The organism is Streptomyces sp. NPDC079167, from assembly GCF_040686735.1.
Lineage (GTDB): Bacteria > Actinomycetota > Actinomycetes > Streptomycetales > Streptomycetaceae > Streptomyces.
The window spans coordinates 285,201-340,163 of the sequence record NZ_JBFBLO010000005.1 but is presented as its reverse complement, the minus strand read 5'-3'; the positions used below and the strand labels follow the sequence as shown (position 1 = coordinate 340,163).

Annotated in this window: 53 protein-coding genes (2 of these 53 running past the window's edge); 20 read left to right on the top strand and 33 right to left on the bottom strand. The window is 70.7% G+C overall.

Going from position 1 to position 54,963, the window contains the following annotated elements:
- The 3 genes in view from AB0P41_RS13510 to AB0P41_RS13500 are tightly spaced (at most 45 nt apart) and all read left to right on the top strand, a layout consistent with a single transcriptional unit that may run on beyond the window.
- Positions 1-836 carry the end of a fructose-specific PTS transporter subunit EIIC gene (locus AB0P41_RS13510; protein ID WP_365931944.1) on the top strand. Its footprint begins 1,168 nt before the window's first position, so 836 of the gene's 2,004 nt are visible here — the last part of the coding sequence; its start codon lies beyond the left edge, outside the window; the stop codon is at positions 834-836.
- Between the two features lie 45 nt (positions 837-881).
- Positions 882-1,175, top strand: a complete 294-nt coding sequence (locus tag AB0P41_RS13505) for an HPr family phosphocarrier protein (protein ID WP_365931942.1) — start codon at positions 882-884, stop codon at positions 1,173-1,175.
- On the top strand, positions 1,172-1,606 hold the full coding sequence (locus AB0P41_RS13500) for a protein-tyrosine phosphatase family protein (RefSeq protein ID WP_365931939.1): 435 nt from the start codon (positions 1,172-1,174) through the stop codon (positions 1,604-1,606). Before AB0P41_RS13505 ends, AB0P41_RS13500 begins: the two co-directional genes overlap by 4 nt.
- A 28-nt stretch (positions 1,607-1,634) precedes the next feature.
- On the opposite strand, the gene AB0P41_RS13495 is transcribed toward AB0P41_RS13500, so the two are convergent.
- Positions 1,635-1,919 (bottom strand): hypothetical protein, encoded by a 285-nt coding sequence (locus tag AB0P41_RS13495; protein WP_104791202.1) that lies wholly within the window; start codon positions 1,917-1,919, stop codon positions 1,635-1,637.
- Positions 1,920-2,042: 123 nt separating this feature from the next.
- Positions 2,043-2,474, bottom strand: coding sequence for a DUF2000 domain-containing protein (locus AB0P41_RS13490; RefSeq protein WP_356706916.1), 432 nt, complete (start codon positions 2,472-2,474; stop codon positions 2,043-2,045).
- A gap of 89 nt (positions 2,475-2,563) precedes the next feature.
- Between AB0P41_RS13490 and AB0P41_RS13485 the strand changes: the two genes are divergently transcribed.
- A complete protein-coding gene (locus tag AB0P41_RS13485) occupies positions 2,564-3,367 on the top strand; it encodes an AraC family transcriptional regulator (protein ID WP_365931937.1) in 804 nt (267 codons plus the stop codon).
- Here AB0P41_RS13485 and AB0P41_RS13480 read toward each other — a convergent pair.
- From AB0P41_RS13480 to AB0P41_RS13450, 7 genes are all read right to left on the bottom strand, one after another.
- Complete coding sequence (locus AB0P41_RS13480; RefSeq protein ID WP_356706919.1) at positions 3,361-3,873, bottom strand: DUF664 domain-containing protein; 513 nt, start codon at positions 3,871-3,873, stop codon at positions 3,361-3,363. The two genes, AB0P41_RS13485 and AB0P41_RS13480, sit on opposite strands and share 7 nt — an antisense overlap.
- A gap of 52 nt (positions 3,874-3,925) precedes the next feature.
- Positions 3,926-4,933 (bottom strand): alpha/beta hydrolase, encoded by a 1,008-nt coding sequence (locus tag AB0P41_RS13475; protein WP_365931935.1) that lies wholly within the window; start codon positions 4,931-4,933, stop codon positions 3,926-3,928.
- A 102-nt stretch (positions 4,934-5,035) separates the two neighbouring features.
- Positions 5,036-5,269, bottom strand: coding sequence for a hypothetical protein (locus AB0P41_RS13470; protein WP_356706923.1), 234 nt, complete (start codon positions 5,267-5,269; stop codon positions 5,036-5,038).
- Positions 5,270-5,277: 8 nt separating this feature from the next.
- Positions 5,278-5,946: a TNT domain-containing protein gene (locus AB0P41_RS13465; RefSeq protein ID WP_356706925.1), complete on the bottom strand. Its 669-nt coding sequence runs from the start codon at positions 5,944-5,946 to the stop codon at positions 5,278-5,280.
- Positions 5,947-6,072: 126 nt separating this feature from the next.
- On the bottom strand, positions 6,073-6,510 hold the full coding sequence (locus tag AB0P41_RS13460) for a nuclear transport factor 2 family protein (RefSeq protein ID WP_356706927.1): 438 nt from the start codon (positions 6,508-6,510) through the stop codon (positions 6,073-6,075).
- 110 nt (positions 6,511-6,620) lie between these two features.
- Positions 6,621-7,337 (bottom strand): DUF4230 domain-containing protein, encoded by a 717-nt coding sequence (locus AB0P41_RS13455; RefSeq protein WP_356706929.1) that lies wholly within the window; start codon positions 7,335-7,337, stop codon positions 6,621-6,623.
- Positions 7,338-7,461: 124 nt separating this feature from the next.
- Positions 7,462-7,977, bottom strand: a complete 516-nt coding sequence (locus AB0P41_RS13450) for a DinB family protein (protein WP_356706931.1) — start codon at positions 7,975-7,977, stop codon at positions 7,462-7,464.
- Between the two features lie 250 nt (positions 7,978-8,227).
- Between AB0P41_RS13450 and AB0P41_RS13445 the strand changes: the two genes are divergently transcribed.
- Positions 8,228-9,424, top strand: a complete 1,197-nt coding sequence (locus AB0P41_RS13445) for a 4-hydroxybenzoate 3-monooxygenase (protein ID WP_356706933.1) — start codon at positions 8,228-8,230, stop codon at positions 9,422-9,424.
- 86 nt (positions 9,425-9,510) lie between these two features.
- On the opposite strand, the gene AB0P41_RS13440 is transcribed toward AB0P41_RS13445, so the two are convergent.
- Complete coding sequence (locus tag AB0P41_RS13440) at positions 9,511-12,348, bottom strand: glycoside hydrolase family 48 protein (RefSeq protein WP_365931931.1); 2,838 nt, start codon at positions 12,346-12,348, stop codon at positions 9,511-9,513.
- Between the two features lie 770 nt (positions 12,349-13,118).
- On the opposite strand from AB0P41_RS13440, the gene AB0P41_RS13435 reads away from it, so the two are divergent.
- On the top strand, positions 13,119-14,867 hold the full coding sequence (locus AB0P41_RS13435; RefSeq protein WP_365931929.1) for a glycoside hydrolase family 6 protein: 1,749 nt from the start codon (positions 13,119-13,121) through the stop codon (positions 14,865-14,867).
- On the opposite strand, the gene AB0P41_RS13430 is transcribed toward AB0P41_RS13435, so the two are convergent.
- Complete coding sequence (locus AB0P41_RS13430; RefSeq protein WP_365931927.1) at positions 14,864-15,631, bottom strand: VanZ family protein; 768 nt, start codon at positions 15,629-15,631, stop codon at positions 14,864-14,866. The genes AB0P41_RS13435 and AB0P41_RS13430 overlap by 4 nt on opposite strands.
- Before the next feature lie 60 nt (positions 15,632-15,691).
- Between AB0P41_RS13430 and AB0P41_RS13425 the strand changes: the two genes are divergently transcribed.
- Positions 15,692-16,192 (top strand): tetratricopeptide repeat protein, encoded by a 501-nt coding sequence (locus AB0P41_RS13425; protein ID WP_356706941.1) that lies wholly within the window; start codon positions 15,692-15,694, stop codon positions 16,190-16,192.
- A 310-nt stretch (positions 16,193-16,502) separates the two neighbouring features.
- Here the strand turns inward: AB0P41_RS13425 and rpmG are convergent, their stop codons facing one another.
- Entirely contained in the window at positions 16,503-16,667 is a 165-nt protein-coding gene (gene rpmG / locus AB0P41_RS13420; RefSeq protein WP_104791189.1) for a 50S ribosomal protein L33, read from the bottom strand.
- 519 nt (positions 16,668-17,186) lie between these two features.
- Between rpmG and AB0P41_RS13415 the strand changes: the two genes are divergently transcribed.
- Positions 17,187-18,608 carry a SpoIIE family protein phosphatase gene (locus AB0P41_RS13415; RefSeq protein WP_365931923.1) on the top strand — a complete coding sequence of 474 codons (1,422 nt, stop codon included), beginning with the start codon at positions 17,187-17,189 and terminating at the stop codon, positions 18,606-18,608.
- A gap of 56 nt (positions 18,609-18,664) precedes the next feature.
- Here AB0P41_RS13415 and AB0P41_RS13410 read toward each other — a convergent pair whose 3' ends face one another.
- Complete coding sequence (locus tag AB0P41_RS13410) at positions 18,665-20,161, bottom strand: hypothetical protein (RefSeq protein ID WP_356706945.1); 1,497 nt, start codon at positions 20,159-20,161, stop codon at positions 18,665-18,667.
- 231 nt (positions 20,162-20,392) lie between these two features.
- On the opposite strand from AB0P41_RS13410, the gene AB0P41_RS13405 reads away from it, so the two are divergent.
- Positions 20,393-21,529 (top strand): aminoglycoside phosphotransferase family protein, encoded by a 1,137-nt coding sequence (locus AB0P41_RS13405; protein WP_365931920.1) that lies wholly within the window; start codon positions 20,393-20,395, stop codon positions 21,527-21,529.
- 104 nt (positions 21,530-21,633) lie between these two features.
- Here AB0P41_RS13405 and AB0P41_RS13400 read toward each other — a convergent pair whose 3' ends face one another.
- Complete coding sequence (locus AB0P41_RS13400) at positions 21,634-22,965, bottom strand: peptidoglycan recognition family protein (RefSeq protein WP_365931918.1); 1,332 nt, start codon at positions 22,963-22,965, stop codon at positions 21,634-21,636.
- 238 nt (positions 22,966-23,203) lie between these two features.
- On the opposite strand from AB0P41_RS13400, the gene AB0P41_RS13395 reads away from it, so the two are divergent.
- A complete protein-coding gene (locus AB0P41_RS13395; protein ID WP_365931917.1) occupies positions 23,204-25,441 on the top strand; it encodes a family 2 encapsulin nanocompartment cargo protein terpene cyclase in 2,238 nt (745 codons plus the stop codon).
- On the opposite strand, the gene AB0P41_RS13390 is transcribed toward AB0P41_RS13395, so the two are convergent.
- Entirely contained in the window at positions 25,404-25,904 is a 501-nt protein-coding gene (locus AB0P41_RS13390; RefSeq protein WP_325748050.1) for a hypothetical protein, read from the bottom strand. The two genes, AB0P41_RS13395 and AB0P41_RS13390, sit on opposite strands and share 38 nt — an antisense overlap.
- A gap of 46 nt (positions 25,905-25,950) precedes the next feature.
- A complete protein-coding gene (locus AB0P41_RS13385; protein WP_365931915.1) occupies positions 25,951-26,352 on the bottom strand; it encodes an ACT domain-containing protein in 402 nt (133 codons plus the stop codon).
- A 120-nt stretch (positions 26,353-26,472) separates the two neighbouring features.
- Between AB0P41_RS13385 and AB0P41_RS13380 the strand changes: the two genes are divergently transcribed.
- On the top strand, positions 26,473-27,567 hold the full coding sequence (locus tag AB0P41_RS13380) for a right-handed parallel beta-helix repeat-containing protein (RefSeq protein ID WP_365931914.1): 1,095 nt from the start codon (positions 26,473-26,475) through the stop codon (positions 27,565-27,567).
- 34 nt (positions 27,568-27,601) lie between these two features.
- Positions 27,602-28,687 (top strand): methyltransferase, encoded by a 1,086-nt coding sequence (locus AB0P41_RS13375; RefSeq protein WP_365931912.1) that lies wholly within the window; start codon positions 27,602-27,604, stop codon positions 28,685-28,687.
- Between the two features lie 69 nt (positions 28,688-28,756).
- On the opposite strand, the gene AB0P41_RS13370 is transcribed toward AB0P41_RS13375, so the two are convergent.
- The 7 genes from AB0P41_RS13370 to AB0P41_RS13340 all read right to left on the bottom strand — a co-directional run bounded on the left by AB0P41_RS13370 (position 28,757) and on the right by AB0P41_RS13340 (position 34,015).
- On the bottom strand, positions 28,757-29,089 hold the full coding sequence (locus AB0P41_RS13370) for a TcmI family type II polyketide cyclase (protein ID WP_356706958.1): 333 nt from the start codon (positions 29,087-29,089) through the stop codon (positions 28,757-28,759).
- A gap of 19 nt (positions 29,090-29,108) precedes the next feature.
- On the bottom strand, positions 29,109-29,588 hold the full coding sequence (locus AB0P41_RS13365) for an SRPBCC family protein (protein ID WP_104791181.1): 480 nt from the start codon (positions 29,586-29,588) through the stop codon (positions 29,109-29,111).
- A gap of 1 nt (position 29,589) precedes the next feature.
- Positions 29,590-29,847, bottom strand: coding sequence for an acyl carrier protein (locus AB0P41_RS13360; RefSeq protein WP_104791180.1), 258 nt, complete (start codon positions 29,845-29,847; stop codon positions 29,590-29,592).
- A 16-nt stretch (positions 29,848-29,863) separates the two neighbouring features.
- Positions 29,864-31,123, bottom strand: coding sequence for a ketosynthase chain-length factor (locus tag AB0P41_RS13355; RefSeq protein WP_356706960.1), 1,260 nt, complete (start codon positions 31,121-31,123; stop codon positions 29,864-29,866).
- The gene (locus tag AB0P41_RS13350) at positions 31,120-32,388 is read right to left on the bottom strand and encodes a beta-ketoacyl-[acyl-carrier-protein] synthase family protein (RefSeq protein WP_365931909.1); all 1,269 of its coding nucleotides are present in this window, start codon (positions 32,386-32,388) and stop codon (positions 31,120-31,122) included. The genes AB0P41_RS13355 and AB0P41_RS13350 overlap by 4 nt, the downstream gene beginning before the upstream one ends.
- Positions 32,385-32,828 (bottom strand): cupin domain-containing protein, encoded by a 444-nt coding sequence (locus AB0P41_RS13345; protein ID WP_104791177.1) that lies wholly within the window; start codon positions 32,826-32,828, stop codon positions 32,385-32,387. Before AB0P41_RS13345 ends, AB0P41_RS13350 begins: the two co-directional genes overlap by 4 nt.
- Before the next feature lie 68 nt (positions 32,829-32,896).
- Positions 32,897-34,015 (bottom strand): TcmI family type II polyketide cyclase, encoded by a 1,119-nt coding sequence (locus AB0P41_RS13340; RefSeq protein WP_356706964.1) that lies wholly within the window; start codon positions 34,013-34,015, stop codon positions 32,897-32,899.
- Positions 34,016-34,286: 271 nt separating this feature from the next.
- Between AB0P41_RS13340 and AB0P41_RS13335 the strand changes: the two genes are divergently transcribed.
- The gene (locus AB0P41_RS13335) at positions 34,287-35,924 is read left to right on the top strand and encodes an FAD-dependent monooxygenase (protein ID WP_365931906.1); all 1,638 of its coding nucleotides are present in this window, start codon (positions 34,287-34,289) and stop codon (positions 35,922-35,924) included.
- Between the two features lie 39 nt (positions 35,925-35,963).
- Here AB0P41_RS13335 and AB0P41_RS13330 read toward each other — a convergent pair whose 3' ends face one another.
- Complete coding sequence (locus AB0P41_RS13330; protein WP_365931904.1) at positions 35,964-37,484, bottom strand: alpha/beta hydrolase; 1,521 nt, start codon at positions 37,482-37,484, stop codon at positions 35,964-35,966.
- Between the two features lie 56 nt (positions 37,485-37,540).
- Entirely contained in the window at positions 37,541-38,104 is a 564-nt protein-coding gene (locus AB0P41_RS13325; protein WP_365931902.1) for a TetR/AcrR family transcriptional regulator, read from the bottom strand.
- Between the two features lie 145 nt (positions 38,105-38,249).
- Between AB0P41_RS13325 and AB0P41_RS13320 the strand changes: the two genes are divergently transcribed.
- Together AB0P41_RS13320 and paaK are read left to right on the top strand one after the other, a co-directional pair.
- The gene (locus AB0P41_RS13320; RefSeq protein WP_356706968.1) at positions 38,250-38,717 is read left to right on the top strand and encodes a nuclear transport factor 2 family protein; all 468 of its coding nucleotides are present in this window, start codon (positions 38,250-38,252) and stop codon (positions 38,715-38,717) included.
- Between the two features lie 115 nt (positions 38,718-38,832).
- Positions 38,833-40,122: a phenylacetate--CoA ligase PaaK gene (paaK, locus tag AB0P41_RS13315; RefSeq protein ID WP_365931900.1), complete on the top strand. Its 1,290-nt coding sequence runs from the start codon at positions 38,833-38,835 to the stop codon at positions 40,120-40,122.
- A 304-nt stretch (positions 40,123-40,426) separates the two neighbouring features.
- Here paaK and AB0P41_RS13310 read toward each other — a convergent pair whose 3' ends face one another.
- Positions 40,427-41,080 (bottom strand): DNA alkylation repair protein, encoded by a 654-nt coding sequence (locus tag AB0P41_RS13310; RefSeq protein WP_365932126.1) that lies wholly within the window; start codon positions 41,078-41,080, stop codon positions 40,427-40,429.
- Positions 41,081-41,141: 61 nt separating this feature from the next.
- Positions 41,142-42,710 (bottom strand): acyl-CoA synthetase, encoded by a 1,569-nt coding sequence (locus AB0P41_RS13305; RefSeq protein ID WP_365931898.1) that lies wholly within the window; start codon positions 42,708-42,710, stop codon positions 41,142-41,144.
- A gap of 228 nt (positions 42,711-42,938) precedes the next feature.
- Between AB0P41_RS13305 and AB0P41_RS13300 the strand changes: the two genes are divergently transcribed.
- Together AB0P41_RS13300 and AB0P41_RS13295 are read left to right on the top strand one after the other, a co-directional pair.
- A complete protein-coding gene (locus AB0P41_RS13300) occupies positions 42,939-44,792 on the top strand; it encodes a serine hydrolase (protein ID WP_365931896.1) in 1,854 nt (617 codons plus the stop codon).
- Positions 44,793-44,819: 27 nt separating this feature from the next.
- The gene (locus AB0P41_RS13295; RefSeq protein WP_356706972.1) at positions 44,820-45,464 is read left to right on the top strand and encodes an SIMPL domain-containing protein; all 645 of its coding nucleotides are present in this window, start codon (positions 44,820-44,822) and stop codon (positions 45,462-45,464) included.
- 143 nt (positions 45,465-45,607) lie between these two features.
- On the opposite strand, the gene AB0P41_RS13290 is transcribed toward AB0P41_RS13295, so the two are convergent.
- Positions 45,608-47,182 carry an NAD(P)/FAD-dependent oxidoreductase gene (locus AB0P41_RS13290; RefSeq protein ID WP_365931894.1) on the bottom strand — a complete coding sequence of 525 codons (1,575 nt, stop codon included), beginning with the start codon at positions 47,180-47,182 and terminating at the stop codon, positions 45,608-45,610.
- Between the two features lie 192 nt (positions 47,183-47,374).
- Here AB0P41_RS13290 and AB0P41_RS13285 point away from each other — a divergent pair, with 192 nt between their 5' ends.
- Positions 47,375-48,001, top strand: coding sequence for a DinB family protein (locus AB0P41_RS13285; protein ID WP_356706974.1), 627 nt, complete (start codon positions 47,375-47,377; stop codon positions 47,999-48,001).
- A gap of 30 nt (positions 48,002-48,031) precedes the next feature.
- On the opposite strand, the gene AB0P41_RS13280 is transcribed toward AB0P41_RS13285, so the two are convergent.
- Both AB0P41_RS13280 and AB0P41_RS13275 read right to left on the bottom strand, forming a co-directional pair.
- Entirely contained in the window at positions 48,032-50,272 is a 2,241-nt protein-coding gene (locus tag AB0P41_RS13280) for a tetratricopeptide repeat protein (RefSeq protein ID WP_356706975.1), read from the bottom strand.
- Between the two features lie 34 nt (positions 50,273-50,306).
- Entirely contained in the window at positions 50,307-51,194 is an 888-nt protein-coding gene (locus AB0P41_RS13275; RefSeq protein WP_356706976.1) for an oxygenase MpaB family protein, read from the bottom strand.
- Positions 51,195-51,336: 142 nt separating this feature from the next.
- On the opposite strand from AB0P41_RS13275, the gene AB0P41_RS13270 reads away from it, so the two are divergent.
- Positions 51,337-51,792 carry a hypothetical protein gene (locus AB0P41_RS13270; RefSeq protein WP_365931891.1) on the top strand — a complete coding sequence of 152 codons (456 nt, stop codon included), beginning with the start codon at positions 51,337-51,339 and terminating at the stop codon, positions 51,790-51,792.
- A gap of 6 nt (positions 51,793-51,798) precedes the next feature.
- On the opposite strand, the gene AB0P41_RS13265 is transcribed toward AB0P41_RS13270, so the two are convergent.
- Complete coding sequence (locus AB0P41_RS13265; protein WP_356706978.1) at positions 51,799-52,956, bottom strand: methyltransferase; 1,158 nt, start codon at positions 52,954-52,956, stop codon at positions 51,799-51,801.
- 72 nt (positions 52,957-53,028) lie between these two features.
- Entirely contained in the window at positions 53,029-53,235 is a 207-nt protein-coding gene (locus AB0P41_RS13260; protein WP_356706979.1) for a hypothetical protein, read from the bottom strand.
- 212 nt (positions 53,236-53,447) lie between these two features.
- Between AB0P41_RS13260 and AB0P41_RS13255 the strand changes: the two genes are divergently transcribed.
- A complete protein-coding gene (locus tag AB0P41_RS13255; RefSeq protein WP_365931889.1) occupies positions 53,448-54,269 on the top strand; it encodes an endonuclease in 822 nt (273 codons plus the stop codon).
- A gap of 15 nt (positions 54,270-54,284) precedes the next feature.
- Here AB0P41_RS13255 and AB0P41_RS13250 read toward each other — a convergent pair whose 3' ends face one another.
- On the bottom strand, positions 54,285-54,963 hold the 3' portion of the coding sequence (locus AB0P41_RS13250; RefSeq protein ID WP_365931887.1) for a DMT family transporter. Its footprint extends 281 nt past the window's final position; only the last 679 of its 960 coding nucleotides appear in the window; the start codon falls outside the window, past its right edge — the gene reads right to left on this strand; its stop codon occupies positions 54,285-54,287.

Sequence of the window (54,963 nt, the reverse complement as noted above, 5' to 3'; positions counted from 1 at the left end):
GGCCGGCGCTCGTACCAGGATTCGTCGGCGGCGCCATCGCGCTCACCATCGACGCGGGTTTCCTCGGCGGTCTGGTCGCGGGGCTGCTGGCCGGTGCGGCGGTGATGGCGATCCAGCGGGTGAAGGTGCATCCCACGCTGCGCGGCATCATGCCGGTGCTGGTGATCCCCCTGCTGGCGTCGGCCGTGGTCGGCTTCCTGATGTTCATCGTGGTCGGCAAGCCGATCGCCTCCCTCCAGAACGCCCTCACCGACTGGCTGAACGGGCTGTCCGGTTCCAACGCGGTGATCCTCGGCGTGGTTCTCGGTCTGATGATGTGCTTCGACATGGGCGGCCCGCTGAACAAGGTCGCCTACGCCTTCGCGGTCGGCGGGCTGGCCGATCCGACACCCGGCAGTCTCAAGGTCATGGCCGCGGTGATGGCGGCCGGCATGGTGCCTCCACTGGCGATGGCCCTCGCGACGACCGTACGCCGCGGGCTGTTCACCCGGACCGAGCGGGAGAACGGCCGGGCCGCGTGGGTGCTGGGAGCCTCCTTCATCACCGAGGGCGCGATCCCCTTCGCCGCGGCGGACCCCCTGCGGGTCATCCCCTCCGTGATGGCCGGCGGGGCTGTCACGGGCGCGCTGTCCATGGCGTTCGGCTGCACGCTCCGGGCCCCGCACGGCGGTGTCTTCGTCGTGCCGCTCATCGGCGAGCCCCTCCTCTACCTGCTGGCGATCGCCGCCGGCACCGTGGTGTCCACCGCACTGGTCGTCACCCTCAAGGGCATGCGGCGGAGCCCGAAGGCCGCCGCCACGGCCGGCGACGGTTCCGGTGTCGCCGTGGCCGCCTGATCTCCGCCCCTCCCCGAACACCCTCTTCGACCCTGGAGTGAACCCGTGTACCAGCGCACCGTCTCCGTCGGCTCCCGCAGCGGCCTGCACGCCCGCCCCGCCTCGCTCTTCGTCCAGGCGGCCATGCGGCAGCCGGTCCCCGTAACCGTCGCACGCGAGGGCAGCGCCCCGGTCGACGCCCGGAGCATGCTCTCGGTGCTCGCCCTCGCGGCGCAGCACGGTGACGCGCTCGTGCTGTCAGCCGTGGGCGAAAGCGCGCCGGACGCGGTGGAGGAGCTGGCTAGCCTGCTCTCCCAGGACCTCGACCATCAGGACCTCGACAGCAAGGACCGAGCATGACGGAGAGCTGGGACCCGGTTGGTGAAGGCGTGATGGGCCTGCCGTCGGGCCGGCTGGTCCGTGGCCGCGGCCTGAGACGTCCGCTCCCCACGGGACCGGAGCCCACGTTCGCCGTCCATCTCCTGGGCGGTCCTCCTCCCCCGGTGGCCTGGGAGTCCCGGTGGCTGCGCTGGCCCGACTTCCGTCTGCCCTCCGACAGGAGCACGGCGCGCGCGGTGCTCCAGGAGGCGTGGAGCAGGGCGTCGGGCGAGCGGGTCGAGGTCGCCTGCGCGGGCGGCCGCGGACGGACCGGTACGGCTCTGGCCTGCCTGGCCGTACTGGACGGGGTCCCGGCGGAGGAGGCCGTGGCCTTCGTACGCCGGAACTATCACCCCAGGGCGGTGGAGACGCCCTGGCAACGGCGGTATGTGGTGGGCTTCGCGGGAGACTGACCACCTGCCACGCCGGCGGTGCGTGTCACTACACCGTGTGCGGAGCCGGAACCGTGGCTCCGCCGCCGGCGCGTACCGCCTCGACGACGCTCTGGTGGAGGGCCCTGCTCGCCTCCTCGGACGGGCAGGGCACCGGACTGCCGGCCAGTGTGAACCAGTCCGAGGCGCCGCTGTACTGGACGGCGACCTCGGCCTGCTTCTCGGTCCACGTCGTGTGCACGGTCAGATCACCGCTCACGACACCAACCTCTTCGGTGCGCACTCCGCCGGTTCCCGCGAAGACACCGAGGGTGGTCCACGATGCCCAGTTCATGACGCGTCGCCTTTCGGGACAATGACAAGCCTGTCAAGCGGACTTGTCTCGAGTATGGCACCGGGAACCGTCACCCGCACGGGTGTGTCCGTGAGTATCCGACCGGTGACGCCCGGGCGCGGTTCAGGGGTGCATGGAGGCACCCTTGAGGATCTTGTCCACGGCGTTGCGCGGGCCGTACACGGCCAGACCCACCAGATCCATCCCGTCCCCGCGCACCGCCCGGACGGCCGCCCTGTTGGCCTCGTCGTGGCCGGTCGCGAAGAGGTCGGACGTGAACACGGCAAGGGTCACGCCCCGGGTGACCGCCTTGGTGCGCGCGGTCGTCAGGAGCTCCTTGGGCCCGGCGAACACGAGGACCGGCTGCCGGAACATGGGCAGGTAGGGGGTGCCGTCGGCGTCGGCGTACGGTTCCCCGATCACCTCGGGGTCCTGTGTGCCGAGGCCGCTCACCAGGAAAGCGGTGACGTTGAGGCGCTGCCAGGTCTCGAGGTCGTCGCGGAGCAGCACGGCGATCTTGGTGTCGAAGCGTACGGGGGCGTTTACGTCGGTCATGGAAGGAGTCTGCCGAGCCCGGCGGCCGGCCGTCTTGTACGAAGTTTGCACGTCGCCGGGGTTCCGGCACGCTCTTGTACGCTTCGTGCATGGGTGCACGTCCGGAGATCACCGCGTGGCGTCCACGCGTCGAGGGAATCGACGAGGTCTTCCACGCGCACTTCGCCGACCACGCCTATCCCATGCACACGCACGACGCGTGGACGCTGCTCATCGTCGACGAGGGAATGGTCCGCTACGACCTGGACCGCCATGAACACGGGGCTCCCAGCTCGGTGGTGACGCTGCTGCCTCCGCACGTACCGCACAACGGCGACGCGGCGACCCCTGGAGGGTTCCGCAAGCGTGTCCTGTACCTGAACACCGCGCAGATCGACGCGGATCTCGTCGGGCGCGCGGTCGACCGGCCCGTGCTGCGGGATCCGCGGCTGCGCCTGCGGGTCGACCAGCTGCACCGGACGCTCCAGCGCCCCGGGGACGAACTGGAGGCCCAGAGCCGTCTCGCGCTCGTCTCCGAACGGCTCGCCGTGCACCTGCGCGACGAGCCCGTCGCCCCGCAGGTGCACGACAGCCGGATCGCGTACGCCCTCCGGGATCTGCTCGACGGGCACGTCGTGGACGGGCTGACGCTCCGCGAGGCCGGGGAACGTCTGCACGCCCATCACACGCACCTGGTACGCGCCTTCAGCAGGGAGTTCGGCATGGCTCCCCACCAGTACCTGACGGGGCGCCGTGTCGATCTGGCCCGCCGCCTGCTGCTGGGCGGGATGCGCGGGCCGGAGGTCGCGGCCTCGGTGGGCTTCTACGACCAGGCCCACTTCTCCCGGCATTTCAAGCGTGTGGTCGGCACGAGTCCGGGTCACTACGCGCGCACCGGTTCCGCGTCCTACTGACGGCGTTCCAGCGCACCACGGACGAACGCGGCCTGCCCGGCGTGCTGCAGGTCGTCGGCGATGACGCTGATCAGCCGCACCCCGAGGGTCACCGGCGGCGACCAGGCGTCGTCCACCACGCGGTCCAGGGCCCGGCCGTCGAGTCCCCGGACGAAGCCGAGGGTCTGCTCGTGCACGGCGTCGAAGTAGCCGAGGAGGAGGTCACCCGACGCCACCGTCACGGAGCCCACCTGTGCGCTGCTGTGACCGTAGCCGGTCGATCCCTTCTCCAGGGGCAGTTCGAAGCGGGACGCCCAGTCCTTCGCGAACCAGACCTGCTCGGTGCCCGCCGCGTCGGCGACGTGGTCGTCCTGGACGCGCGTGAGGTGCCACACGAGCCAGGCGATGGAGTTCGCTTCGTCGTCGAGCCTGGCGTTGAGGTCCTCGGGAGGGAGGCCCTCGACTGCGGCGTGCACCGCTTCATGGATGCGTTCGAACGCATCGGCGAGAATGCCTGCACTGTTCATACGACCACCATGGCCGCTCCGCGCACGGGGTCCCGACTTCGACACGCGGCCGTCACGGGTGCACGGTGTGCAGCCACTTCGTCAGCAGGGCGTTGACCTCCTCGGGGCGCTCCTGCTGGATCCAGTGTCCGCACCCTTCCAGGATGTGCGAGGAGACCAGGCCCGGAAGCGTCGTCGGGAAGGCGGCGATGGCATCGGCCATCCAGGTCGTGGAGGAGTCCAGGGCGCCCCCGGCGAAGAGGGCCGGGCTCACGAGGCGGGCTCCGTCCCAGGCGGCCAGGTCCTCCCAGTCGCGGTCCACGTTGCGGTAGCGGTTGAGCCCGCCGGTCAGGCCTGTCCTCTCGAACTCCGCGCTGCAGACGTCCAGCTCGCGCTCCGTGAGCCAGGACGGCAGGGCCCCGCCGGTGAAGCGGTCACGCATGGCTGCTCCGGCGGGCACGAAGAAGGGACTGTCCGCACCGGGCGGCGGCATCGTGTCTCCGGAGAGCGAGGTGTAGAAGCCGGCCAGCCAGCCGCGTACATCGGGTTCGATCTCCGCCTCGGCGCGGCCGGGCTGCTGGAAGTAGCTGACGTAGAACTCCTCGGTCCCGCCGATACGGGCGAAGCCGTCGGTGGGCCGCACCGGGTTCCAGGGGGCGTGGGGAACACTGAGCATGCCCACGGCCGTGAACATGTCGGGACGCAAAAGTGCGCTGTCGGCGGCGATGGTCGAGCCCCAGTCGTGGCCGATGACCGTCGCGGTCTCCTCCCCCAGCGCGTGCACGACGCCGACGTTGTCGGCGACGAGGGCCGTCATCCGGTAGGCGTCCACGGGGCCGGGGGCGAAAGAGCGCCCGTAGCCGCGAACGTCGACGGCGACCGCCCGGAAGCCCGCCTCCGCGACGGCGGAGAGCTGGTGGCGCCAGGAGTACGAGGTCTCGGGGAAGCCGTGGATCAGGAGCACCAGGGGGCCTGTTCCCTGTTCCAGGAGATGGATCCGGCCGCCGGGGACGTCCACCAGCCGGTGGAACGCCCCGGGGACGGTGGTGGAAGGCTCGGCGGAGGGTGCGGACTGCGGCATGTGTCTCCTCGGGTTCGCGGTGGCCTGTCGGCACGTCCATCATTCGGCGTCGCGGTACCACCGGCCAAGGGAACTTGCCGATCCGGCAAAGCCGCTGCCCCGTCAGACGAGGAGACGCAGGAGGTGCGCGCAGGCTGCCGCCTCGTCCGGGTGCCGGGCGATCACCTCGTAGGTGCCACGCTCGTAGGCGCCGGTCTCCCACACCCCGTCGGCTGCCTTCCTGAGGAACAGGAAGTCGGGGGGTGTGGGGGCCGGTTCGTGAACGCCTTCGATCCGGTAGTAACCGTCGTCCACGCCTGCCGTGTGGAGGGCGGCGCGCAGTTCGCGGCGTTCCATGGCGGGTGCTACGCGCTCACGGGGGTGAGGTAGGCGTGGTCCAGCAGCCACTTCACGTTGAGGCGCTGGCCCGCGCCCGGATCGAGGAAGACGGCGTCGAGCTTGATCTGCCGGCCTCCGCCGGGCTGCTCGAACCACGGTGCGATGCCGCCCTCCCAGACCCAGAAGGGCTTGGCCACCTTGTAGACGCGGTAGTCACAAGGCACCGCTGCGTCACGGGTGTTGAGATTCTGCGGAGGCAGGGCGCGCTCCTTGTAGGCGTCGCCGGCCGGTGCGAGGTAGGCACCGTACTCCGATCCGAAGCGGTCAAGGCGCTGGCCGGCGCGCAGCTCGGTGGGCTCCTTGTCGACCTCACCGTTGACTTCGGCGAAACCGTCGTTGGGCGGATACTTCCAGCTGCCCGTGTCCGCCGGTCCCTCCCAGTACTTGTTCAGGAAGGCGGAGGGAGAGAGGCCGCCCGTGCGCTTGTAGCCCTTGAGCAGCGGGCCGACGGGTGCCTGCTTGGTGGAGGGCAGCCACTTGGGGCCCAGCCGCGCGTCCCCGAGGAACTCGCCGGTGCAGGGATCGTGGACGGCTGCCGCCGTGCGGTTCTCGTGCGGTGCGGCGTTCGCAACGGGAGCGGCGACCAGGCCGGCGGCGAGGCCGGCTGCGGCAAGTGCGGTGCGGATGCGGTTCATTCGGGGGTCCCCTCGGATGCCGATGAGTGCTCGTCGAGCTCACGTAGGGTAACCGAACGACTCCGTACCGGCGTTGCGCCATGCCGTGCGGTGCCCGGGCCGGGGTTCCGGCCGGGCACCGTCTTCTCAGCGGGCCGTCGCGTCGGGTACGAGACCGTCGTCGGCGAGCCCGCGCAGGACGGCCTCGCCCAGCGCCTGGACCGCGGACATCGGGCGGACCATCACGGTGAACTCGTTGATCCGGCCGTCCTCACCGAACTGGAGGAGGTCGATCCCGTGGATCTCCTTGCCGTCCACCGTGGCCCTGAACAGCAGGATCTCCGAGCGCTCCTGGGGGCCGCCCGCGCTGGTGGATGCCTCGCCCTCGAAGCGCCCGACGTAGTGGAAGTCCTCGAAGGTGCGAAGGAGGACACCGAAGAGGCCGAGCACCATCGGCCTCCCCTCGAAGGGAGTGAACTTCACCGGGCTGAAGAGGCGTACGTCGTCGGTGAACAGCTCCTCCAGTGCCGCGTGGTCCCGCTTCTCGACGGCTGCCCTGAAGCGTTCCGTGGTTTCGGCGGTCATGGACATCACTCCCCGGCTCCTGACGGTCGATGGGGCGACCGTTCGTCCCGGCGAGTGTGACGCAGGGCCGCGGGGCCGGAGCGGGCGGGGCGGGCCGGAGTGCGAGGAGTTCAGCCGCGCGGTTCGGTGAAGCGGACGGTGACCTTCTCGAATCCGAGTGAAGCGAGCAGGCCCTGAAGCATCGAGGCGGTGTTCTTCTCGGCCCGCTTCGTGAGGCCGCTCTCCTCGGCCGCCTCCCCGATGTGACGCGCGGCCAGCTTGTTGACCGCCTGCTCGCTGCCGGGGTTGTCGGAGAAGAGATCGCCGAGCCGGTCGAGTAGGCCGCGCTGCTTGGACACGGCGTAGGAGCGGTCCGGGTCCAGGGCGGGCTTGCCCAGCACCGCGTGGGGCAGGACGAGTTCGGCCGTGGTGCGGTCCTCGTCGACGGTAACCCCGTCGGCACCGACCTTGCCGAGGTCGACGGAGGCTCCTACGGTGCCCGCGCCGACGTACAGCGTCCGGGTCCCGCGGATGGCGTCGGGCAGGAACTTCGCGTCCTTCTCCAGGTCGACGACGACCTGGAAGTTGCCCGATGCCGCCTCGTAGGCGCTCATGTCCTGGATGGACTTGAGCACCGCGGGGCCGGAGCGGTCGGTGGTCTCCTCGCCGAAGAGGCTGCCGAACCCCGGCAGCAGGCTGAGGCGGGAGCCCAGGAGCAGCAGAACCAGCGCCGCGGCGCACACACCCGCGAACGGCAGGCACCCTCGCGTGCGGGCGCGGCGGCGTGGCTCCCCGCTGCGGGCCGGGTCCCCGGCGCCGCCGTCTGTCCTTACGTCAGTGGACGTCATGCCTTCCGTGTGACCCCGTCCGGGGGATTCAGTCCGCCTGGGCGCCCGACTACGCCAGATCCTGTACGGGCGGCGGGGCCCTGGCCGGCCTCAGGCCCCATGCCCCCCGGGGTCCCGGGTGGCCTCAGGCGCCGGTGGTGCCGTCCAGCCGTTCCCTCAGCAGGTCGGCGTGGCCGATGTGGCGCGCGTACTCGGCGATCATGTGGACGTACACCGTGCGCAGCGAGTAGACCGAACCGCGCCGGGTGAAGGTGGTGTCGAGCGGCGCGTCCGCCGCAGCCTCGTCGGCGAGACGCATCTCATCGAGGAGACGGGCGTAGTCGTCGGGGGCGCGGTCCGGCGAGAGGTCCTCGAAGTCGGCGTCCTTGCCCTTCCCGGGGTCGTACATCGAGGGCAGAGCCAGGCCGGCGAGACCCTCGCGGAACCAAACGCGTTCCACCTTGGCCATGTGCCGGACGAGGCCGAGCAGGGTGAGGCCGGACGGCTCCACCGTCTGCTCGGCGAGCTGGCGGCCCGTCAGGCCGGAGCACTTCTGCAGCAGTGTGCTGCGGTAGAACGCGAGGAAGGCGGTCAGCGTCTCGCGCTCGCCGCCGGTGAGCGGTCCGATGGTGCGGGTAGCTTCGGGAGCTGTCCATGTCATCGCATGATCATGCCTCGCACGGGCATGTTCCCGCGAGCCCCTGCGCGGGACCGGCGGCACGCGGAGCGGTCGGGAAGGGCTGGGTATTCGCCGGATGGATCCACCTCATCCAGAGAATCGATTTCCGGGATCCTCGGAAACGGGCCAGGCTGTTCCTGTCGCGGCAGGAGGATCTCCTCATGACCGTGTGGTCGCCACCGGCTCCGCCCGACGACAACGGAGCTCCGACCCCGTCCGAAAGGAACTCTCTGTGGACACCGCCGTACCCCTCCCCCGCCGCACCCGTGTGGGGATCGTCGGAGCGGGCCCCGCGGGCCTGCTCCTGGCCCGCCTGCTGCACGGGAACGGCATCGACTGCGTCGTCCTGGAGAGCCGGGACCGCGCGTACGCCGAGCAGCGTCAACGCGCCGGGATCCTGGAACAGAGCACGGTCGACGCGCTGCGGGCGAGCGGTGCGGGTGCGCGTCTGGACCGGGAAGGCATCGCGCACGACGGGGTCGAGCTGCGCTTCGACGGGCGCTCGCACCGGGTGGACTTCCCGTCGCTGACAGGTGGCAGCCGGGTATGGGTGTACGCGCAGACCGAGGTCGTCAAGGACCTGATCGCGCTCCAACTGGCCGACGGGGCGCCGTTGCTGTTCGAGGCGGAGGCCCTCTCGGTCGAGGGCGTCGACACGGCCCGCCCGCTGATCCGTTACCGGCACGGCGGCCGTGCGCAGACCCTGGAGTGCGACTACGTCGTCGGGTGCGACGGCTTCCACGGGGTGACCCGGCGGTCGGTCCCACAGGGTGCGCTGAGGTCGTACGAACGGACGTATCCGTACGCGTGGCTGGGCATCCTGGCGGACGCGCCCCCGGTGTACGACGAGTTGGTCTACGCGCACTCCTCACGCGGCTTCGCGCTGGCCAGCATGCGCTCGCCGGAGGTGAGCAGGCTCTACCTCCAGGTCCCCGGAGGAGAGGATCCGGACGCCTGGCCCGACGAGCGGATCTGGGACGAGCTCGACGTCCGGCTGGCCTCGGCGGGCAGCAGGAAGCTCGAGCGCGGACCCATAACGGCCAGGTCGGTGCTGCCGATGCGCAGCCAGGTGACCGAGCCGATGAGCCACGGCCGTGTCTTCCTGGCCGGCGACGCGGCGCACATCGTGCCGCCCACGGGCGCGAAGGGGCTGAACCTCGCGGCCGCCGATGTCGTGGTGCTCGCCCGCGCGTTCGAACATCTTGAGCGTGAGGGGTCCTCCGCACTTCTCGACGCGTACTCGGACACCTGCCTGCGCCGGGTGTGGCGCGCCGAGCACTTCTCGTACTTCATGACGACGACCCTGCACACGCATCCGGAGGGGAGTCCGTTCGACAGCCGGCTCCAGCTGTCGCAGCTGCACCGGATCGCGGACTCCCGCCACGCGGCCGCGGAGTTCGCCGAGAACTACACCGGCGCCTTCTCCTGAACGCGGCCCAGGCCGGAACAGGCCGTACGCGCTGAGCGGATCCCGGCCGCCGGTGCGGCCGGGATCCGCCGGGGTGCTGCGGTCACTCACTCCAGGAGGTCTGCGTACGCCCCCAGAGCCAGTGCGACGTCGGTCTGTGCCCAGAACCGGTGGTAGGTGAAGACGGGTGCGCTCCCGCCGTCCAGGTATGCCTGCACCTTGGGCCAGTTCGGGTCGTCCTCGTAGAACGACCGGATGGACAGGAACGTCGAGTCGTTGTCGACGGTGTCTCCGTTGGGCATCGCGCCGGTCCAGCCGTCCGGGACGTACACCGGGTCGTCGAACCGGTTGTAGTCGGCGCGGGTCTCGGGAACCGCGACCCCGGCGTCGTCCCGGTAGTGGCTCCACATGCCGTCGAGCAGTCCTTCGGCCGTGGCCTTCGCCTCGGCGTCACCGGACTTGGCGGCGTAGTAGGTCAGTGTCCTGGCGTAGGCACCGGCCACCCCGACGTCGTTGGTGTAATCGGCGACCGTGACGTGCAGCCCTGCGTTCGCACCGGGGTTCGACGCGTTCCAGGTGTCGGGCGCTCCCGACCACTTGAGGGTGGAGGGCATGAGGTAGGTGCCGTCGGGGTTGATGGTCGTCTCCGAGAGGGCCCAGTCGACCCACTTGTCGAGTACGGCCTTCGCCTGTGCGTCACCCGACTCGTGGTAGTACTCGGCGACGCGCTCCATCGACCACGCCTGGAAGCCGAACCACTGGTTGGACGGCGGGTCGTGGTAGACGGGCTTCTCGTCGTAGAACATGCCGTGGAAGGTCGGGGTTCCGGCCGGCGGCTGGGCGTAGCTGCCCTTCCAGCTGTTGGTCGCCCCGCCGGCTATGGCTCCCTCGTCGGACTGGAGCCACTGGTAGAAGTCCATCTGCCGGTCCAGGCTCTTCGCCCAGTCCTGCTGGCCCGTGGCCGACTTGGGCTTGAGGTCGGCGACGGAGCTGAGGGCGTAGGCCGCCATCGGGTTCTGGTAGCCGCCGTGCGCGTGGCTGGAGCCGATCCGCCATGACCAGCCGGCGGAGGTGTCGGTGGCACCGCCCCAGGCGTAGTACCAGGACATCAGGTAGTGCGCGCTGTCCTTGCCGCTGCCGGCGGGGCAGGTGGCCGGCCCGACGCAGTTGCCGACCTTCTTGAAGTACTTGTCGAACATGGAGTAGCGCAGGTAGTCGCCCATCTTCGCCGCCTTGGCGACGGTCGCGGAGACCTCGCCCGACTTGCCCTGCTCCTTCGCCCAGGTGTCGGCCCAGTAGGCGGCCTGTACGGCTCGGGCGTCCGCGTCGGGGGCGTTGGTGAACTTCCACTGCTTGGCGTAGGAGGCGTCCCCGGTGAACAGGTCCAGGTAGCCGTTGTCACCGCCGTAGGTGAAGTTGTCGCAGGTGGGGTGCGTGACGGTCTCCCAGACCGACTCCTGAGGCCCCCGCTGGAAGGTGTTGATGTACGACGGCCCGGTCTCGGTGGGGCCGGCCGAGCACTTACCCGGCGTGTTGCCGTACCCGTAGACGTTGTCGACGTCCTGGATCCAGTGCATCCCGTAGATGTCGTCGGTGCCGTACGCGCTCTTCAGCTCGGCCGCGATCGGGTCGGATCCGGAGGCCGCCGATCCGTCGAGGACGGCCGGGTACTCGTCCGGGGTGTCGTGCTCGGGCGCGTAGGTGGCGGGCTTCGAGGCGTCGTAGAAGGAGTTGGTGGGCTGGTCGGCGTGCGTGGGGATCATGTACTTCTCCATGGTGTCCCACGCACCGTTGAACTTCGTCCAGTCCCCGGTGAGCTTCCCGTACATCGCCTGGAGCCAGATCAGGTAGCTGTACGCCTCAGACGTCGTCTCGTGTCCGTGGTCGGGAGCCTCCACGATCAGCGTCTCGACGGAGTGGTAGGGGATGCCCTCCGAGGAGAAGTAGCCGTTCGCCGGGTCGGTGATCTTCCCGTACAGGTCGAGGAAGCGGGCGTCGTACTCCTTCGCCTCCGCGATCTGGGTGACGGTGACCTCGGACGGGGAGTGGCCGGGGGCCGTGACGGTGAAGGTGGCGGCTCCGGTGCCGGAGTCGTCGGCCGAGACGGTCACCTTCTGAGGCGTGGACCAGTTCGACGGGGTGAACGTGAGGCTCGCGCCGCCGGTGACGCTCAGACCGGTGTTGCCGGCGCTCCGCGCCACGGTGGCGGTGACGGAGGAGGCGGGGGCGGTGGACAGCGAGACTTCGAAGCTCCCCGACTTCCCCTGCTGCACGCCCAGTTGGGCGGGGGTGGCGACGACGGCCGGGCCTGCTGCGACGGTGATTCCGGCGGGGGTCGATTCCGCGGAGGAACCGAGGCTGTCGTACGCCCTGGCGTACACGGAGTGGCCGCCGACGACGAGCCCTTCGGCGTCGTAGGTGTAGGGGGAGGTCGTGTCCGTGCCGAGCAGCGTCGTGTCGTCGTAGAACTCCACCTTGCTGATCCCCGCGCCGTCGGCGGCCGCGGCCGTCGCGGCCAGGGGGACGGTGTCTCCGGCGGAGAAGACGGCGCCCGCCGCCGGACTGGTGAGGACGGCGATCGGCGGCTGATGGGCACCGGCACATGCCGTGCCGTTGACGGCGAAGGTGGTGGGGGCGGTGTTCGTGCCGCTGTAGGCGAACTGCGCGCCGGTCGTGACGGCGCCCCCGGCGGCGACGGTGCCGTTCCAGCTCGCGTTCTTGACGGTGACCGTGCTGCCGGACTGGGACCAGGTCCCGTTCCAGCCGTTGGTGAGCTTCTGGCTGCCGGCGTAGTCATAGCTCAGGGTCCAGCCGTCGATCGCGGTGGAGCTCCTGTTGGTGACGGTGAGTTCGGCACTGAAGCCCGAGCCCCAGTCATTGGTTCTGTAGTCGACGCTGCATTGGACGGCGGCGGCCTGGGCCGGTGTGCCGGCTGCGGCGGTCATCCCCAGAGGGAGGGCCAGCGCGGCCACCGATGCTGTCCACAACCGTCGGATTCCGGCTCCGGTTCTGCGGGGTCTTCCGGGTAACCAGGTTCTTCGTGCGCGTCCCGATGGCATGCGCAGTACCTCCTCGCGGCTCGGCGACATGGGGGGGTGTGCAGGGCTGAGCACAAGCCTTGAACCAGTGGGAGCGCTCCCAGCATGGTGATGAGGAAAAAGGGAGTCAAGAGACTTGAAGAGTCGAATTATTTCGATACCAAGAGATGGGAACTGGTGTGTTGACCGACACCACTTGACGCTCTACCGTCAAGCCACACCAGTGGGAGCGGTTCCACCAGTCGACGTGCCGTAGGGGGCACGCCCGATCTGCAAGGAGTCGCTCATGCTTCACCCCTCGTACATACCGCACCTGTTCAGGCTGCTCCCCGGAGCAGTGCCCGGCGTGTCCGGAAGTACCCTCCCGGACACGGCCACGGCTTCCGGATCCGCCCTCGGACGCACGGTGGAGAACAGCGCCGCGCCGTATCGGGCCGGCGGTTTCCGGGGAACGGACATCGCGGTCGGCACGAACGCACCTGTGTGAACGAGGACCACTCGAACTCCTCGCGCGCACCGGTCGTGCCGAAGTCCCCCTCGCAGCAAGCGGAACAGGCCGGAGCACTGCCCCGCCGGCCTGCCTTTGATCAGCGACTACGACGGTACCCCCACCCCGTACGGAATCGGGCCGCGCGATTCACCTGCGCGCCCTCGACAGCTGAGGAAACGGAATTCGTATGAGCCGCACGAGCCGCACCACCCTGCGCCGATCCCGAACGGCGCTCATAGCCGCGGGAGCACTCGTCGCCGCAGCCGCCGGATCCGCCGCCGCGGTGGCACCCTTCGCAACGTCCGCCGCAGCGGCGGCAGGCTGCTCCGTCGACTACAAGATCCAGAACCAGTGGAACGGGGGTCTCACCGCCTCCGTGACCGTCAAGAACCTGGGCGACGCCGTATCCGGCTGGCAGCTGCAGTGGTCGTTCGCCGGCGGCGAAAAGGTCAGCCAGGGCTGGAACGCCACCGTCTCGCAGAGCGGCACCGCCGTCACCGCGAAGGACGCCGGCTACAACGCCGCGCTGGCCACCGGGTCCTCCGCCACCTTCGGCTTCAACGCGACCGGGAGCGGAAACAGCACCGTGCCCGCGACGTTCAAGCTGAACGGCGTCACCTGTGACGGAGGCACCACAGGACCGACCGACCCGCCGGACCCGACCGACCCGCCCACCGGTCCCTCCGACCGGGTCGACAACCCTTACGTGGGCTCGAAGGTCTACGTCAACCCGGAGTGGTCGGCCAACGCCGCAGCCGAGCCGGGCGGAAGCCGGATCTCCGACCAGCCGACGGGTGTCTGGCTCGACCGCATCGCCGCCATCGAGGGCGCCAACGGCGGAATGGGCCTGCGGGACCACCTCGACGAAGCCCTCACGCAGAAGGGCTCCGGCGAACTCGTCGTCCAGCTCGTCATCTACAACCTGCCCGGGCGTGACTGCTCGGCCCTCGCCTCCAACGGTGAACTCGGCCCCACCGAGATCGACCGCTACAAGACCGAGTACATAGACCCCATCGCGGCCATCCTCGGCGACGCGAAGTACGCCGGTCTGCGCATCGTCACCACCGTCGAGATCGACTCGCTGCCCAACCTCATCACCAACGCCGGCGGCCGTCCCACCGCCACGCCGGAGTGCGACGTGATGAAGGCCAACGGCAACTACCAGAAGGGCGTGGGCTACGCCCTCAACAAGCTCGGCGACGCTCCGAACGTCTACAACTACATCGACGCCGGCCACCACGGCTGGATCGGCTGGGACGACAACTTCGGTCCGACCGCCGACATCTTCAAGGAGGCCGCGACCACCGAGGGCGCGACCGTCGACGACGTGCACGGCTTCATCACCAACACGGCCAACTACGGTGCGACGACTGAGGATCACTTCTCCATCGACGACTCCGTCAACGGCACGTCCGTGCGCCAGTCGAAGTGGATCGACTGGAACCGCTACACGGACGAGCAGTCCTACGCCCAGGCCTTCCGCGACGAGCTGGTCTCCGTCGGCTTCAACTCCGACGTCGGCATGCTCATCGACACCTCCCGCAACGGCTGGGGCGGCGCCGACCGGCCGACCGGGCCTGGCGCGACCACCAGCGTGGACACCTATGTGGACGGCGGCCGTTACGACCGGCGCATCCACCTGGGGAACTGGTGCAACCAGGCCGGAGCCGGTCTCGGTGAACGGCCGCAGGCGGCGCCCGCCGCGGGCATCGACGCCTACGTCTGGATGAAGCCTCCGGGGGAGTCGGACGGTTCCAGCAAGGAGATCCCGAACCCTGACGGCAAGGGATTCGACCGGATGTGCGACCCGACCTACGAAGGTAACGTCCGCAACGGCAACAACATGTCCGGTGCGCTGCCCGACGCCCCGATCTCGGGCCAGTGGTTCTCCGCACAGTTCCAGGAGCTCATGCAGAACGCCCACCCGGCGCTCTAGGCTCCGCGTCGGCGGGCTCCGGGCGCTCCCCCGCCCGGGCCCTCCCGCCGGCTGCGCCACCTGTCGAGCAGAGCGCGTCCGCGAGCCATCGGCGCGGACGCGCTCCGCCGTGCGGCGGAACCGGTCGCGGGGCTGTCGGCGGCCTTCGTCGTGGCCCCGGACTTCGGCGCGGCACCGGGCTCGGACGCGGCACCGGGCTTCGCGCTACTCCTGGCGGCCGGGCCTGTGCCGGCCGGCGTCCGCGGTCCGGGCTTCGCCTCGTCCGCCGCGGCCGGCTCGTCCGAGAGCGCGTGGTAGCGGTGGCTGATGCGCCGCCCCACGAGCGCGTACCCCAGCAGCGCGCCGGCCGTATTGAGGATCACGTCGTCGATGTCGAAGGCCCGTCCCGCCACGAGCGCGCCCTGGGCGAGCTCGACGACTGCCATGACCAGCACGGTGAGCACGGTCATCCGGATCATCCGGAGCCGCCGCGGCACCAGAATCGGCAGCAGCACGCCGAACGGAGCGCCCAGCAGCAGGTTTCCGCCCGCCTGTTTGCACGCTGCGAGAAACGTGTACTCCTGCGCGTACTGCCGCAGGGACCGCCCCGGCTTCAGATTGGACGTGACGATGTCCTCCGAGGCGGGTGACGGCGTGAGCGTCACCTTCGCCAGGACCACGGAGAACGCGACAAGGGCCACGAACGCCGCCGCCAGCACCGCCGCGCGCAGCAGTAGAATCCCCAAGCCTCTGCGTCGTGCACTACGATTCGCCTCTGCTGTCATGGCGGAACGGATGCCCCCAACCCCGTCGGGCACACCCTGGGCGGGTGCGACCATGTGCGCATGAGCGCACAGAAGAAGGACGAACTGCTGGCGGAAGCCGTGCGGCTGCGGGAAGAGGGCCATCCCGAACAGGCCAGGGAGCGTCTCCTCTCCCTCACGGCCTCGTTCCCCGACGCGGCGGACGTCGCCTATCAGACCGCCTGGGCCCACGATGTGCTCGGCCTGGAGGCCGAGGCCGTCCCGTACTACGAGCGGAGCCTGCAGGGCGACGGCCTCACCGATGAGGAACGCCGGGGCGCGCTGCTGGGTCTCGGCAGCACCTATCGCGTCCTGGGCAGGTTCGGTCAGGCCGTCGAGACGCTCCGGCGCGGTGTGGCGGAATTCCCGGACGACGGGGCCCTGAAGACCTTCCTGTCCATGGCCCTGTTCAACACCGGCGAGCACCACGAGGCCATGCAGCTCCTGCTGTGCCTGCTGGCGGCGACGAGCGAGAGCCCGGGCGTGCAGCGGTACCGGCCCGCCATCGAGCACTACGCCGCTGACCTCACGCGGACCATGTGAGCACGGGCCCGTGCGGGCGGAAGCTCGGGCGGGGGAGCTTGTGGAGCCCCGTGTGCCACGAGATCGCGCGGCACACGGGACGGCCCAAGGAGAAGCCCCGGCCGGATCGGGGGAATCCAGCCGGGGCGGCTTGTGTGCGGAGGTGAGGGCGTACTGCCGCACGGCGGCTTTCAGCCGCTCACCCCGACGCATAGATGAACGATAAACCACCACTCGGCGTTCCCGTGAATCCGCCCCCGGCCGCGTGATCCACGCCACGGCCCCGCAGGCCGGTGACCCCACCGCTACCGGAAGGTGGCTCAGCCGGTCGTCAGCGGGCCTCACGGAACGTGACATGACGCCCCGCAGCGGGGTCGAACTTCCGCAGCTCGAGCCGGTCGGGGTTGTTGCGCCTGCTCTTCCGCGTCACATAGGTGTGGCCGGTTCCGGCCGTGGAACGGAGCAGGACGACGGGCCTGGTCTCACTGCGTGCCATGGGGCCTCCAGACAGGGATTCCGACCTCATCACCGGGATGGGGATGAGTGTCGTTCTCGTTTCTGATTCACCCAACACGAACACGCGCACCACCATTCCCTCCCCCGGCCGGCCGGGACGCGAGCCACCGACCCTCGGACCCGACTACCGAACGAACGACCGACGCACATGCGGCGCGTCATCGAACGCCATATCGATCCCACATCGGCGCCGACAGCGCCAGCAGTAAGATCCACGGCCCGCACGACCCCGCATATGCCCAGATCCCGGCCGGTGCGAGCCGTGCGGGGTCGCACGCGCGGGCGTACGCCGAGCGGCTCACGCCCGACGACTTGCGTCAACTCCCCGCCACGGGCAAGGGTGTTCGGCGGACCCTCGCTCCACCCAGCCGATGGCATATGCCGGAAGCAAGAACGTATCGAGTGTTGCCAAACCCCTTACGGGGCCCCGGAGCCTGTGCAACAGTCGTGTTCGGTCCACCCCCACGAACCGGCCGTTCCGCCTGTATCGGAGTACCAGATGCCGTCCCATCTGTTTGCGGACCGCCCCGCCCCGCAACCGCCCGAGCGGGACGCCGTCGACGCCTTGATCAATCGCACCCGGCTGCTGCGGGGCGACATGGACGCGGTCCGGCGCGACACGTCCGTGATCGACGACGACGATCCCCAGCAGCGCTGGCAGCGGGCGCTCTGCGACCTGGCGGTCCACCAGCTCGACGACCTCGGCGAGCATCTGGGCCAGCTGAGGGACGGCGTCCCCCGTGTCACGGCCCCGGAGCCTGCGGGAGAGCAACACCCTGCGCCGGCCGAACCGCCGACCGGTTCGCTCCTGAGCAGAGTGGGCAGCGCCGAGTGGAACCTGCTCACCGACGAGGTCAGCTGGTCCGACGAGCTGTACCAGATCTTCGGAAGGGACCCGGGGGCCGGGGGTTTGTCGCTGGACGAGCTGCCGTCCGTGCTCCTCGCGGAGGACCAGCCTCTTCTGACGTCGATGGTGACCGACTGCCTGGTGGACGGGCGGCCCATAGACGGCGAATTCCGGATCCTGCTGCCCGGTGGTGGTATGCGCACGCTGCACATGATGGGCGAACCCGTTCTCGACGCGGACGGCTGCACGGCCTCCATGTGGGCGGTCCTGCGCGATGTCAGCAAACTGCGGCGCAGCCAGCACATCGTGGGCAGGACGCGGGACACGTTGCGGCGGCAGGAACAGCAGGCCCGGGCCGAGCACCGGATGGCCGTGGAACTCCAGGCTGCCGTGCTTCCGCCGTGGCGCGGCTCGCTGCCTGTAGCCGGGCAGGGCGCGAGCGGCCTGGACATCGCCGCGCACTATCTTCCCTCGGGGGCGAGCGACCTCATCGGCGGCGACTGGTACGACGCGCTGCCGCTCCCCGACGGCAACACCCTGCTCAGCGTCGGCGACCTCACCGGCCACGGGATCCCCGCCACCTCGGCCATGGCGATGCTGCTCGGCGCGCTCCGCGGCATGGCCGTGGCAGGCGTCGGCCCCGGTCCGGTCATGGGTCATCTGAACCAGCTGATCGAGTGCTCCGCACAGCCCGCCCTGGGCAGCGCCGTGTGCTGCCGCTTCGACCCGGCGACCGGCACGCTCGTCTGGGCACAGGCAGGGCACCCCGCGCCGCTGCTGTTCCGCGACGGAGTGGGGCGTCCTCTGCCGGCACCTGACGGAGTGCTGCTCGGGGCGGCAACCGGGGTCACCTACGAGCAGGACGAGGTGGACCTGCTCCCGGGCGATGTGCTCGTACTGCACACCGGCGGGCTGACGGACCGGAGCGCAGGCCCGGACATGCTTCTGGGACTGGCGCCTCGGTTCGCACAGGCTCGCACGGCGCAGGACTGCGTACGGGCGGTGGTCGAGTCGCTCGGGTCTGCCGAACGGTTCGATGACGCCTGCGTGTTGGTGGCCCGCGTCGAGGCATGACGGAGCCCCGGCCGGCCTGCGGAAGGTCTGGCGCGCTCATCGATGACGGGCCCGGATCAGACTTGGGAGCCCCTGGCCTTCTTGTTGGCTCCGCTCGGGGGCAGGACGAGCTCGATCTCCTCGCGCAGGTCCTCGATCTTGGCGTAACCCGCGAACTGGCCGGTGAGCCGGTACATTTCACGCAGCCGGTCCCAGGTTCGGTGCGAGGACGTCTCCCCCATCGACACCAGGGCCAGCCGTGCGTAGCGATCGGCCTGCTCTGGATCGTCGGCGATGAAGCACGCCGAGGCGAGTGAGATGTAGTCGAAGATCTTGGAGCGCTGACGGCCGTTCATCCGCAGATCGAGTGCCTGCTTGGCGTGGCGCTGGGCTGTGGAGGCCGCCCCCGGGTCGTGCTCGGCCAGCGTACGGAAGGCCAGTGCCTGCATCCCGTGCATGTCCGCCTCGTCGAACATCTGCATCCAGCTCGGCGGCGGCACATCGCCCTTGTCCGAGACGAAGAGCTCCTCCGCCTCACCGAGGGTGCGCCGCATGGCCTGCCCGCGTCCCATCGACGCCTGTGCCCAGGCCTCGATGGTGTGCAGCATCGCCCGGGTACGCGGCAGGGTCTCCTCCCCGGAACCGGACTTGGCGAGCTTCATCAGGTCCAGGGCGTCGTCGGGCCTGCCCAGGTGGACCATCTGGCGGGCGGCGCGTGAGAGCGCCTCGCCCGCGCGGGGACGGTCACCGCCTTCGCGGGCCGCGTGGGCGGCGATCACGAAGTACTTCTGGGCGGTGGGTTCGAGACCGACGTCGTGGGACATCCAGCCGGCGAGGACCGCGAGGTTGGCGGCGACGCCCCAGAGGCGGCGCTGCAGATGCTCGGGGTGGTTGTAGGCGAGCATGCCGCCCACCTCGTTGAGCTGGCCCACGACGGCCTTGCGCTGGAGTCCGCCGCCTCTGGAGGCGTCCCAGGCCCGGAACACCTCGACCGAGCGCTCGAGTGCCTCGATCTCCTCGGAACCGATGGGTGCGGCCTCGTAGAGGTCGAAGCCGGCGTTGTCGGCGTGCGGAGGGTCGCTGGGCCGGGAGGCCCGGGCCGCCGGAGCGGGTTCTGAATGCAGCCAGTCGTACATGGCGCCGGTGAGAGCTGAGCCAGCGGCGAGCGCGGCGCCCGCGCCCACCAAGCCGCGTCGGTTGAGCATGAGGTCCATTCCCGTGAATTCGGTGAGGACCGCTGCCGTCCGTTCGGGCGCCCACGGCAAACCGTCGGGATTGTCTTCCGTCCCGGCTTTTCGCCGCTTACCCACACGCCCGCGTCGGCCGAACCCGAGGTCCTCGATGGTCACGACACGGCCGAGCCGCTCGGTGAACAGAGCTGCCAGCACCTCGGGCACGGGATCGCGGGGGGACTCCCCCATGTCGATCCAGCGCCGTACCCGCGAGGTGTCGGTGGCGAGTTGGAGGTGGCCCATGGCCGCCGCCTGCCTGTTCACCATTCTCGCGAGTTCGCCCTTGGACCAGCCGGCCAGGCCGAACAGGTCGGAAAGACGGGTGTTGGGTTCTCCGGTCACGTCAAGCCCCCAGGTTCTCGGCTGACTTGACCCTAGCCCCCCGGTGGATGCCGGGCGAATATTCGCCAGGGTTCGCCAGGGGTCGCTAGATGTTGTGCCACCCGCGGGCCGGTGTCAGGTAGGAAAGCGCCACCCCGCCCGGCAGCCCTAGGTACTCCCCAGGGTGCCGGACGGCCGCCGGCCGGGGCGGCGCACGTAACTTGTCGGCGCACGAAGGGATCTGTCTCGCCCATGTACACAGCATCGTCCTCCGTGTCCGCCCCGCCCCGGCCGCTCCGTCCCTCCGGGACGGGCGGCGGGCCGTATCTCGACCCCCGCGCCGCTGCACCGGCGTCCGGCACGGGTCGGACCCGGCGGGCGGCGGGGCCGGGCTCCCCACCGCTCAGCGGAAGACTGGACCTGTCCGGCGCCCAGGGTGCGCAGCTGCGGATGGCCATCGCCTCCGTGCACCGCATCTGCCCGGAGTTCAATCCCGTGCAGGTGCTGCGCCGCAGCGGGCGTTCGGTGCTCATCGTGGGCACCACCGGCCGCGCGACCGCGGTGGCCAAGTGTTTACTCGATCACTCCCCGGCGTGGACGGAGCGGTTCCGGCACGAAATAGCGGCATACCGCGCCTTCGTCAGGCACCGCCCGCCGGTCCGGGCACCGCGGCTCATCGCGGCCGACCCGGAGAACTGCACCCTGGTGATCGAGCGGATGCCCGGACGGGTCGCGGCGCTGACGAGGCATCCCGCGGAGGCGCCGCCCCGGGCGGACCTGCGGGCCGTGCTCGGAGCCGTCAGCCGGATCAATGCCTGGAGGCCGCCGGCCGGGCTGTTCGACGCCCCGTTGGACTACGCCTCACGCATCGCCCGCTATCACGAGCTGGGTCTCTTCACCGACCGTGATCTGGGCGACCTGCAGAAGCTGCTGCACGGCCTGGCCCACGCGGGCGGTCGGCAGGGCATGGGCCAGTTCTGTCACGGCGACGCCCTGCTCTCGAACATCCTGCTGCCGCCCACCGGGCCCGTGCTGGTCGACTGGGAGCACGCCGGCTGGTATCTGCCGGGATACGACCTGGCGACGCTCTGGGCCGTGCTCGGTGACGCACCGGCGTCCCGGCGGCAGATCAGCCAGCTGGCGCAGGCGGCAGGGGCTGCCGCCCGTGACGCCTTCCTGGTGAACCTGATGATCGTGCTGACCCGCGAGATCCGTACGTACGAGACGGCTGTCCAGCGGGCCATGCGTGAAGGGGCGCCGGCCGGGGCCGGCCAGGCACGGCCGGGCCTGCTGACCTCCGGCGAGGAGCAGAGGCTGCTGCTGCGGAGGTTGCACGACGACTGCGCGATGGCCCGGCGGGCCGTGCGCGCCGCGGTGGGGACACGCTGATGACCACGCCGGGTACACCGGCCTGACGGACGGGGGATGCGCGCTGCGGGACCGGTGCCGACACATGGGTCCCGCAGCGCGCTGTTCACTGTCTCAGCAGCCGCTCACGATTCGGCTCGCACGACATCGACGTCGGATGCCTTCACGAAACCGATCCGGTGTCCGATCTGGACCGTCACGTACTTCTGGTTTCCGCGGAAGTACGTGTGGTCGTACGGTTTCGAGGCGTCGATCGTCGGCGCGTAGTAGTAGCCGGTGGGTGCCTCGCCCCCTCCGGGGAACGCCTGCCCCGCCTTGATGGTGTAGACGAGCGGACTGCCCACGGTCGGCTTGGTGAAGTCCGTGGGGTACTCCGCCTTCTCCGGATAGGCGACGCCGTACACGGGCACTTCCTCCTTGCCGGTCTTCGGCCGCACGACGAGGCCGGAGGTGGGGGTGACGGTCCGGGACCCGGCCGGGGTACGGAACCACGCCTTCTGCCCGTACCACCAGATCGCCGTCCAGCCGGGTGCCCTGCCGGCCACGACGGCCTGCTGGGTGGCGCTGATCTTGCTCCCCCAGTCCGCCGCGCAGTTCGTCCCCGGCGAGCCGTCCGGGTGCAGTCCCGGGTCGGAGAAGAGCGGCGAGTCCGCGGACGGTCCGGTGTGCAGCGGTACCGCGCTGCTGCCCTGCCGGGGCAGGTCGACGTTCTTCTCGCAGTCGCGGAACTCCTGCTGGTTCTTGGTGAAGTCCGCGCTGACGGTGACCAGCTCACTGCTTCGGGGGGCGCTCGGAACGGTGGGCTCGCCCAGCAACCGCATGAAGCGGTTCCAGTCCCAGTAGGGGCCCGGGTCCCAGTGCATGTTCCGGGTGCCGGACGCACCGGTGGGCGGCACGCCGTCGTGGCCCAGGATGTGCTGCCGGTCGAGCGGGATGTCGTACTTCGCCGCCAGGTGACGTACGAGGCGTGCCGTGGAGCGGTACATCTCGGGGGTGTACCACTTGGCGCCCTCGGCGGCGACGCCCTCCTGCTCGATGCCGATGGAGTGGGAGTTGAGGTACCAGTTGCCCGCCTGCCAGGCGACGTCCTTGTTCTTCACCATCTGTGTGACATGACCGTCGTCCGAGCGCACCACGTAGTGGGCGGAGGTCTGGTTGGCGGGGTTCTGGAAGATCTGCAGAGTGGTGTCGTAGTCGACCTCGGTGTCGTGCAGGACGATGAACCGGATGGCGTTGGTGTCGGGCCGGTTCGCCGTGTCGTAGTTGCCGTAGGTCTCCTTGTCCGCAGGGTCGCCGGTCTGCTGGTAGGCCGCGGGGACCCAGTCGCAGGCGAGTCCGGGCGGGCATTCCGGTCGTACGGTGTCCGCTCCCGCCGCGGCCGGGGAGAGGAGCGCCACGCTCAGCGCCCCTGCCGTGGTCAGTGCGAGCGCGAGTCTGATCCTCTGCTTCGACGTCATGACAACCCTTCTTGGCCAGGTGGCGAAGCGGTTCCCGGGGGGACGCCCCCGTGTTCGTCGGTCGGCGCACACTCTGTGGCGGGAGGTGTTGGTGAGTCAAGAGTGCAGTGTGCCGCCGGACATGGGTTTGTGTGACTATTCCGCGCTGTGCGTGCCCCGTATGGCCGAGGGGTAGTGCTGGCGCCGACAGGACCGGTCCGTGTGGATCGCGCGAAGTTCTCGGAAAGGCCGGACGCACATGGCACAGCCCTTCTCACTGCCGGACTTCTACGTGCCGTACCCGGCGCGTCTCAACCCTCATCTGGAGGCTGCCCGGGCCCATACCCGGGAGTGGGCGCGCGGGATGGGGATGCTGGAGGGCTCCGGTGTCTGGGAGGAGAAGGACCTCGAGTCCCACGACTACGCGCTGCTCTGCGCGTACACCCATCCGGACTGCTCGGCCGAGGCCTTGTCCCTGGTCACCGACTGGTATGTGTGGGTCTTCTTCTTCGACGACCACTTCCTCGAGCTGTTCAAGCGCACTCCGGACCGGGAGGGCGGCAAGCGGTATCTGGACCGGCTGCCCGCCTTCATGCCGATGGAGCGGGGTGCGTCGACCCCGGAGCCGGAGAATCCGGTGGAGGCGGGCCTGGCCGATCTCTGGGCGAGGACCGTACCGGCCATGTCCGACGCCTGGCGGGCCCGGTTCGCCGAGGCGACGGAGGCTCTGCTCAACGAGTCCCTGTGGGAGCTCTCGAACATCAATGAGGGGCGGATCGCCAACCCCGTCGAGTACATCGAGATGCGCCGCAAGGTCGGTGGGGCACCGTGGTCGGCGGGGCTGGTGGAGTACGCGGCGAACGCGGAGATTCCTGACCCGGTGGCGGATTCGCGCCCGCTGCGCGTACTGAGGGACGCCTTCTCCGACGCGGTGCATCTGCGCAACGACCTGTTCTCGTACCAGCGCGAGGTCGAGGACGAGGGCGAGAACAGCAACGGTGTCCTGGTCCTTGAGAGGTTCCTGGGCTGCTCGACCCAGGAGGCGGCCGAGGCGGTCAACGATCTGCTCACGTCGCGGCTTCAGCAGTTCGAGAACACCGCCCTCACCGAACTCGCGCCGCTCTGCGCGGAGAAGGGCCTCTCCCCCGACGGGACGGCCGCTGTCCTGGCGTACGTCAAGGGGCTTCAGGACTGGCAGTCCGGCGGCCACGAGTGGCACATGCGCTCGAGCCGCTACATGAACGGTGGCGGCGCGGGTGAGAGCGTTCCCGGTTTCGGGATGGCCGCGGCCTCGCTGCGCCTCACCCCCCGTTCCGAATCGCTCCGGCTGCGCAGCCATACGCATGTGCCGTACCAGCACGTCGGTCCGTCGCTGCTGCCGGACTTCGACATGCCGTTCAGCACGACGCTGAGCCCGCACCTGGACGGGGCGCGCCTGCGGATCGTGGACTGGTCACGCCGGATGGGGCTGCTGGAGGCCCAGCCGGGTGTGCCGGGTTCGCACATCTGGGACGAGGAGCGGCTCGTCGCGACGGATCTGCCGCTGTGTGCGGCGGGACTGCACCCGGACGCGACCCCTGACGAGCTCGATCTCTCCTCGGGATGGCTGACCTGGGGGACGTACGGTGACGACTGGTTCCCCGTGGTGCACGGCCGGACGCGTGACCTGGCGGGGGCGCGGCTTGCCAACGAGCGGCTGTCGCTGTTCATGCCGCTGGACGGCTCCCCCGTGCCGGAGCCGGTCAACGCGCTGGAGCGCGGGCTGGCGGACCTCTGGCAGCGGACGGCGGGGCCGATGGGCGAGGGCGCCCGCCGCACGTTCCGGGAGGCGGTGGAGTCGATGACGGCGAGCTGGCTCTGGGAGCTGGCGAACCAGGCGCAGAACCGGATTCCCGACCCGGTGGACTACATGGAGATGCGCCGGGCGACGTTCGGCTCGGATCTCACGATGAGCCTGTGCCGGCTGGGCCACGGCAGGAAGGTGCCGGACGCCGTCTACCGCAGCGGCCCGATGCGTTCCCTGGAGAACGCGGCGGCGGACTACGCGTGCCTGCTGAACGACCTCTTCTCGTACCAGAAGGAGATCGAGTACGAGGGTGAGGTGCACAACGGGGTCCTGGTCGTCCAGAACTTCTTCGGGGTGGACTATCCGACGGGGGTCGCGATCGTGGACGACCTGATGAACGCACGGATGCGCCAGTTCCAGCATGTCGCCGAACAGGAACTGCCTGTCCTCTATGACGACTTCGACCTGGACGCGGAGGCGAGGGAGGTCCTGGCCGGCTATGTGCTGGAGCTTCAGCACTGGATGGCGGGGATCCTGATCTGGCACCGGGACTGCCGGCGCTACCGCGAGGAGGATCTGCGCCGGGGCACCGGGACCCCGTGGCACATCAGTGGCCCCACGGGGTTCGGGACATCGGCGGCGCGGATCACACGACTGCTGTCGCAGGGGCGTTTCAGCCCTGCTGGAACAGCTCCGCGGGAAGTGGCTTGAGCAGGGCGTAAAGATCGTCGGTGATCGGCCGGTCCCAGCTGGCGATGGTGACGAGCACGCCGTCGCTCCGGTCGAACTGGACGCAGGAGATCCGGCTCTCGGAGAGCTTGACACGGCGCACGATCAGCAGGCTGTCCCCCTGCATGACGGGCACGTCCTCGGTGCCGGTGACTTCGACCGGCTCGTCGTTCTCGAGGGCGAGGAGCAGCTGGGCGACCTCGAAGGGGACCTGGCCCTCCTCGGTCTCGCGGGCCGGTGATCCCTCCGGCAGATTGCCGATGATCATCGCCGGGCCGCGTCCGCCGAACAGGTCGTAACGCAGGAACACGCCCTGGCAGCTCCCGTCGGGAGCGGGGAGCAGACCGGCGCCGAGGTTGCCGGGCCAGTCCCCCGGGTCCATGGCCAGGACGTCGAAGTCCGGGCCCGCGGGTGTGGCGGCGCTACGGCGGCGGAGGAAGGACATGGGGCCATGTTACGTGTCCCGGCTCACGTTGCGGAGCCGGGCACTCCTACGCGGACTCGGCGGCCAGTGCTTCGAGCGCCCGGACGGCGTCGGCGGCACGTGCGTACGGCACGAACAGGTGGTCGTGGTGGAATCCGGCGACGACGTTGCAGCTGATCCCCTCGTCCGTCAGGGCCAGGGAGACCGCGGCGGTCAGCCCCACGGCGTCCAGTGCGGAATGCACACGGAGAGTGATCCACGCGGCGACGAAGTGGTACGCGAGCCCTGACTCCTCGGCCTGCGCCTGGGGGACGACCAGCGTCAGCCCTTCCTGCTCGGCGACGGTGACCACCGGGGTGACACCGGTGGGCGCCGCGCCGCCGGGAAGAGTCGCGTAGACGTAGCGGCCGGGCCTGAGCTCCGGTCGCATGCCCCGCAGCAGTGTCCGAAGATCGCGCTCGCCCGTCATGGGACCACGGTACGGCCGCGCAGGCGGGGCGCGCGGACGCAGTAAGCCATTCAGGCACGCCATGTATCCATACGCTCACCTTGCGTGGCACCGGCGGTTGATCGCCCATAGCTTCGGCTCATGAGCAGAAGACACATGAAATGCCTGGCGGGTATCACCGTCTCCACAGCCACGGCCCTGGGTCTCGCGGCCGTGCCCTCCGCCGCGTCCGGGCACAGTGACCTCGTGGTGCACCCGGGCGAATCGATCCAGAGCGCGGTGGACGCGGCCCGGCCCGGCGACACCGTCGTCGTCCTGGCCGGCACCTACCGTGAGAGCGTCCTGATCACCAAGCCCGGCCTGACCCTGCGCGGCACCGGTGAGCGGACGGTGATCGCCCCGCCGGCCGCGAAGGGAGCCAAGAAGGCCAAGGCGGCGAACGCCTGCGCCACGGGTGGCAACGGCATCTGCGTCCTCGGGACGAAGAGCCGCACGGTCGACGATGTCCGCATCCGTTCACTGACGGTCTCCGGCTTCGACAAGAGCGGCATCTGGGCGTCCTGGACCGACGGGCTCTCCGTCCGCAGGGTGGCAGCCGGCAAGAACGGCACCTGGGGCATCGCCCAGGAGCGGTCCACCCGCGGTGATTTCCGGCACAACACCGCCACCGGCAACGGCGACGCGGGCATCTTCGTCGCCAACTCGGTCAGCGAGGAAGGCGGGGCGACCGACACCGGCGGCACCCTGGTCGTGGACAACTCCGTCAGCGGGAACCGCATCGGCGTCACCGCCCGCCGGGTGAGGAACCTCGTCATCGACGGCAACACCCTGACGGGCAACTGCAGCGGGGTCTTCGTCGTGGGCGACGAGTCCAAGCCCGCGGCGGGGGCGATGACCATCAGCGGCAACCGGATCGTCGAGAACAACAAGTTCTGTCCGGCCACCCCTCGTCTGTCCGCGATCCAGGGATCCGGCATCGTCCTCACCGGCAGCGAGGCCACGGTGGTCCGTTCCAACGTCATCCGTGACAACGTCGGCTCGACGCCGCTCTCCGGCGGCATTCTGCTGTTCAAGAGCTTCGTGGGCGCTCTCAACACCGACAACACCATCAGCCGCAACCTCGTGCAGGGCAACAAGCCGGCCGACCTCGCCAACCGCGACACCTCGGGTACCGGCAACACCTTCGTCAGCAACACCTGCGGGACGTCCGTCCCGGCCGGGATGTGTGCCGGATGACGGCCCACCGCCGCACGAGGAGAAACGAGACGGTATGACCACCGTGAGTCCCACCCCCGACACCACCCCCGTCGCGGCACCTCTCCCCGCACACCCGGTCTCCGCCGCCCAGAACCCGCCGCCGTCCATGCGGCTCCGGGAGCTCGCCTTCGGGGCGGCCTGCGCCGCGGCCGTGCGCGCGGCGGCGAGGCTGCGTGTGGCCGACGCGCTGGGTGAGGCACCGGCATCGGCGGCCGAGCTCGCCCTGGTCGTGGACGCCCAGCCCGTACCGCTGAGCCGGCTGCTGCGCGCACTGTGCTGCTACGGGATCTTCGAGGAGACGGCGGAGGGGAAGTTCGTCCACACCGAGATGTCCCGGCTGCTGCGCGAGGACGACCCGAACAGCCTGCGCTACATCTCCCTGTGGTGCACCGAACCCTGGACCTGGGAGGTCTGGCCGCGGCTCGACGACGCGGTGCGCTCCGGCTCCAGCGTCTTTCCCGAGACGTTCGGCAAGGGCTTCTTCGAATACCTCCACCAGGACGCGGGCGAGTCCGCCCAGGTGTTCAACCGGGCGATGACCACATCGAGCGTGCAGTCGGCGCAGGACGTCGCCGACCTCCTGGACCTCACCGGGGTCTCCTCGGTCGCCGACATCGGCGGCGGCCAGGGACACGTGCTCGCGAGTCTGCTGGAGAAGCACCCCTCGGTCCGGGGAACGCTCCTCGACCTGCCGGGTGTCGTGGCCCGTGCGGACGCCAGGCTGCGGGACGGCGGCCGCCTCGCGGACCGCGTACGGATCGTGCCCGGCGACTGCCGTGAGGACATCCCGTTCGAGGTGGACCTCTACATCATCAAGAACATCCTCGAATGGGACGACGAGAGCACCCGCAGGACCCTGCGCAACGTGGTCGCCGCGGCCCGCTCCGGTGCCCGCGTGGTGATCATCGAGAACCTCGTCGACGACACCCCGTCGATGAGGTTCACCACCGCCATGGACCTGCTGCTCCTGCTGAACGTCGGGGGTGCCAAGCACACCCGGGAGAGCCTGGTCGGGCGGATGTCCGACGCCGGCCTGCGGGTCGGCGAGATCCACCCGGTCAACGCGTACCTGCACGCCTTCGAGTGCGTCGTGCCGTAGCGCGGGCACGCACGCGGACCGCCCCGGGTCCGGCACCTGAGTGCCGGACCCGGGGCGGTCTTCTGTCCGTCAGGCGGAACCGTCGCTCTGCCACCGGTAGAACGGCTGGGCCATCGCGTCCTTCGGACCGCGCCAGGTCTCCGGGTCGTAGGGGCTCACGAAGGCGGTCAGCCGGTCGCTGATGGCCTTGAACTCCGGGTGCTCCGTCACCTTCGCGATCTCCGGGCCGGGGGGCCGTTCGGATTCGATCAGGTGGAGATACACGTCGCCGAACTGGAACAGCGTGCGCCTGTTGACGCCGACGAGGTGCGGCAGGTCGGTGTTGTCCGAGGCCGCGAACAGCTTCGCGATGTCCGGCGCGGACTCCGGCGCCATCCGGGCGACGATCAGTGCGTGGTGCATCTGGCTGCCTTTCGGGGCATCAGTTGGCGGGGACCGAGGCGGAGCGGCGCTCCCGGTCGCGCTGCTCGATCTTGTCGCGGATGAGCTCCATCTGGACGCGGGAGTTGCGGTTGATGTTGTCGGTCATCCACGCGTCGTCGACCGGTGCGTCGGGGCGCATCGCGAAGTCCTGGCGCCAGTGCATGCGCGTGCCGCCCGGGACCTCGGAGTACTCCCACCGGATGTCCATGTGCTGGAACGGTCCGGTCTCGACGCGCCGGGCGCGTACGTTGCGCCCCTGGCGGTCCGTGGTGCGCTCGGATACCCAGCTCCAGACCTTGCCGTTGTCGTCGGGGTGCATGGTGAGGCGGAAGGTCGTCTTCTGGCCCTCCCGCTTCATCACCTCGACGGACGCGTACTCGCTGAACAGCTGGGGCCAGTTCTCGAGATCGTTCGTCATGTCCCAGACGAGGTCCAGGGGGGCGGCGATGGTGATCTCGTTCTCGGTGTGTCCAGTCATGTCAGGCTCCTGTCACGAGCGTGTTGTTCACGAGGTCGAGGAACTCGCCGGGCGTCTTGCACCGGTCGGCGTCGACCGGCAGCGGGTGGCCGTACCGGTTCTCCAGCGCGGCCACGATGCCGAGCAGGCCGAGCGAGTCAAGGCCGTACGCGTCGAAGGCGGAGCCGGGGCGGCTCGCCATCTCCGACGGGTCGACCGTCAGGCCGGCGCCGCTCTTCATCAGCGCGGCCAGTTCTTCGTACGTCAGCTGAGCGGTCATGAGGGGCTACTCCTTCTCATAGCGGGGTGTCGGTGGGGCGGCGCAGCACCAGGGCCGAGTTCGAGCCCATCAGCCCGCGGCTCAGGACGAGCGCGGTGCGCAGTTCGGCGGGACGCGCGCGCCCGGTGACCAGGTTCAGGTCGTGGCACACGTCGAAGACGTTGGGCGTCGGCGGGACCATGCCGTGTTCCATGGCGAGCACCGCGGCGGAGGTGTCGAGCACGGGTGCGCCGCAGTAGGCGCGGCCGGTGCCGGTCTTGGGCGCGGTCACCGGGACGCGGCGTCCGTGTGCGCCCAGGGCATCGGCGATGGCGAGGGCCTCGGCCCGGTCGGCCGCGGGCACGCCGAGGGCGTCGGCGAACACGACGTCGATCTCCTCCGGCGCGCAGCCCGCCTCGCGGAGCGCGCCTTCGATCGCCCGGGCCAGTCCCGCCCGGGACTCCTCCCAGCGGGCCGCGCCGGTGAAGGTCGCGGCGTGGCCGGCCAGTTCGGCCCGGACGGTCGCACCGCGGGCGCGGGCCGTCGTCTCCTCCTCGACGACCAGCATGGCGCCGCCCTCCGCGGGCACGAATCCACAGGCGTCCGCGGTGAACGGCCGGTAGGCCCGGGTCGGCTCGTCGCAGAGGCTGAGGTCCTCGTAGCCGAGCTGGCAGACCACCGAGTACGGCGCGAGGGGTGCCTCGGCCGCGCCGACCACGACGGCGTCCGTTCCCCGCCGGATGGACCGCGCGGCGTGCATCAGCGCGTCGAGGCCGCCGGCCTCGTCGCTGGCGACGACGGCGCACGGCCCCTTGAAACCGCCGCGGATCGAGATCTGGCCGGTGCTGGCCGCGTAGAACCAGGCGATGGACTGGTACGGGCCGACGAATCGGGAGCCCTCGCCCCACAGCCGCTGCAGCTCGCGCTGGCCGAACTCGCCTCCGCCGGAACCGGCGGCGGTGACCACGCCCACCTTGAACGGCGCGCCCTCGTAGTCCGCGCGTCCGAGCCGCGCGTCGTCCAGCGCGAGATCGGCGGCGGCCATCGCGTAGTGCGTGAAGCGGTCGGTCTGGACCAGGAAGCGCTCCTCGATGAAGGCGACCGGGTCAAAGTCCCTGACCTCGCCCGCGACACGCAACGGGAGGTTCTCGCAGCCCTCGCGGGACACCGTGTCGAGGACGCTGACCCCTTCCTGGGTCTGCTTCCAGAAGGCACCGGCGCCGGTCCCGTTGGGGGCGACGACACCGATCCCCGTGATGACGGAACTGCGGCGTACCGGGGTTGCCGGGGCGTTCATGGGGTCCTCCCGCCTGTTCTGGTCATGGCGACGGCGGACTGGAATCCGCCGAAGCCGCTGCCGACCGAGAGCACGCTGCGCAGCTTGAGGGGCCGAGCGGTGCGGGGTACGTAGTCGAGATCGCACTCGGGGTCCGCGGTCTCGTAGTTGGCCGTCGGCGGCACCGTCTGGTGCTTGAGGGCCAGGACGCAGGCGGCGATCTCGATCGCGCCGATGGCGCCGAGGGAGTGGCCGACCATCGACTTGATGGAGCTCATCGGGACCTTGTACGCGTGCGCGCCCAGCGCCCGTTTCACCGCCGCCGTCTCGTGCCGGTCGTTCTGCTTGGTGCCCGAACCGTGCGCGTTGACGTAGTCGACCTGCGATCCGTCGAGCCGGGCGTGTGCGAGGGCGGTGTTGATGGCCTCGGCCATCTCCAGTCCCTCGGTGGTCAGCCCGGTCATGTGGTAGGCGTTGCCGAATGTGGCGTAGCCCGATATCTCGCAGTAGACGGTCGCGCCGCGGGCGCGGGCGTGCTCCAGTTCCTCGAGGATGAGGACGGCGCCGCCCTCGCCCATGACGAAGCCGTCCCTGCGGGCGTCGAACGGCCGGGAGGCGTGCTCCGGGTCGTCGTTGTTCGCCGAGGTCGCCTTGATCGCGTCGAAGCACGCCACCGTGATGGGGGTGATCGGTGTGTCGGAGGCTCCGGCGACACAGACGTCCACGCGTCCTTCCTCGACGGAGTGGAAGGCGTACCCGATCGCGTCGAGGCCGGAGGTGCAGCCGGTCGAGACCGTCTGCACCGGCCCGTGCGCGCCCACCTCCTCCGCGACCGCGGAGGCGAGGGTACTGGGCGCGAACGCGCGCTCCAGGTGGGCACCCGCCGGCCGGTGATCGACGTCCCAGCGCGCACCGCTGCCGCTGACCGCGACGTAGTCGTGCTCCAGGCGCGTGGTGCCGCCGACCGCGGTCCCGAGGGAGACCCCGACGCGCCAGGGGTCCTCCTTCTCGAGGTCGAGTCCGGCGTCGCCCAGCGCTTCCCTGGCCGCCACGAGGGCGAACTGGATGTACCGGTCCGAGCGGGCGATCAGGTCCGCGTCCAGGCCGTGGGCGACGGGATCGAAGTCGCACTCGGCGGCGATACGTGACCTGAACTCCGCGGGGTCGAACAGCGTGATTCCGCGTGTCGCGGTACGGCCGTTGGCGAGCAGGTCCCAGAACGCCGGGGCTCCGATGCCACCGGGTGCGACGACGCCGACCCCGGTGACGGCCACGCGCCGGGTCATGAGGCCGCCCCCGTTCGTTCTGGCGGCGCGTAGCCGTCACTGGGGTCCGCGGTCTCCGTGACCTCGGTGTCCACGTGCCCGAGCTCGGGCCGCGGCGCGAGCGGGCCGAGGTGGAAGACCATGCGGGCCTCCACGTCGCCCACGTTGCGGAAACGGTGACGGACGTGCGGCGGGATCAGCAGGCCCTGATCGGGCCGCATCGGGTGCGCTTCGCCGTCCAGGTCCACTTCGAGAAGCCCGTCCACGACGTACACGAATTCCTCGGAGTACGGGTGGTAGTGCTCGCCGATCCGGTCCCCCGGGGCGACGATGGCCAGCCCCATGAAGCCGCTGGTGGCGCCCACCGCCGTGGGGGTGAGCATGGCGCGCAGGTCGCCTCCGCGCCTGCGGTTGGGCTGAGTCTCGCTGAGGTCCACGATGCGAGGCCGGTGGGTGGTCATGGCTGTTCTCCTCCAGGCACGTTGTGCGGTGTGACGGCAGCGGGGGTGGCCCCGCTGCCGGTGACGCGTCAGGACTCTGCGGCCCGACGGTCGGTGATCAGGTCCATCTCGGCCTGCGCGAGGAAGCGCGCGGCCTCCTGGTCGGTCGTCGGCATGCCGTTCGCACCGCCGTCGAGCAGCCGGCCGAGCATGGCCGCCTTGCGGTGGCCGCCGATGCCGAGTGCCTGTGAGGGCTGGGCGTCGAGCGGGCCGCTCACCTCGAGAAGCCGCACGACGATGTCGTCGCGCTGGAAGATGGTGCTGCTCTCGATGGGGCTCGACGCGTCGTTCGCCGCTTCCTCGTCCTGGCCGGCGAGCAGCCGGGCCAGTGCCATGCCACAGCCTTCCTTGGCCTGGTAGAACAGCGAGTGCCGCTGGACGCCCTCGGGGGCGTGCCGGCCCGCTGTCACGTGGTGGACGGTGGGGAGCGCGGCCCTGGTGAAGAACATCCGGGCGGAGTCGGGGTCGCTGAGGTCCCGGTCCTGCTCCAGGTAGGGGTTGATCGCCTCCTCGACGGCCCTGACCTCGGGCTGGCGGGAGACGTGCCGCAGTGCCGCCATCAGGTCACCCTCGACCTCGACCGCTCGCACGACGCGGTTGCCGTGCATGAAGAGCGAGGTACGGCGCAGCCGGGTGTTCTCGTCGACGCGGGACTGCGGGGAGTCGTAGTCGGCGAGGATCTTCGCGACCATCTCCTCCGTGCCCGGCTTCACCGTGAAGGTGAGCGCGTGGCGTACGACGCCGTCGCCCAGCCGCGGCGCGGCCTGGAGGCGGCCCTTGGCTGACTCGGGGGTGCCCTCGAACGCCGCCCCGGTCTCCCGGAGCACGCTGAAGCGCAGGGAGCGTGTGTCGCGTACGCAGCTGTGCAGCGGCTGGACCGTCGCCACGTGCTCCTCGCTGTTCACCCAGGCGAGGAAGGGCGGGGCGCTCTCCCACTCACTGGTGATGAGCCACTGCGAGGGGTTCTCGATGGACTGGCACAGCTGGTCACTGATGTGTCCGGGGATCGAGGCCACCTGGTTGCGCATGTGCTCGTACGCCTCGAGGAACTGGTTCTGGGCGCCGTCGTGCAGGTCCAGCAGCAGTATGACCCGGAGCCTCGAACCGTCGAAGGCGGACTGAGATATCCGTTCCGAGAGGGTTGTCATCTTTCGCTCTCCTTCGAGACGGTGCGGCGGCCACGTCCCGTGGCCTCTCGTCATCCGTCGGTTTCGGTGGAAGCGGCGCAGGTCCCTGCCCGCCGGCATGAAGTCCGTCCCCGCATCGCGAGCATCGCTCCCGCGACTGATCGTGGAACGCTGGTACGAGCGGCGCGAGATTTATGAACCGTTCAGGTGAGGCACCGGCCGAAGCCCGGCCGGGAGCCTCCTGCGAGGGCATGGACACTGCATCCGTCATGCGTCCGAGCTGGAGCAACTGATGAACGAGAACGTCGATCTCCGCGTACCGGTCCTCATCGTGGGCGGCTCCCTGGTGGGCCTGTCCGCCTCCCTCTTCCTGAGCCGGCTCGGCGTCCGCCACCTGCTGGTGGAGAAACACAGCAGCACCTCGACCCACCCGCGGGGGCGGGGGAACAACGTCCGGACGATGGAGGTGTTCCGGACCGCGGGGGCGGAGCAGCTGATCCGGGACGCCGCGTCCGTGCTGGCGGACAATCACGGAATCCTTCAGGCCGGGTCGCTCACCGGCGACGACCAGGAGTGGCTGTTCAAGGAGATCGACCCGGGCGGCGGGATCGCCAGGTTCAGCCCGAGCGGCTGGTGCCTGTGCAGCCAGAACGACCTGGAACCCGTGCTGGTCTCACATGCCCGGGCGCAGGGCAGCGAGCTGCGGTTCTCCACCGAGCTGCTCAGCTTCGAGCAGGACGTGGACGGGGTGACCGCCGTGGTCAAGGACCGGGAGACCGGGAAGCACACCACGGTTCGCGCCGACTATCTCGTCGCGGCCGACGGGCCCCGCAGTCCGATCCGGGAGCAGCTGGGCATCGGCCGGACGGGACCCGGAGACCTCTTCCACAACGTGAGCATCACGTTCCGCTCGCGGCGGCTCGCCTCCGTGGTGGGCGACCGGCGCTTCATCGTCTGCTACCTGACCACTCCGGACGCTGACGGGGCCCTGCTGCCCGTGGACAACGAGGAGCAGTGGGTGTTCCACGCGCCGTGGCAGCCCGACCGGGGCGAGACGCTGGAGGACTTCACCGACGAACGGTGCGCGGAGCACATCCGCCGGGCGGTCGGTGCGCCGGACCTGGACGTCGAGATCACCGGCAAGGCGCCGTGGCACGCCGCCGAGCGGGTCGCCGAGCGGTACGGTTCCGGCCGGGTCTTCCTGGCCGGGGACTCGGCGCACGAGATGTCCCCCACCGGGGCGTTCGGATCCAACACCGGCATCCAGGACGCGCACAACCTGGCGTGGAAGCTGGCTGCCGTGCTCGACGAGGCGGCCGGACCGGGGCTTCTCCAGACGTACGAGGCGGAGCGGCTGCCCGTGGCGAAGGCCACGAGCGCGCGTGCGTCGGCCCGTTCGGGCGAGCACAGCCACCCGGGGTACGCCGGATCACCCGGCACGGGCGGCGGCGGCCGCAAGGGCGGCATGCTCACGGTCGCACTCGGCTACCGCTATGTGCGCGGCGCCGTCCTGGACGTCGACCCCGCCCTTCCGGTGGTGCCCGAAGGCATGGGCCTGACGGGTGAACCCGGTACCAGGGCCCCGCACATGTGGCTCCGGCGGGACGGCGGGCGCGTGTCGACGCTGGACCTCTACGAGAAGTCGTTCGTGTTGCTGTGCGATGCCCGGTACCCGGACTGGCGGGTGGCGGCGGAGCAGGTGGCCAAGCGCCTGTCGGTCCCGCTGGAGGCCTTCGGGATCGGCTCCGCCCCGGACGCCGACCTGCGGCCCGAGGACGGGGCCGACTGGGCCGCCGCCCACGGGACGTCCGCCGAAGGCACCGTCCTGGTGCGGCCCGACGGGTTCGTGGCCTGGCGTTCGCACGGCGCGGCGGCGGACCCGGAGGCGACGCTGTACGAGGTCATGGCGACTCTGCTCCACCGCGGCTGACGCGGCGGGAGGTGCGGCCGGCGGGTCCAGCGGGGCCCGTCAGCCGAGGCCGAAGGACTTGACGGCCGCGAGGAACGCCTCCGGGTTGTCGGCGTGCACCAGGTGGCCGGCGTCGACGGAGGCGAACCGCCCTCCGGGTATCTGCTCCGCCATCCAGGCCAGTTGCCCCTGGTCGATGTGGCTGCGGGTCCCACCGACGACGAGTACCGGCGCTGTTATCCCGCCCAGACGCTCCCGTGCGGCCGGGTCCGGGGCGTTGAGCTGGGCGTCGATGGACGGAACGACCTGCCTGTCGAAGCCGAGCTCGCCCGGCGGCCGTTCGGCCGGCCCGCGGGGCGGGTCGAGCGGGAGCAGGGGCGGGGCGTCCTCGACGACCAGGGCACCGACCAGTTCCGGGTGCCGCTCGGCCAGCAGCAGGGCTGCCGCTCCGCCCATGGAGTGTCCGATGACCGTGGCGCCGGAGAGATTGCGGGCCTCCAGGAAGGCGTGCAGGTCGTCACGGAAGAGCTCGAAGGAGTAGCGGCCCGGCCAGTCGCTGAGGCCGTGGCCCCGGAAGTCGAGTGCGAACACCCGGTGGCGGGCCGCGAGATGTTCGGCGATGCCGGTCCAGTCCAGGCTGCTCCCGCCCCGCCCGTGGGCGAGGACGACGGGCGGGGCCGAGGGGTCGCCCCAGGTGCGGTACGCGAGCCGGATACCGCCCGCCTGCACACTGTTGACCTCGGGGTCGAGGAAGGCTGTGACGGTGCGGACGAAGGCACCGGGGTCGTCCATCCACGGAAAGTGGGCGGCGCCCCGCTGGACGACGAACTCCGAGTGCGGAAAGAGCGCGGCGAGTTCCGCCGCGCGGTCGGGGGTGGGGCCGCCGTCGTACTCCCCCGCGAGGACGAGCACGGGAACCGGCAGCTCGCGGAGTGCGGCGACCGCGGCACCGGCGTCGAGGCCGCCCTCGGGGTAGTAGAACGACCCCGCCGACGCGTTGCGCTGCGCGGGGGACCCTTCGGCGTGCGCCTGAGCGGCGGCGTCCCAGCGGCCGTACATGAACGGCCGGATGCCCGCCCAGGTCCCGGGTGTGGCGCGTCCGGCCTGGATCTCGTCCAGCGCCGCCCGGGCCTCGGCGTACCAGGGTTCGTGGGCGCGCAGCGCTGCGGCGTCGCGCCGGTCCTGATCGGTGGCGGGGAGGCCCAGGGTGCCCGTCCCGGGCGTGACGAGTGTGAGGGAGCGCAGTCGCCGGGGGTATTTCGCGGCGTAGAGCGCGGCGAGTTCGCCGGAGGCGGAGTGGCCCAGCACGTCGGCCTGTTCGAGGCCGAGGTGCGCGCGGAGCGCCTCGACGTCCTCGACGAGACGGTCGATCCGGTAGGTCGACGGGTCGTCCGGGACGGCGGAGTCCCCGGTGCCCCGCAGATCCAGCAGCACCAGTTGCCGTACCCGGGACAGGCCGCCGAGGTCGCCGAAGTAGCGGGCCGCCCGCATGGGGCCGCCCGGCAGACAGATCAGCGGTTCGCCTTCGCCCACCAAGTGGTAGGCCAGTGCGGTTCCGTCGTACGTACTGAAGATCGGCATGGCAGCCATCAAAGCAGGGCGGACGGCCCGTTGCAGGTGCGTACGCCCAGAGCGAATCAGGGAACGGGGGCGTCGGACAGGAGCCGCGCGGCCGCCTTCCGGGCCTGGTGTGCGGGCTCGGGCGTTCCGGAGACGGCCGCGGTGACGATCGCGCCTTCGGCGAGCAGTACGCAGGCTGCGGCGGATTCCTCCGGTTGCCCCGCGGCCGTGACCAGGCCGGTGACGTAGGCGTGGAAGGCTTCCTTGTGGAGGCGTGCGATGCCTGCGACGGCGGCGTCCGTCGCGCCGATCTCGCCGAAGCTGTTGTTGAAGGCGCAGCCGCGGAAGCCGGGTTCGGAGAACCACACGTGCAGCCAGTCGAAGACCGCGAGGACACGGTCCCGCGGCGTGCCCGGGTGGCTGTCCACATAGGCGGCGAGCTGTGCGCGCCACCGGGTGTCCCTGGCTTCGAGGCAGGCACGGACCAGCGCGGACTTGGATGGGAAGAGCGCGTAGAGGCGCTTGAGCGAGACACCCGAGGCGGCTCGGATCTCGTCCATGGAGACCGCTTGGACACCCCTGGCGTAGAACAGCTCCTCGGCGGTTTCCAGTGCCGAGGACCGAGCTTGTGCGGCTTCCACGGTGAGTCCCCTCGTCGGCATGTCGCGTGCCCGCGTCCGCGCCCCGCGACGTGTCGCCCTGCGGCGGCCTTGTGGGAGAACGTGCGTTCTCATACAGTACGGCACCAAGAGGAGAACGCACGTTCTCCAGCTTCGGAGGAGTCGCATGAACGCACAGCCGCTCGTTCCGCCGTTCACGCGGGAGTCCGCGGTCGCAAAGGTCCGGCGTGCCGAGGACGCCTGGAACACCAGGGACCCGGAGAAGGTGGCGCTCGCCTACACACCGGACTCCCGCTGGCGCAACCGCTCCGAGTGGGTGACCGGGCGGCAGGAGATCATCGGCTTTCTGACCCGGAAGTGGGCCCGGGAGCTGGACTACCGCCTCGTCAAGGAACTGTGGGCGCACGACGGCAGCCGGATCGCCGTGCGATTCGCCTACGAGTGGCACGACGACACAGGCCGCTGGTACCGGTCCTTCGGCAACGAGAACTGGGAATTCGACAGCGCCGGACTCATGCGGGTGCGCCACGCGTCGATCAACGACGTCCCGATCGAGGAGTCCGGGCGCCGGTTCCGCTGGGCGCCCGGGCGGCGGCCGGACGACCACCCCGGGCTCACGGGGCTGGGCTTCTGACCAGGAGTTGTCCACAGGCGGCCCGCACCCCTTGCCAGAACCCCCCGCCTCCTGAATTACTGCTCCCAGGAGGCGACCGAATGGTCGGTCGCCAGTCGGCGAGGGGATGATCCGTATGACCGCGCTGCTTGACGCCGGCGAGCGGCTCGGCCGCGACGAGCTCGAGTCCCTGCAGCTGGAGCGGCTCCGGGCCACCCTGCGGCACGCCTACGAGAACGTCGCCTTCTACCGCGCGGCGTTCGACGAGGCGGGGCTGCGCCCCGATGACTGCCGTACGCTCGCCGATCTCTCCCGATTCCCCTTCACCGTCAAGGCCGACCTTCGCGACAACTACCCGTTCGGGATGTTCGCCGTTCCCGAGGACCGGGTGCGGCGGATCCACGCGTCCAGCGGCACGACCGGCCGGCCAACGGTGGTCGGGTACACGGAACGCGACCTGGACACCTGGGCGGACGTGGTCGCCCGGTCGATCAGGGCGGCGGGCGGGCGGCCGGGCCACAAGGCGCATGTGGCTTACGGATACGGGCTGTTCACCGGCGGCCTCGGAGCGCATTACGGGGCGGAGCGCCTCGGCTGCACGGTCATCCCGGCGTCCGGGGGAATGACGGCGCGCCAGGTGCAGCTGATCCAGGACTTCCGGCCGGAGATCATCATGATCACGCCCTCGTACATGCTGACCCTGCTGGACGAGTTCGAGCGCCAGGGAGTCGATCCCCGGGGGACGTCGCTGAAGGTCGGCATCTTCGGTGCCGAGCCGTGGACCGAGCAGATGCGCGGCGAGATCGAGGAACGGTTCGCCATCGACGCCGTCGACATATACGGGCTGTCGGAGGTGATGGGTCCTGGGGTGGCACAGGAGTGCGTCGAGACCAAGGACGGGCTGCACATCTGGGAGGACCACTTCTATCCGGAGGTCGTCGACCCGTTCACCGGGGAGGTCCTGCCGGACGGGGAGGAGGGCGAGCTGGTCTTCACCTCGCTCACCAAGGAGGCCATGCCGGTGATCCGCTACCGCACCCGTGACCTGACGCGGCTGATGCCGGGGACGGCCCGTGTCTTCCGCCGGATGGAGAAGGTCACCGGCCGGAGTGACGACATGGTGATCCTGCGCGGGGTGAATCTCTTCCCCACGCAGATCGAGGAGATCGTGCTACGGACCCCGGGAGTGGCTCCGCACTTCCAGCTTCGGCTGACTCGCCAGGGGCGCATGGACGCGCTGACCGTGCGGGCGGAGGCGCGGGCCGGCGCCTGCACGGCAGAGCGCGAGGAGGCCGCCCGGTCCATCGCGGCGGCCGTGAAGGACGGGGTCGGCGTGAGCGTCGGGGTGGAGATCGTCGACCCGGAGACGCTGGAGCGGTCGGTCGGCAAGATGAAGCGGATCGTCGATCTGAGGGAGGTCCGCTGAGGGAGCCGACCGAGCGGGGGCTGAGGACGACGGCTCGGGGCCGGTCGGGCGAGACCGCCAGGGCACGTACGGGACGGACCGGGGCGGGCCGGGGCGGGCCGGGGCGCGGCTGCGAAAGGCCCGACGTCACGGGGCTCTGCCGCGCACGTCGTCGACCAGGCTCTGGGCTCGGCGGACGGCGAACGGACCAGGACGCACACTCGCCCCGGTGGCTCCAGTGGCTCCGTGGCTCCGTGGCTCCACGGCTCCGTGGCTCCACGGCTCCGTGGCTCCACGGCTCCGTGCGCATGGCCGTCGGCGCCGGTCAGGCCGCGGGCCCGCCCTGCCGGCGGCTCACCATCTCGGTGATCCAGACGGGCGCGTACGGAGAGGTGCAGCCTGGGGAGGTCGGGTAGTCCTTGAGCACTCCCAGACGCTCACCGATGTCCATCGCACGGGCGCGGTGGCCGGGGTGTTCGATCCCGATCTGAGCGAGGCAGTGGTTCATCGCCCACTGCAGGCGGGGCGGGGCGCCTTGCATCCGCGCCTCGATGACGTCGAGCAGCCCACCGAGGTCGAGGCCCTCGGGCCTCTTCGCCACGCGTTCGGTGGTCAGCGCCCAGCCGGCACCGGAGACCACCGGGTCCGGATCGGCGGACCAGGCTTGCCGCAGCTCTTCGGCGTGCGGGTTCTTCTTCACCACGTAGTTCACGAGCCAGTCGTGCACCTTGGGAGTGCGCGCCTGGCGCAGCATGGCGTCCAGTTCGTCGCGGCCGAACGCCTTCGGGCGGCAGATCAGGAGCGCCAGGAGCTTCGCCGCGGTGTCATCCGTCTCCCAGAGCCGGCACGCGAGTTCCTGCTGCGTCTTCAGCCGCTTCGCGAGTGCGCGCAGCTTGCCGAGGTTCACGCCGTGGTCGTCACCGTGCCTCTCGTTCACCTCGCGTACCTTCGGGTCCTCGAGCCCGGCCAGCTCGGCCATCACCTCGGCCACCGTCGTCCCGGCCACGCCACTCTCCTGTCGCTCACCTGAAGACGTCAGCCTACGAGGGAAGCCGGCCCTCCGGCGCACCCGGAGGCGAACCCGGAGGCGGACCCGCTGCGGCGCCCCTGTCGGAGAACCGGTCCCGCAGCTCCCTCTTCAGGATCTTGCCGCTGGCGTTGCGTGGGAGCTCACCGACGAAGAGGACCCTCTTCGGTGCCTTGAAGTGGGCCAGCGCAGAGCGGGTGTGCTCGATCAGCTCTCCCTCCGAGGCCTCGCCCCGGAGCACCACGATCGCGGTGACGGCCTCGATCCACCGCTCGTCGGGGAGCCCCACCACGGCGGCCTCGGCCACCGAGGGGTGGGTGTACAGGGCGTCCTCCACCTGCCGGGAGGCCACGAGCACGCCTCCCGAGTTGATGACGTCCTTCACCCGGTCGACGACCGTGAAGTAGCCCTCCGGATCACGTACGGCGAGGTCACCGGAGTGGAACCAGCCGTCACGGAACGCCTCCGCGCTCTCCTCCGGTTTGTCCCAGTAGCCCTGGCACAGCTGGGGGGAGCGGTAGACCACTTCGCCCGCCGTGCCGTCGGGCACCTCCTTGCCGTCCTCGTCGACCACCTTCGCCTCGACGAAGAGCACAGGACGTCCGCACGAGTCCATCCGCCCTTCGTGCTCGTCGGGTCCGAGGACGGTGGCGAGGGGACCGATCTCGCTCTGCCCGAAGCAGTTGTAGAACGCCAGCTCCGGCAGTCGCTCGCGCAGACGTTCCAGGACGGGCACCGGCATGATCGACGCACCGTAGTAGGCCTTGCGGAGCGCTCCGAGATCACGGCTGGCGAACTCCGGGTGGTTGGCGAGTCCGATCCAGACGGTCGGCGGCGCGAAGAGGCTGTCCGCCTGACCGGCTTCGACCAGATCGAAGATCCGGCCGGCGTCGGGGGCGTCGAGGATGGTGTTTTCGGCGCCCACCGCGAGATACGGCAGCAGGAACACATGCATCTGCGCGGAGTGGTACAGGGGCAGCGAGTGCACCGGCCGGTCCGTCGCGCGCAGGTCCAGGGCGGTGACCGCGCTGACGTACTCGTGGACCAGGGCGCCGTGCGTCATCATCGCGCCCTTGGGCTGGGCGGTCGTGCCCGAGGTGTAGAGCAGCTGCACCAGGTCGCCGGCGCCGGCTTCGTGTACGGGGGTGAAGGCACGCGGGGTGTCCAGCTCGCCGAGGAGGGAGTCCGGCGCGTCGCGCAGCGGCCGTACCTCGTGGCCCGCCGGGACGCGCGGGGCCAGTCCCGGGTCGGTGAGGACGAGTGCGCTGCCGGACTGGCGGAGGATATATGCCAGGTCCTCGCCCGTGAGGTTCTGATTGACCGGTACATGGACCAGCCCGGCACGGGCGCAGGCCAGATAGGCGATCAGGTACACGTCCGAATTGTGGGCGTAGGAGGCCACCCGGTCGCCGGGGCGGAGTCCGTGCGCGGTGGTCAGCACGGCGGCCGCTGTGCTGACCGCCTCGTCCAGGGCCGCATAGGTCCAGGACCGCTCGGCGTACCTCACGGCGGTGCGTTCCGGGGTGCGCCGTGCGCTGCGGGTCAGGACGCCGTCCACTGTGCTGCTGCGTACACCTGTCATGGCGTGATCCTGGGTGGCCGGCCGTCGAGGGTCAAGGGCCCGGCACGCCCGTGTCGGCATGGAACGCCTCCATGACCTGATGCTGCGTCAGATTCTTTGTGACGCGAGGGGCCCCTCGGGCGGCAGCGGTGACAGTAATCTCTGCTTCGGCAGGAAGTTTCATCACCGTACGAAATTTCGAAAGTTACTTTCGCACGGTGTTTTCGACGTGAGGGGAAGGGGTTCCGGATGGCCGGGGACGTGTCGGGACGGGGAATGAGCCGCCGGAGGCTGGGCGGCGGGATACTGGCGCTGGGCGGGGCGTTCGCCATCGCCCCGATCCCCTTCGCGGGGGCGGCGGCCGGTGCCGAGAGGGGCACCGGGCCGCTGGGCGACGGAGCAGTGGAGACCGGGGCGGCAATGGGATCAGGACGGGGCCGGCCGACACTGCGCCGAGGCTCGGCCGCACGTGCCGGGCTGCTGCCGGACCAGCTCGACCTGCTCGTCGCCGATGCGGAGAAGTACCTCGCCGACTCCCCCGCACACCCCTGGTACGCGGGTGCGGTTCTGCTCGCGGGCCGGGGCGGCACCGTGGCCCTGCACCGGCCGATCGGCCACGCCGTGCGCTATGCGGCGTACGACGAGAAGACCGACACAGGGGTGGAGTTCCCGCCCGACCAGCAGATCCCGATGGCCGAGGACACGGTCTTCGACCTGGCCTCGGTGTCCAAGCTGTTCACCTCGATCCTCGCCGTCCAGCAGATCGAGCGAGGCGCGCTGGAGCTCGAGGCGACCGCCGCGTCCTACCTCCCCGATTTCGCGGGTGGCGGCAAGCAGGACATCACGGTCCGTCAGCTGCTGACGCACACCTCGGGTTTCCGTTCCTGGATCCCGCTCTACAAGGAGCCGACCCGTGAGGCGAAGCTGCGCCTGCTATGGGACGAGGTTCCGGCCTCGGCTCCCGGTACGGCGTACCTCTACTCCGACCTCAATCTCATCTCGCTGCAGCTGATCCTGGAGAAGATCACCGGCCGCACCCAGGATGCCCTGCTCCGCGACGAGATCACCGCTCCGCTCGGGATGCACCGCACCCGCTACAACCCGCCCGCCTCCTGGAAGCCGAAGATCGCGGCCACCGAGGACGCCCGGCTGCCCTGGTCGGGGCTGGAGCGCGGGCTGGTCTGGGGCGAGGTCCATGACGAGAACGCGTACAGCCTGGGCGGGGTCGCCGGCCACGCGGGCGTCTTCTCGTGCGCCTGGGATCTGGCCGTGCTGGCCCGCACGCTGCTCAACGGCGGGAGTTACGGCACCTCCCGGATCCTGTCCGAGGAATCCGTGGAGCTGCTGTTCACCGACTTCAACACCGCGTTCCCCGGCGACGAGCACGGTCTGGGCTTCGAGCTCTACCAGCACTGGTACATGGGCGCGATGGCCACCCCGCGCACGGCGGGCCACACCGGATTCACCGGCACGAGTCTGGTCCTCGATCCGACGACGGACTCGTTCCTGATCGTTCTCGGCAACTCCGTCCACCCGGTGCGCTCCTGGCGTTCCGGCAGTGCTCCGCGGGTGGCGGCGGCCAACCGGATGGCGCGGGCGGTGCCCGTCCGGCCGGCCCGGGGCCGTACCGCCTGGTTCTCCGGTATGGCGAGCGCCACCACCGCGACGCTCACACTGCCCGCGGTGCGCCCGGTCGCCTCCCGCCCGGCGCTGAGCTGCGCGTTGTGGTGGGACACCGAGCCGGCTTCGGACGTGCTCACACTGGAGGCGTCCTCGGACGCCGGGACGACGTGGCGGCCCGTCCCCTTCACCACCGTACCGACGGGCGGAGACCGGCCCGGGGAGTCGCGGTCCCATCCGGGCGGATCGGTCTCCGGCTGGTCGGGACGCGTCTGGCACCGGCTGGAGGCGGACCTCGAGGGATGGCGGGGCACCGAGGTCCGGCTGCGCTGGCGCTACGTCACCGACCAGTTGTACGTCGGACGGGGCGTCTACGTGGACGACGTCAGGGTGGAGGACCGCGGCCGTACGCTCTTCGACGGGAACAGGCCTCGCGACGCCGGACGCGTCGAGTTGGACGGGTGGACCGTCTCCTCGGACTGAGCCGGCCCGCCTGGTTGGATGACCGGCATGAACGGAACCCAGTCCATAGACACCCCGTGGGGCGTTTCGGTGTTCGGGGCGGCGAGCGTCGACGCCGCCCCCGACCTGGCACGCCTCCGCGTCGCGATATCCCAGACCGAGAACCAGCCGGGCGAGGCGTTCGCCGCCACGCGGAGCGGGGTGAACCGGATCCGCGAGGTCCTGCGCGGGCACGACGTGCCGGAAACCGCCGTGTCGACCTCGAGGCTGAACCTGTCGTCGCAGTGGAGCTACGGCAACGAGCGCACGTTCCTCGGTTACGAGTGCACGGCCTCCTTCGTGATCGAGCTGCGTGAGCTGGATCTCCTGGAGACCGTGCTCATCGACGTCGTCGACGCCGGGGCCAACGAGGTCAAGGGCGTCGAGTTCGACGTACGCGCGAAGAGGGAACTGCGCGCCCGTGCGCGCACGGCGGCCGTGACCGCGGCGCGGGAGAAGGCGGCCCTTTACGCGGAGGCGGCCGGAGTGCGGCTCGGGCCCGTCATCCACATCAAGGACGTGGACGCGGAACAGGTGCAGAACTACCGCAGCCACAGCAGCCACCAGAGCGGGGGCGGCGAAGGCGATCTGTCACCCGGCAAGGTGACCGTCTCGGCGGGGGTCGTCCTCGGCCTCTCACTCATCGGCGGCTGAACACACCCGCGCCGAGAAGGACCCACACCGGCGCGAAGCCCAGCGCGGGCCTCTCCGGAGGCCCGCCCTTCTCATTCCCCCGCCGGATCCGGAGCGGCTGCCCCGCCGCGGAAAGGGTGCGGCGGTTTCGCCATCGGTTCCTGTCACCGGCCCAGCGCCGCCATGGCGGCGTTGTGGCCGGGCACCCCGCTGACCCCGCCGCCGCGCACCGCGCCCGCTCCGCACAGCAGGACGTTGGCGTGGGTGGTCTCGACGCCCCAGCGGCCCGTCTCACCGGTGGCGTACGGAAAGGCGAGGTCCCCGTGGAAGATGTGGCCGCCGGGAAGCCTCAGATCGCGCTCCAGGTCGAGGGGTGTCTTCGCCTCGATGCACGGCCGGCCGTCGGCGTCGAGGGCCAGACACTCGGTGAGGGGCTCCTCGAGATGGGCGTCGAGTCCGGCCAGGGTGGCGCCGAGCAGGGCTTCGCGCGTCGTTTCGTTGTCCGCCGCGAACAGCCGGGCGGGGGTGTGCAGGCCGAACAGGGTGAGAGTCTGGTAGCCACGGGCCGCGAGGTCGGGGCCGAGGATCGAGGGGTCGGTCAGCGAGTGGCAGTAGATCTCGCTGGGCGGGCTGCCGGGCAGTCGTCCGGCCGCCGCCTCCCGGTAGGCGGTGGCCAGTTGCCCGTACCCCTCGGCGATGTGGAAGGTTCCGGCGAACGCCCGGCGCGGGTCGACCGCGGGGTCACGCAGTCGCGGCAGCCGGGTGAGGAGCATGTTCACCTTCAGCTGGGCGCCTTCGGCAGGGGCGGGCGGCTGTTCGCCGAGGAGCTCGGCCAGGGCCTGCGGCGACGCGTTGACCAGGACGCGTCGGGCGCCGACGACGTGTTCCCCGTCGGGTGAGCGGACGGTGACCTCGGCGCGGGTGCCGTCGGTCTCGATACGGGTCGCCTCGTGCAGCACGCGGATCTCGGCCCCCGCCGCGCGGGCGGCACCGGCCAGGGCGTCGGTCAGCGCGCCCATGCCGCCGACCGGGACGTCCCAGTCCCCCGTGGAATTGCCGATCACGTGGTACAGGAAGCAGCGGTTCTGGACGAGGGACGGGTCGTGGGCATCGGCGAAGGTCCCGATCAGGGCGTCGGTGAGCACGACTCCGCGGACGAGATCGTCGGCGAAGTTCTCCTCGACGGCTACGCCGATGGGCTCCTCGAACAACATGCGCCAGGCGTCCGCGTCGTCCACACGCGCCCTCAGGGCCTGGCGGGCCGGCAGGGGCTCGGTGAGCGTGGGGAACACCCGCTCGGCGAGGCGGCCCGTCATCCCGTAGAAGCGCTCCCAGGCCTCGAACTCCCGGCCGTCGCCGGTGAGCGCGGCGAAGGACTCCCGGGTGCCGTCACCGCCGACGAGCAGTCCGGTGGGCCGGCCGCCGCGCACACCCGGGGTGTACGAGGAGACGGTCCGCTTCCGCACGGCGAAGTCCAGGCCGAGTTCGCGGACGATCTTCTGCGGGAGGAGCGAGACGAGGTAGGAGTAGCGGGAGAGCCGGGCGTCGATCCCTTCGAAGGGACGGGTCGACACGGCCGCTCCCCCGGTGCCGCCGAGACGCTCCAGGACGAGTACGGACTGTCCGGCGCGGGCGAGGTAGGCGGCGGCGACCAGGCCGTTGTGGCCGCCGCCGACGATCACCGCGTCGTAGGCGGGGTGCGTGGGGGCGCCGGGTGAGGATGTCTCATCTGCGGGCATGCCTCTTCGTAACACGGGAGGATCGCCTGCGGACAGGGGTGAGGGCTCGTGGCGGACCGGCATGGGCGTGGGCCGGGCGTAGGCGGGGTGTGGGCGGGGCGTGGGCGGGGGAAAACCCGTGGGGCCTCCGGCGGCCTCTGTGGCAGGGTGCTGCCCGGACCCCGTCCCCCCGCGCCCGGCACAGGAGATTCCATGAACGCGCCCACCCGTCTGATTCCGTTGCTTGAGCAGTTCGACCAGGCGCGCGAACGGCTCACCGGGCGGCTCTCGGGTCCGTCCGTGGACAGCGGCAACGGCACGGACGTGGAGGTGCCGGCGCTGACCGACGAGGAGTACCGGTGGGAGCCGGTGCCGGGCTGCTGGTCGGTCCGGCACCGGAGCGCGGGGCCCGGGCGGGGCGCGACCCTCCTGACCGGTGCGGGCGAGTGGGGACGCGACACGGCGCCCTTCCCGCATCCTTCGCCACCGCCCTTCACCACCCTCGCGTGGCGTCTGAGCCATCTCAGCGAACTGCTGGCGCTGCGCGCCGATCACACGGCGGGGACGCACAGCCTCACCCGCGAGGACTACCGCGTGGCGGGGGACGCGGCGGGGGCCCTCGCGGACTTCGGCGCGTCGGCGGACGCGTGGCGTGCGGCCCTGACCGGCGCCGACGACACGGCCCTCGACACGGTCGGGTACAGCACCTACCCGTACGGCAGCGACCCGGAGGACCTCTTCCTGGACACCGTGTGGTGGGTCAACCAGGAGCTGCTGCACCACGGAGCGGAGATCGCGCTGCTGCGGGACCTCTACCGCGTACGGGGCGGCCTGGCCTGACGGCCCGTTTACCCACCGCCCGGTCCGCGTTCAGTGCGGTGGCATCCCGCGCTGTCTGCGCAGGTCGGCGACCCGCCGGTAGAGGTCCACCGCCTCCGTGCTGCGGCCGAGCTGTTCCAGGCAGTGCGCCTCGTCGTTGCGGCCGGCCAGCGTGTCGGGGTGGCCGGCGCCCAGCACCCGCTCCCGGATCTCGGCGACCGCGCGGTAGTCGGTGAGCGCCTCGGCCCAGCGGCCCAGCCATCCCAGCCCCACGGCCACCTCGCGACGGCTGACCAGGGTGTCGGGGTGGTCGGGGCCCAGGGTGCGTTCCCGGATGGCGCAGACCTCGCGTGACTCGTCGAGCGCCTCCTCCCAGCGCGCCAGCCGCCCGAGGTTGACGCCGAGCCCGTGCCGGGCGCGCAGCGTCTCGGGGTCGTTCGGGCCGCCGGCCCGGGTGCGGTCCTCGACCAGGGCGCGGTAGAGCTCCAGCGCCTCGGCGCTGCGGCCCAGCCTGCCGAGGCTGATGCCCACCTCGTACCGCGCGGCCAGGGTGTCGGGGTGGTCGGGGCCGAGGGCTGCGGCGCGGCCCTGTGCCACGTCGCGGTAGGTCTGCAGGGCCTCGGCCCAGCGGTCCAGACGGCCGAGTGTGTACGCCACCTCGTAGAGCGTGACCAGGGTGTCCGGGTGCGTCGCGCCGAGCAGGCGGCCGCGGGCCGCCGCGACCTCGCGGGCCATGAGGTACGAATCCTCCAGGCGGCCGAGCCTGCTCAGGTTGAAGGCGAGGTTGTGGCGGCAGCGCAGGGTGTCGGGGTGGTCCGGCCCCATGGAGCGCTCCCGCGAGGCGAGCACCGAGGCGTAGACGTGGTGGGCCTCGAAGTGACGGCCGAGCTGGCCCAGCACGTACGCCGTCTCCTGCCGGGCCGCGAGGGTCTCGGGGTGGTCGGGGCCCAGGGTGCGTTCGCGGCCGTCGGCGACCCGGGCGAACTCGCGCAGCGCGTCAGCGGCCCGTCCGGTGCGGCTGAGGGTGAAGCCGACCTCGTACCTGCTGGCGAGGGTGTCGGGGTGGTCGGGACCGAGGGCGCGTTCGCGTTCGGTGGCGACCGCCCGGTGTACCTCGCCGGCCTCCTCCCAGTGCCCCAGCCGACCCAGATCGAGTCCGGCACTGTGCCGGCCGGCCAGGGTGGCGAGCAGTTCGGGCGGCGGGGCGGGGCGGCCTCCGGACGGAAGTGCGCCGACGGGAACATGACCGGTCCCTGTGGTCCATGCCCCGGTCAGCGCGGCCGCGTGGTCGGCGGCGGCGGTGCCCGCGTACGACGCTCCGGTCGCCTTGTGACCGGTGGTCATGTCGCGGGTCCAGGAGGGGAGCCGGGGCGTGCCGCCGCCGGGGCTCCGGGCCGGGGCGCGAGGGGCGAGTCCGGGCCGCCCTGTCTCCTGACGCTCACCGGTGCGCCCGAGTGCGATGCGCTGCCGCAGGTCGCCCGCGTCGGCCGGCCGCTCCCCGGGCGTCTTGGCCAGCAGGTCCAGGACGACCTTGTCGAAGAAACCCGGGAGTTCGGCACGGTGGGTGCGCGGCGGCTCGGGAGGGGTGTCGCGGTGTCCGACGAGCACGGCCCAGGCGTCGTCCATGTCGAACGGCGGTACGCCCGTGGCGATTTCGTACAGCACACAGCCCAGCGAGTAGAGGTCGCTGCGGTGGTCGACCTCCCCGCCGCTTATCTGCTCGGGCGACATGTAGTGCGGGGTTCCCATGGCGATGCCGGTGCCGGTCAGACGCGAGGTGAAGCCGATGTCGTGGCCGAGCCGGGCGATGCCGAAGTCGCAGATCTTCACGGCACCGTCGTCGAGCCGCATGATGTTCGCGGGCTTGAGGTCACGGTGCACGATGCCCTGCTGGTGGGTGTAGCCGAGTGCGTCGGCGACCTGGTCGGCGATGTCCACGACATCGGCCACCGGCAGCGGGTGCTGCTTGTTGTCCTCCAGGAGCTGGCTGAGGTTGCGTCCTTCGAGGAGCTCCATGACGAGGTAGAGGACGCCGTCCGACTCGCCGAAGTCGTGGACGACGGTGACTCCACGGTGCTGGAGGGCCGCGGCCACCCGCGCCTCCCGGCGGAAGCGCTCGCGCAGTACGCGGGTGAAGGCCTGGTCGTGCTGCGGCCCCATGGGTTTCAGGCACTTGACGGCCACCTGCCGGCCCAGCGACTCGTCGCGCGCGCGCCACACCTCGCCCATGCCTCCGCGCCCGATCAGATCGAGCAGCCGGTACCGGCTCTGGATCAGCCTGGTGTCCGCCATCGCCTGTTGTCGCCCCCGTTTGCTTCGCTGCCCGCTACCGCTGCGCCCTCCCAGGCCCGTCCAGTATGGCTGCCCGTCTGCGGAGTTTGTACGGGGCGGGTCGGCTCCCGGGGCCGAGGCGTGCCATCGCCTTCACGATGTGGCCGGGCGGCAGTCGCCGGCGGAGGCGGGCGGGCACGGAGCGCAGGGCGGTTCCCGTGGCGCGCAGGCGGCGGTCGACCGCTGCCGGGGGCGGTGCGGCCCGGCCGTACAGCTCATGGGCGTAAGCGGGCAGGGAGTCGTAGGCGAGTGCGGCCACGCGTCGCCAGATCAGGGCGCGCGCCGGGACCAGCAGGGCGGGCACCGGCGGGTGGCGCAGGAAGTCGTCGACGTCCGACGCCTCCCGGCCCGCGGCGAGCTGGGGCCTCACCTGTTCGAAGTAGGCGGCCAGGGCAGCCGTCGTGGCGGGGACGCCGGAGGGGGCGAGACCGACGAGGCGGGCGGCCTCCCGCTGTTCGTCGACGTAGCGGTCGGCCTGGGCGTCGCCGATCGGGAAGCCGGAGCGGCGTTGGACCTGGAGGTAGGAGTCGACTTCCGCGCAGTGCACCCAGAGCAGCAGCCGGGGTTCGTCGATGCCGTAGACCTCGCCGGTCACCGGGTCGGTGGCCTTGAGGAGCCCGTGGATCCTGCGCACGCGCGCCCCGGCCTTCTCGGCGTCCCGTGTGGTGTCGTAGGTGAGGGTGCCGACGAAATCGGCCGTACGCAGCAGGCGGCCCCAGGCGTCCTGGCGGAAGTCGCTGTTCTGCATGACGCCGCGCACGGCGCGGGGGTGGAGCGCCTGGAGATAGAGGGCGCGGACGCCGGCCACCCACATCATGGGGTCCCCGTGCATCTGCCAGGTGACGGAGTCCGGGCCGAACAGTCCCGGGTCCCGGTCGTTCATCGGCTCATGCCTTCCGTTCGGCGGCGACCCGGGCTTCCGGGCCGGGCGCGGTCGTACCGGGAAGATCATGACTCGTAGGATGACGTTCCCGCGCAGTTACATGCATACCGCAGGCGCGTACGTTCCGGGGAGGGGCGGGGCTGTGTCCAGGTGGGGACTGGTGGTGGAGCAGAACCTCGGGTTCGGGCGGCAGGGGCGGATGTGGTCGGTCGACGTGATGGACCACGTGGAGGGAACGCGTGAGGACGCGCTCAGGGCTCTGAAGGCGCGGGCCGAACGCTTCGAGCCCGTCCATCCGACCACCCGGAAACGCCGGACGCTGTACCGCGAGGCGGAGGGGTTTCTGCTGGTCGTCGAGGGGGTCTGGCAGCCGTTCCACTGCCGGTTCACCGTGGCCGAGCAGTTGTACGACAGCGCGGCGCCCGAGCCCGTGGCGCAACCGCCGGGCTCTCCGGCTGAAGAGCACGAGGAGCCCGGCGTGAGCGAGCACGCGCCGCCGGAGGCGAAGCTCCAGCAGCCGGACCCCGGGCCACCGCCCGCCTGGGACGCTCAGGTGCCAGAGGTGCCGTCCTGGCTCGGCCGGGACGACCTCCCCTGACGCGGCTCAGCGCTTGACGGCCCGCAGGACCACGAACTTCGGGTCGCCCGCGACGGTGACGCAGTTGCCGAAGATCCGGCGCAGCTGGGTGTGGTAGCCGAGGTGCCGGTTGCCGACGACCCACAGCTCCCCGCCCTGGCGCAGCGCGGCACGGGCTCCGTGGAACATGTTCCGGGCCGTGGCGTCGGTGACCGCCTGGTGCGAGTGGAACGGCGGGTTGCAGAGGACCAGGTCCACGCTCGTCCGGGGTACGTCCGCCATCCCGTCGCCGACCAGGAATTCGCCCTTGGCGTCGGGCCCCGCGTTGTCGTGGAAGGTCGCCTCGGCGGAGGCGACGGCCTGGTACGACTCGTCGACGAAGGTGACCGTGGCGTCGGGGTTGGCGAGCGCCGCCGACGTGCCCAGGACGCCGTTTCCGCAGCCGAGGTCGACGACGCGGTCGGGCCCCGCCCGGTGCGGGAGGTGCTTCAGGAAGAAGCGGGTGCCGACGTCCAGGCGTTCGGCGCAGAAGATCCCTGCGTGATTGGTGACCGTACGGCCGGAGACCACGCCGACGTCGTCGGGCAGGTCGTAGCGGTGAGGCCAGGGGCTGGGCGTCCTGGGCAGGGACGGGTCGGGGGTGCAGAAGATGAGGCGCGCCTTCTTCACCGCGAGGGAGGTGCGGGTGGGGCCGATGATCCGCTCGAACAGCTTGAGGGTGGAGGTGTGGATCTCCTTCACCATGCCGGTACCGATGACGACGGTACCCGCGTGCACGGCGGGCGCGAGCCGGTGGAGCTGGTCCTCCAGAAGCGCGAGGCTCTTGGGGACCCGCACCAGCAGCAGGTCGACACGGTCCGGCGGGGTGTCGCGGACCGACAGCATGCGCACCGAGTCCGGAGCGGCGCCGTTGCGCGCCAGGTTGGCCTGGGTGGCCCGGAGGGCGAGGTACGAGTCGGTGATCTGTACGGGGCTGTGCGCGGCCAGCACGGTGGCGAGGGCGCCCCAGCGGTCGCCGACGACGGCCACGGTGCCGGACGGACGGACGGGTTCGCTTCCCTCCGCTCCCTCCAGCCGCCGCAGCAGGTACTCGTCGGCGGCGTCCCACGCACGGAACGGATCGCGCGGGTTCTCGGGAAAGCGGGCGAGATCGAATTCGCCCTGTGACGTCGTCAAACGGTTCATATTGCGTTCAGGCTAACCGAGTGGCGGGGAGCGCTCCGCACGCTCCCCGCCACCGGGGTGGTCCCAGGGGTCCTACGGGAGCCGTTTGTCCATGGCGGAGCGGCCTTCCTCGGACAGCCTGCGCTGTGCCCACTCCAGGCTCTCGGGGGTCAGATCCCGCCCGGAGGCGAGCACCAGATCCTCGGCGGAGGGCTGATCGCCGCCCCCGGTGTGCAGCAGACGGTCAGGGGTCACCCCCCGCACTTCCGGCACGGATACGGATTCGGACTCTTCGCTCATACCGCCTCCTCGTCCTTGCGGCAATTCTCGCGCCGGGGCTGCATCCCCGCATCCCGGTGCCCCGGCACGGCCGGAAAAGCTGTCACTTGACCTGCACATGATGAATACGCAACGTTCACACGACCGGCACCGTGCGTGTGGAAGGCTCCCGACCGAGCAGCCGGCATCCGGCCGTCACGACAGCGTTCCGCCACCCGGAGAGGACACCCCACATGTCCAGTCGTCGCCGTTTCTACGCGCGTCCACTACTCGCCACAGCCGCGTCGATCGTCGTACTCACGGGCGTCGCCGCCACCACGCCCGCCGCGACCCCCACGACCGGCGGATCGTCTTCCGCGGCCGCCGCGCTCGACGACACCTACTACCAGGACGCCCTGGGCAAGACGGGCACGGCCCTCAAGAGCTCGCTGCACTCGATCATCAGCGAGCAGACCACGCTCTCCTACAGCCAGGTCTGGGACGCGCTCAAGGCGACCGACGAGGATCCCGCCGACTCGTCCAACGTGATCCTCCTCTACACGGGCCGCTCCCAGTCCAAGAGTGAGAACGGGGGCGACACCGGTGACTGGAACCGTGAGCACGTCTGGGCCAAGTCCCACGGCGACTTCGGAACCGCGACCGGCCCCGGCACCGACATCCACCACCTGCGCCCCGAGGACGTCCAGGTCAACTCCACCCGCGGCAACAAGGACTTCGACAACGGCGGCAGCGCCGTCTCCGGTGCTCCCGGCAACTACACCGACGGCGACTCCTTCGAACCGCGCGACGCGGTCAAGGGCGATGTCGCCCGGATGATCCTCTACATGGCGGTGCGGTACGAGGGCGACGACTCCTTCGCCGACCTGGAGCCGAACGACAGCGTCAGCAACGGGTCCGCCCCGAACATCGGGCGGCTCTCCGTGCTGAAGCAGTGGAACCAGGAGGACCCGCCGGACAGCTTCGAGCAGAACCGCAACGAGGTCATATTCGACCGGTTCCAGCACAACCGGAACCCGTTCATCGACCACCCCGAGTGGGTCGAGGCCATCTGGTAGAGAGCCGGCAGGGGGCTATCGGGCTCCGCCGGTCACACCCGGGGCCGCCGGCACGGCGGCTCCGGGTGTGACCGGCTCCGCCCTGGCCCGCCGCCCCCGCTCGACCATGCCCAGCGCCACCCCGGCGATGATGACGGCGCCACCCACCGCCTGGGCCGGCCGCACCGACTCCCCGTTGATCACGACGGCGCCGATCACGCCGAAGACCGGGACCAGGTTGAGGATGTTCACGGCGACGCTCGACGCCATCCTGTTCAGGCCGTAGTTGTACAGCAGGAAGCCGCCGACCGAGCACGCCACGGCCAGATGGACGAGCAGCAACGAGGCGGTCACATCCGGCACACGCCAGTCACCGGCCTCCAGCAGGGAGGCGACGAGGAAGCCGCCCGCACCCGCCAGGGTCTGGTGGTACGTGACACCCAGGGCGTCCCGGCCGGCACCCGCGCGCTTGCCGAGCACGTTGTACCCGGCCCAGGCCAGCCCACCCAGCAGCAGGAGGACGTCTCCCGCCCACCGCGAAGCGCCACCGACCTGCGCCCCGTTGCGTACGACGAAACAGGCGCCGGCGGTGGCCAGCAGAACACCCGCCAGGCGTGGCAGCGGCATACGGGCACGGAGGACGACCAGTTCCAGCAGCATCGTCATCAGCGGGTAGGTCGCCACGATCAGCGACGCGTCGGACACCGTGGACAGG

Excerpts from the sequence above, each read along its gene's own strand:
- AB0P41_RS13265 (WP_356706978.1), bottom strand. The coding sequence starts at position 52,956 with ATGAACCGTTTGACGACGTCACAGGGCGAATTCGATCTCGCCCGCTTT.
- AB0P41_RS13295 (WP_356706972.1), top strand. The coding sequence starts at position 44,820 with ATGAACGGAACCCAGTCCATAGACACCCCGTGGGGCGTTTCGGTGTTC.
- AB0P41_RS13435 (WP_365931929.1), top strand. The coding sequence starts at position 13,119 with ATGAGCCGCACGAGCCGCACCACCCTGCGCCGATCCCGAACGGCGCTC.
- AB0P41_RS13470 (WP_356706923.1), bottom strand. The coding sequence starts at position 5,269 with ATGGAACGCCGCGAACTGCGCGCCGCCCTCCACACGGCAGGCGTGGAC.
- paaK (WP_365931900.1), top strand. The coding sequence starts at position 38,833 with ATGACCGCGCTGCTTGACGCCGGCGAGCGGCTCGGCCGCGACGAGCTC.
- AB0P41_RS13340 (WP_356706964.1), bottom strand. The coding sequence starts at position 34,015 with ATGACAACCCTCTCGGAACGGATATCTCAGTCCGCCTTCGACGGTTCG.
- AB0P41_RS13500 (WP_365931939.1), top strand. The coding sequence starts at position 1,172 with ATGACGGAGAGCTGGGACCCGGTTGGTGAAGGCGTGATGGGCCTGCCG.
- AB0P41_RS13360 (WP_104791180.1), bottom strand. The coding sequence starts at position 29,847 with ATGACCGCTCAGCTGACGTACGAAGAACTGGCCGCGCTGATGAAGAGC.
- AB0P41_RS13310 (WP_365932126.1), bottom strand. The coding sequence starts at position 41,080 with ATGGCCGAGCTGGCCGGGCTCGAGGACCCGAAGGTACGCGAGGTGAAC.
- AB0P41_RS13375 (WP_365931912.1), top strand. The coding sequence starts at position 27,602 with ATGACCACCGTGAGTCCCACCCCCGACACCACCCCCGTCGCGGCACCT.
- AB0P41_RS13395 (WP_365931917.1), top strand. The coding sequence starts at position 23,204 with ATGGCACAGCCCTTCTCACTGCCGGACTTCTACGTGCCGTACCCGGCG.
- AB0P41_RS13275 (WP_356706976.1), bottom strand. The coding sequence starts at position 51,194 with ATGAACGACCGGGACCCGGGACTGTTCGGCCCGGACTCCGTCACCTGG.
- AB0P41_RS13430 (WP_365931927.1), bottom strand. The coding sequence starts at position 15,631 with ATGACAGCAGAGGCGAATCGTAGTGCACGACGCAGAGGCTTGGGGATT.
- AB0P41_RS13365 (WP_104791181.1), bottom strand. The coding sequence starts at position 29,588 with ATGACTGGACACACCGAGAACGAGATCACCATCGCCGCCCCCCTGGAC.
- AB0P41_RS13400 (WP_365931918.1), bottom strand. The coding sequence starts at position 22,965 with ATGACGTCGAAGCAGAGGATCAGACTCGCGCTCGCACTGACCACGGCA.
- AB0P41_RS13370 (WP_356706958.1), bottom strand. The coding sequence starts at position 29,089 with ATGCACCACGCACTGATCGTCGCCCGGATGGCGCCGGAGTCCGCGCCG.
- AB0P41_RS13305 (WP_365931898.1), bottom strand. The coding sequence starts at position 42,710 with ATGACAGGTGTACGCAGCAGCACAGTGGACGGCGTCCTGACCCGCAGC.
- AB0P41_RS13320 (WP_356706968.1), top strand. The coding sequence starts at position 38,250 with ATGAACGCACAGCCGCTCGTTCCGCCGTTCACGCGGGAGTCCGCGGTC.
- rpmG (WP_104791189.1), bottom strand. The coding sequence starts at position 16,667 with ATGGCACGCAGTGAGACCAGGCCCGTCGTCCTGCTCCGTTCCACGGCC.
- AB0P41_RS13280 (WP_356706975.1), bottom strand. The coding sequence starts at position 50,272 with ATGGCGGACACCAGGCTGATCCAGAGCCGGTACCGGCTGCTCGATCTG.
- AB0P41_RS13290 (WP_365931894.1), bottom strand. The coding sequence starts at position 47,182 with ATGCCCGCAGATGAGACATCCTCACCCGGCGCCCCCACGCACCCCGCC.
- AB0P41_RS13335 (WP_365931906.1), top strand. The coding sequence starts at position 34,287 with ATGAACGAGAACGTCGATCTCCGCGTACCGGTCCTCATCGTGGGCGGC.
- AB0P41_RS13495 (WP_104791202.1), bottom strand. The coding sequence starts at position 1,919 with ATGAACTGGGCATCGTGGACCACCCTCGGTGTCTTCGCGGGAACCGGC.
- AB0P41_RS13350 (WP_365931909.1), bottom strand. The coding sequence starts at position 32,388 with ATGACCCGGCGCGTGGCCGTCACCGGGGTCGGCGTCGTCGCACCCGGT.
- AB0P41_RS13255 (WP_365931889.1), top strand. The coding sequence starts at position 53,448 with ATGTCCAGTCGTCGCCGTTTCTACGCGCGTCCACTACTCGCCACAGCC.
- AB0P41_RS13475 (WP_365931935.1), bottom strand. The coding sequence starts at position 4,933 with ATGCCGCAGTCCGCACCCTCCGCCGAGCCTTCCACCACCGTCCCCGGG.
- AB0P41_RS13480 (WP_356706919.1), bottom strand. The coding sequence starts at position 3,873 with ATGAACAGTGCAGGCATTCTCGCCGATGCGTTCGAACGCATCCATGAA.
- AB0P41_RS13300 (WP_365931896.1), top strand. The coding sequence starts at position 42,939 with ATGGCCGGGGACGTGTCGGGACGGGGAATGAGCCGCCGGAGGCTGGGC.
- AB0P41_RS13485 (WP_365931937.1), top strand. The coding sequence starts at position 2,564 with ATGGGTGCACGTCCGGAGATCACCGCGTGGCGTCCACGCGTCGAGGGA.
- AB0P41_RS13465 (WP_356706925.1), bottom strand. The coding sequence starts at position 5,946 with ATGAACCGCATCCGCACCGCACTTGCCGCAGCCGGCCTCGCCGCCGGC.
- AB0P41_RS13380 (WP_365931914.1), top strand. The coding sequence starts at position 26,473 with ATGAGCAGAAGACACATGAAATGCCTGGCGGGTATCACCGTCTCCACA.
- AB0P41_RS13405 (WP_365931920.1), top strand. The coding sequence starts at position 20,393 with ATGTACACAGCATCGTCCTCCGTGTCCGCCCCGCCCCGGCCGCTCCGT.
- AB0P41_RS13460 (WP_356706927.1), bottom strand. The coding sequence starts at position 6,510 with ATGACCGCCGAAACCACGGAACGCTTCAGGGCAGCCGTCGAGAAGCGG.
- AB0P41_RS13425 (WP_356706941.1), top strand. The coding sequence starts at position 15,692 with ATGAGCGCACAGAAGAAGGACGAACTGCTGGCGGAAGCCGTGCGGCTG.
- AB0P41_RS13455 (WP_356706929.1), bottom strand. The coding sequence starts at position 7,337 with ATGACGTCCACTGACGTAAGGACAGACGGCGGCGCCGGGGACCCGGCC.
- AB0P41_RS13385 (WP_365931915.1), bottom strand. The coding sequence starts at position 26,352 with ATGACGGGCGAGCGCGATCTTCGGACACTGCTGCGGGGCATGCGACCG.
- AB0P41_RS13390 (WP_325748050.1), bottom strand. The coding sequence starts at position 25,904 with ATGTCCTTCCTCCGCCGCCGTAGCGCCGCCACACCCGCGGGCCCGGAC.
- AB0P41_RS13330 (WP_365931904.1), bottom strand. The coding sequence starts at position 37,484 with ATGCCGATCTTCAGTACGTACGACGGAACCGCACTGGCCTACCACTTG.
- AB0P41_RS13440 (WP_365931931.1), bottom strand. The coding sequence starts at position 12,348 with ATGACCGCCGCAGCCGGCACACCGGCCCAGGCCGCCGCCGTCCAATGC.
- AB0P41_RS13450 (WP_356706931.1), bottom strand. The coding sequence starts at position 7,977 with ATGACATGGACAGCTCCCGAAGCTACCCGCACCATCGGACCGCTCACC.
- AB0P41_RS13260 (WP_356706979.1), bottom strand. The coding sequence starts at position 53,235 with ATGAGCGAAGAGTCCGAATCCGTATCCGTGCCGGAAGTGCGGGGGGTG.
- AB0P41_RS13415 (WP_365931923.1), top strand. The coding sequence starts at position 17,187 with ATGCCGTCCCATCTGTTTGCGGACCGCCCCGCCCCGCAACCGCCCGAG.
- AB0P41_RS13355 (WP_356706960.1), bottom strand. The coding sequence starts at position 31,123 with ATGAACGCCCCGGCAACCCCGGTACGCCGCAGTTCCGTCATCACGGGG.
- AB0P41_RS13345 (WP_104791177.1), bottom strand. The coding sequence starts at position 32,828 with ATGACCACCCACCGGCCTCGCATCGTGGACCTCAGCGAGACTCAGCCC.
- AB0P41_RS13285 (WP_356706974.1), top strand. The coding sequence starts at position 47,375 with ATGAACGCGCCCACCCGTCTGATTCCGTTGCTTGAGCAGTTCGACCAG.
- AB0P41_RS13490 (WP_356706916.1), bottom strand. The coding sequence starts at position 2,474 with ATGACCGACGTAAACGCCCCCGTACGCTTCGACACCAAGATCGCCGTG.